51 protein-coding genes, 1 tRNA gene and 1 other annotated feature (1 of these 53 running past the window's edge) are annotated in these 57,671 nt (G+C 47.0%); of the genes, 3 read left to right on the top strand and 49 right to left on the bottom strand.

Features of this window, described 5'->3' with window-relative positions; all coding sequences use genetic code 11:
- The 9 genes from IJ369_RS00715 to IJ369_RS00675 all read right to left on the bottom strand — a co-directional run.
- Positions 1 to 464 carry the 5' portion of a hemolysin family protein gene (locus tag IJ369_RS00715; RefSeq protein WP_290714815.1) on the bottom strand. It extends 454 nt beyond the left edge of the window, so the window shows 464 of its 918 coding nt (coding positions 1–464); the start codon lies at positions 462 to 464; the stop codon falls past the left edge of the window.
- A gap of 114 nt (positions 465 to 578) precedes the next feature.
- Positions 579 to 776 (bottom strand): FeoB-associated Cys-rich membrane protein, encoded by a 198-nt coding sequence (locus IJ369_RS00710; RefSeq protein WP_290714812.1) that lies wholly within the window; start codon positions 774 to 776, stop codon positions 579 to 581.
- A 13-nt stretch (positions 777 to 789) separates the two neighbouring features.
- Entirely contained in the window at positions 790 to 1,944 is a 1,155-nt protein-coding gene (locus tag IJ369_RS00705) for a radical SAM protein (protein WP_290714810.1), read from the bottom strand.
- A 153-nt stretch (positions 1,945 to 2,097) separates the two neighbouring features.
- The gene (locus IJ369_RS00700; protein ID WP_290714807.1) at positions 2,098 to 3,018 is read right to left on the bottom strand and encodes a pseudouridine-5'-phosphate glycosidase; all 921 of its coding nucleotides are present in this window, start codon (positions 3,016 to 3,018) and stop codon (positions 2,098 to 2,100) included.
- A gap of 1 nt (position 3,019) precedes the next feature.
- Positions 3,020 to 4,117 carry a PfkB family carbohydrate kinase gene (locus IJ369_RS00695; protein WP_290714804.1) on the bottom strand — a complete coding sequence of 366 codons (1,098 nt, stop codon included), beginning with the start codon at positions 4,115 to 4,117 and terminating at the stop codon, positions 3,020 to 3,022.
- A gap of 167 nt (positions 4,118 to 4,284) precedes the next feature.
- Positions 4,285 to 5,688 carry a S1C family serine protease gene (locus tag IJ369_RS00690; protein ID WP_290714801.1) on the bottom strand — a complete coding sequence of 468 codons (1,404 nt, stop codon included), beginning with the start codon at positions 5,686 to 5,688 and terminating at the stop codon, positions 4,285 to 4,287.
- Between the two features lie 177 nt (positions 5,689 to 5,865).
- A tRNA-Leu gene (locus tag IJ369_RS00685) sits at positions 5,866 to 5,949 on the bottom strand.
- 62 nt (positions 5,950 to 6,011) lie between these two features.
- A complete protein-coding gene (locus IJ369_RS00680) occupies positions 6,012 to 6,527 on the bottom strand; it encodes a peptidylprolyl isomerase (RefSeq protein ID WP_290714798.1) in 516 nt (171 codons plus the stop codon).
- An 86-nt stretch (positions 6,528 to 6,613) separates the two neighbouring features.
- Positions 6,614 to 7,438 carry a metallophosphoesterase gene (locus IJ369_RS00675; RefSeq protein ID WP_290714796.1) on the bottom strand — a complete coding sequence of 275 codons (825 nt, stop codon included), beginning with the start codon at positions 7,436 to 7,438 and terminating at the stop codon, positions 6,614 to 6,616.
- 185 nt (positions 7,439 to 7,623) lie between these two features.
- On the opposite strand from IJ369_RS00675, the gene IJ369_RS00670 reads away from it, so the two are divergent.
- The gene (locus IJ369_RS00670; protein ID WP_290714793.1) at positions 7,624 to 8,862 is read left to right on the top strand and encodes a DNA polymerase Y family protein; all 1,239 of its coding nucleotides are present in this window, start codon (positions 7,624 to 7,626) and stop codon (positions 8,860 to 8,862) included.
- Positions 8,863 to 8,910: 48 nt separating this feature from the next.
- Here the strand turns inward: IJ369_RS00670 and holA are convergent, their stop codons facing one another.
- The 7 genes from holA to IJ369_RS10790 form a co-directional block, all read right to left on the bottom strand.
- Complete coding sequence (gene holA, locus IJ369_RS00665) at positions 8,911 to 9,912, bottom strand: DNA polymerase III subunit delta (RefSeq protein WP_290714790.1); 1,002 nt, start codon at positions 9,910 to 9,912, stop codon at positions 8,911 to 8,913.
- Positions 9,878 to 12,154: a DNA internalization-related competence protein ComEC/Rec2 gene (locus IJ369_RS00660; RefSeq protein WP_330612878.1), complete on the bottom strand. Its 2,277-nt coding sequence runs from the start codon at positions 12,152 to 12,154 to the stop codon at positions 9,878 to 9,880. Before IJ369_RS00660 ends, holA begins: the two co-directional genes overlap by 35 nt.
- 91 nt (positions 12,155 to 12,245) lie before the next feature.
- On the bottom strand, positions 12,246 to 13,205 hold the full coding sequence (locus IJ369_RS00655) for a GerMN domain-containing protein (RefSeq protein ID WP_290714786.1): 960 nt from the start codon (positions 13,203 to 13,205) through the stop codon (positions 12,246 to 12,248).
- Between the two features lie 15 nt (positions 13,206 to 13,220).
- Entirely contained in the window at positions 13,221 to 13,448 is a 228-nt protein-coding gene (locus IJ369_RS00650) for an ATP-binding protein (protein ID WP_290714783.1), read from the bottom strand.
- Positions 13,409 to 14,671: a sensor histidine kinase gene (locus IJ369_RS00645; protein ID WP_290714780.1), complete on the bottom strand. Its 1,263-nt coding sequence runs from the start codon at positions 14,669 to 14,671 to the stop codon at positions 13,409 to 13,411. Before IJ369_RS00645 ends, IJ369_RS00650 begins: the two co-directional genes overlap by 40 nt.
- Complete coding sequence (locus IJ369_RS00640) at positions 14,652 to 15,341, bottom strand: response regulator transcription factor (RefSeq protein ID WP_290714777.1); 690 nt, start codon at positions 15,339 to 15,341, stop codon at positions 14,652 to 14,654. Before IJ369_RS00640 ends, IJ369_RS00645 begins: the two co-directional genes overlap by 20 nt.
- A 12-nt stretch (positions 15,342 to 15,353) precedes the next feature.
- The gene (locus IJ369_RS10790) at positions 15,354 to 15,746 is read right to left on the bottom strand and encodes a ComEA family DNA-binding protein (RefSeq protein WP_330612868.1); all 393 of its coding nucleotides are present in this window, start codon (positions 15,744 to 15,746) and stop codon (positions 15,354 to 15,356) included.
- A 148-nt stretch (positions 15,747 to 15,894) separates the two neighbouring features.
- Between IJ369_RS10790 and IJ369_RS00630 the strand changes: the two genes are divergently transcribed.
- The gene (locus IJ369_RS00630; RefSeq protein WP_290714774.1) at positions 15,895 to 17,256 is read left to right on the top strand and encodes a D-alanyl-D-alanine carboxypeptidase family protein; all 1,362 of its coding nucleotides are present in this window, start codon (positions 15,895 to 15,897) and stop codon (positions 17,254 to 17,256) included.
- A 62-nt stretch (positions 17,257 to 17,318) separates the two neighbouring features.
- On the opposite strand, the gene IJ369_RS00625 is transcribed toward IJ369_RS00630, so the two are convergent.
- From IJ369_RS00625 to IJ369_RS00535, 19 genes are all read right to left on the bottom strand, one after another.
- Entirely contained in the window at positions 17,319 to 18,092 is a 774-nt protein-coding gene (locus tag IJ369_RS00625; protein WP_290714772.1) for an ABC transporter ATP-binding protein, read from the bottom strand.
- A complete protein-coding gene (locus tag IJ369_RS00620; RefSeq protein ID WP_290714769.1) occupies positions 18,085 to 18,969 on the bottom strand; it encodes an ABC transporter permease in 885 nt (294 codons plus the stop codon). Before IJ369_RS00620 ends, IJ369_RS00625 begins: the two co-directional genes overlap by 8 nt.
- 25 nt (positions 18,970 to 18,994) lie before the next feature.
- Complete coding sequence (locus tag IJ369_RS00615) at positions 18,995 to 19,972, bottom strand: ABC transporter substrate-binding protein (protein ID WP_290714766.1); 978 nt, start codon at positions 19,970 to 19,972, stop codon at positions 18,995 to 18,997.
- Between the two features lie 115 nt (positions 19,973 to 20,087).
- Positions 20,088 to 20,333: a binding site (T-box leader), on the bottom strand.
- Between the two features lie 115 nt (positions 20,334 to 20,448).
- A complete protein-coding gene (locus IJ369_RS00610; RefSeq protein WP_290714763.1) occupies positions 20,449 to 20,934 on the bottom strand; it encodes a QueT transporter family protein in 486 nt (161 codons plus the stop codon).
- A 181-nt stretch (positions 20,935 to 21,115) separates the two neighbouring features.
- Positions 21,116 to 21,358, bottom strand: a complete 243-nt coding sequence (locus tag IJ369_RS00605) for an HPr family phosphocarrier protein (protein ID WP_290714760.1) — start codon at positions 21,356 to 21,358, stop codon at positions 21,116 to 21,118.
- Positions 21,355 to 22,305, bottom strand: a complete 951-nt coding sequence (whiA, locus tag IJ369_RS00600) for a DNA-binding protein WhiA (protein WP_290714757.1) — start codon at positions 22,303 to 22,305, stop codon at positions 21,355 to 21,357. The genes IJ369_RS00605 and whiA overlap by 4 nt, the downstream gene beginning before the upstream one ends.
- A 44-nt stretch (positions 22,306 to 22,349) precedes the next feature.
- Complete coding sequence (gene rapZ / locus IJ369_RS00595) at positions 22,350 to 23,222, bottom strand: RNase adapter RapZ (protein WP_290714754.1); 873 nt, start codon at positions 23,220 to 23,222, stop codon at positions 22,350 to 22,352.
- A 36-nt stretch (positions 23,223 to 23,258) separates the two neighbouring features.
- Entirely contained in the window at positions 23,259 to 24,167 is a 909-nt protein-coding gene (gene murB, locus IJ369_RS00590; RefSeq protein WP_290714752.1) for a UDP-N-acetylmuramate dehydrogenase, read from the bottom strand.
- A gap of 12 nt (positions 24,168 to 24,179) precedes the next feature.
- Entirely contained in the window at positions 24,180 to 25,091 is a 912-nt protein-coding gene (gene hprK / locus IJ369_RS00585) for an HPr(Ser) kinase/phosphatase (RefSeq protein ID WP_290714750.1), read from the bottom strand.
- Positions 25,092 to 25,163: 72 nt separating this feature from the next.
- The gene (gene uvrC, locus IJ369_RS00580; RefSeq protein ID WP_290714748.1) at positions 25,164 to 27,029 is read right to left on the bottom strand and encodes an excinuclease ABC subunit UvrC; all 1,866 of its coding nucleotides are present in this window, start codon (positions 27,027 to 27,029) and stop codon (positions 25,164 to 25,166) included.
- Between the two features lie 74 nt (positions 27,030 to 27,103).
- On the bottom strand, positions 27,104 to 28,738 hold the full coding sequence (locus tag IJ369_RS00575) for a putative polysaccharide biosynthesis protein (RefSeq protein ID WP_290714746.1): 1,635 nt from the start codon (positions 28,736 to 28,738) through the stop codon (positions 27,104 to 27,106).
- A 33-nt stretch (positions 28,739 to 28,771) separates the two neighbouring features.
- Positions 28,772 to 30,604: a translational GTPase TypA gene (gene typA, locus IJ369_RS00570; protein ID WP_290714744.1), complete on the bottom strand. Its 1,833-nt coding sequence runs from the start codon at positions 30,602 to 30,604 to the stop codon at positions 28,772 to 28,774.
- Between the two features lie 128 nt (positions 30,605 to 30,732).
- Positions 30,733 to 33,270 (bottom strand): HD domain-containing phosphohydrolase, encoded by a 2,538-nt coding sequence (locus IJ369_RS00565; RefSeq protein WP_290714742.1) that lies wholly within the window; start codon positions 33,268 to 33,270, stop codon positions 30,733 to 30,735.
- Positions 33,267 to 34,904, bottom strand: coding sequence for a GH3 family domain-containing protein (locus IJ369_RS00560; protein ID WP_290714739.1), 1,638 nt, complete (start codon positions 34,902 to 34,904; stop codon positions 33,267 to 33,269). The genes IJ369_RS00565 and IJ369_RS00560 overlap by 4 nt, the downstream gene beginning before the upstream one ends.
- A gap of 7 nt (positions 34,905 to 34,911) precedes the next feature.
- Positions 34,912 to 35,487, bottom strand: coding sequence for a hypothetical protein (locus IJ369_RS00555; protein ID WP_290714737.1), 576 nt, complete (start codon positions 35,485 to 35,487; stop codon positions 34,912 to 34,914).
- Positions 35,488 to 35,783: 296 nt separating this feature from the next.
- Positions 35,784 to 35,984 carry a cold-shock protein gene (locus IJ369_RS00550; protein ID WP_004036546.1) on the bottom strand — a complete coding sequence of 67 codons (201 nt, stop codon included), beginning with the start codon at positions 35,982 to 35,984 and terminating at the stop codon, positions 35,784 to 35,786.
- A gap of 118 nt (positions 35,985 to 36,102) precedes the next feature.
- The gene (rnhA, locus tag IJ369_RS00545; protein ID WP_290714725.1) at positions 36,103 to 36,570 is read right to left on the bottom strand and encodes a ribonuclease HI; all 468 of its coding nucleotides are present in this window, start codon (positions 36,568 to 36,570) and stop codon (positions 36,103 to 36,105) included.
- Complete coding sequence (gene ispD, locus IJ369_RS00540; protein WP_290714722.1) at positions 36,567 to 37,262, bottom strand: 2-C-methyl-D-erythritol 4-phosphate cytidylyltransferase; 696 nt, start codon at positions 37,260 to 37,262, stop codon at positions 36,567 to 36,569. Before ispD ends, rnhA begins: the two co-directional genes overlap by 4 nt.
- A gap of 141 nt (positions 37,263 to 37,403) precedes the next feature.
- On the bottom strand, positions 37,404 to 38,480 hold the full coding sequence (locus IJ369_RS00535; RefSeq protein ID WP_290714719.1) for a PIN/TRAM domain-containing protein: 1,077 nt from the start codon (positions 38,478 to 38,480) through the stop codon (positions 37,404 to 37,406).
- Between the two features lie 349 nt (positions 38,481 to 38,829).
- On the opposite strand from IJ369_RS00535, the gene IJ369_RS00530 reads away from it, so the two are divergent.
- Entirely contained in the window at positions 38,830 to 39,723 is an 894-nt protein-coding gene (locus tag IJ369_RS00530) for a DegV family protein (protein ID WP_290714717.1), read from the top strand.
- A gap of 89 nt (positions 39,724 to 39,812) precedes the next feature.
- Here the strand turns inward: IJ369_RS00530 and alr are convergent, their stop codons facing one another.
- The 14 genes from alr to IJ369_RS00460 form a co-directional block, all read right to left on the bottom strand.
- A complete protein-coding gene (gene alr, locus IJ369_RS00525; RefSeq protein WP_290714714.1) occupies positions 39,813 to 41,006 on the bottom strand; it encodes an alanine racemase in 1,194 nt (397 codons plus the stop codon).
- Between the two features lie 225 nt (positions 41,007 to 41,231).
- Positions 41,232 to 43,169, bottom strand: coding sequence for an oxidoreductase (locus IJ369_RS00520; protein ID WP_290714711.1), 1,938 nt, complete (start codon positions 43,167 to 43,169; stop codon positions 41,232 to 41,234).
- Positions 43,170 to 43,241: 72 nt separating this feature from the next.
- Positions 43,242 to 44,870, bottom strand: coding sequence for a sensor domain-containing diguanylate cyclase (locus IJ369_RS00515; RefSeq protein WP_290714708.1), 1,629 nt, complete (start codon positions 44,868 to 44,870; stop codon positions 43,242 to 43,244).
- Between the two features lie 174 nt (positions 44,871 to 45,044).
- On the bottom strand, positions 45,045 to 46,226 hold the full coding sequence (locus tag IJ369_RS00510; RefSeq protein ID WP_290714705.1) for an ABC transporter ATP-binding protein: 1,182 nt from the start codon (positions 46,224 to 46,226) through the stop codon (positions 45,045 to 45,047).
- A complete protein-coding gene (gene malQ, locus IJ369_RS00505) occupies positions 46,214 to 47,713 on the bottom strand; it encodes a 4-alpha-glucanotransferase (protein ID WP_290714703.1) in 1,500 nt (499 codons plus the stop codon). Before malQ ends, IJ369_RS00510 begins: the two co-directional genes overlap by 13 nt.
- Before the next feature lie 12 nt (positions 47,714 to 47,725).
- Positions 47,726 to 48,586 (bottom strand): carbohydrate ABC transporter permease, encoded by an 861-nt coding sequence (locus tag IJ369_RS00500; protein WP_290714701.1) that lies wholly within the window; start codon positions 48,584 to 48,586, stop codon positions 47,726 to 47,728.
- Positions 48,586 to 49,437, bottom strand: a complete 852-nt coding sequence (locus tag IJ369_RS00495; protein ID WP_290714699.1) for a carbohydrate ABC transporter permease — start codon at positions 49,435 to 49,437, stop codon at positions 48,586 to 48,588. Before IJ369_RS00495 ends, IJ369_RS00500 begins: the two co-directional genes overlap by 1 nt.
- Before the next feature lie 127 nt (positions 49,438 to 49,564).
- Positions 49,565 to 50,890, bottom strand: a complete 1,326-nt coding sequence (locus tag IJ369_RS00490) for an ABC transporter substrate-binding protein (protein ID WP_290714697.1) — start codon at positions 50,888 to 50,890, stop codon at positions 49,565 to 49,567.
- A gap of 85 nt (positions 50,891 to 50,975) precedes the next feature.
- Positions 50,976 to 51,989: a LacI family DNA-binding transcriptional regulator gene (locus tag IJ369_RS00485; protein WP_290714695.1), complete on the bottom strand. Its 1,014-nt coding sequence runs from the start codon at positions 51,987 to 51,989 to the stop codon at positions 50,976 to 50,978.
- Positions 51,986 to 52,186: a hypothetical protein gene (locus IJ369_RS00480; protein ID WP_290714693.1), complete on the bottom strand. Its 201-nt coding sequence runs from the start codon at positions 52,184 to 52,186 to the stop codon at positions 51,986 to 51,988. Before IJ369_RS00480 ends, IJ369_RS00485 begins: the two co-directional genes overlap by 4 nt.
- 129 nt (positions 52,187 to 52,315) lie before the next feature.
- On the bottom strand, positions 52,316 to 54,145 hold the full coding sequence (locus IJ369_RS00475; protein ID WP_290714690.1) for an S-layer homology domain-containing protein: 1,830 nt from the start codon (positions 54,143 to 54,145) through the stop codon (positions 52,316 to 52,318).
- 10 nt (positions 54,146 to 54,155) lie between these two features.
- Complete coding sequence (locus tag IJ369_RS00470) at positions 54,156 to 55,349, bottom strand: ABC transporter permease (protein ID WP_290714687.1); 1,194 nt, start codon at positions 55,347 to 55,349, stop codon at positions 54,156 to 54,158.
- Positions 55,346 to 56,086, bottom strand: a complete 741-nt coding sequence (locus tag IJ369_RS00465; RefSeq protein WP_290714686.1) for an ABC transporter ATP-binding protein — start codon at positions 56,084 to 56,086, stop codon at positions 55,346 to 55,348. The genes IJ369_RS00470 and IJ369_RS00465 overlap by 4 nt, the downstream gene beginning before the upstream one ends.
- A 4-nt stretch (positions 56,087 to 56,090) precedes the next feature.
- On the bottom strand, positions 56,091 to 57,671 hold a 1,581-nt coding region (locus tag IJ369_RS00460; RefSeq protein ID WP_290714684.1), incomplete at its 5' end, for an efflux RND transporter periplasmic adaptor subunit.

The following is a 57,671-nucleotide window of genomic DNA, read 5'->3' as shown; positions in this document are numbered from 1 at the left end:
TTGGAAAAAGGGATGAAATAAGGCTGCATCAGGATATCTTCCAGATGAAAGTGGCCCTCTTCTACGCGGGTCACGTCCGCAAGAATATATTTGACCATATCCTTTACATGATATACACCGACGATATTATCGATATTATCATCATAGACCACGATACGGGAATATTTTTCTTCTGCAGTTACATTTTTGATTTCTTCCAGAGTAGCATCCAAAGAGACTGCAACGATATCTGTTCTATGGGTAGCAATATTCCCTACAGAAATATTCCCCAATTCAAAGATATTGTTGATCATTTCCTTTTCATTTTCATCAATAGAGCCGTTATCACCACCGGCATCTACCATCTGGCGGATTTCTTCTTCCGTCACGTTGTTTTCACGTTCTCGAATTTTTTTGTTCCCCATTTTGATCAGCAGAACAGCATTCAACAAAAGAGAACACACCAAAGCTATATAAGCTTCCAAAATCATCATCCTCCAAAAAATAAAAATCGACAGTTTGTCATAGTATCAGTTTAAAGGCAAACGGCCGTTCTGTCAAGTTGAGGGAAAAGCCCCCGAAAATCGAGGGCTTTTGTATTATTTCTTATCGATTGTCTTTTTTTCAGAATGGCAGCCTTTGCTGTGGGCACAGCCTGCACAGCCACTGCCGCATTTTCCTTCATGTTCCATACGCATGATCTTTGCCTGTTTCTGCATCTTGCGGATATTGAAGAATACCAGGAAGAAAATCAGTATCGCTGGGATAATAGCAGTAAAAAGAGTTTCTGTTGTCATTTACAACACCTCCTTAAATATAGTGATCCATGTAAGCGTGGAGTTTCTTTTCCCATTCTTTTTCATCGACCAGATTTTTCGCCAGATCTTCGATGATAAGTCTATCGCTTTCACGCATACGCCAAAGCTGTTTCCAATCCAAAGGGAAGCCCATACGGCGAGCCAGCTGGTATTTTCTCTGTTCCAATTCAGGCAATGCCAGGAAGGAATCGATATATTCCAGCATCCAGGGCAGATCTCTGTCCATATCGCCATTGACTTCCTGCAGCAGATTGATAATATGGTCGCTGGTGATCTTGCCATTTGCCTTGCTGGGATCAATATTCGCCAGCAATTTACGGATTTCCAGCAGTTTGTTCATATCTGTATCTTCCGTCCATCCACCGGCATCTCTGACTTCCTCCATCAGGGAACCTGTACGCAGAACAAAAGTACGCAGACGAACGAAATTAGGGTTTACGGCATTGATAACCTTTGCCGTTTCGATTGCATTATCATCGGAAAGTTCCTTGCCGCCAACGCCGGGCATGAAATAAATAGACAGTTCAATACCCGCTTCTCTTACCTTTCTGCCGCCTATGATCTGCTCTTCCTGAGTACAGCCTTTTTCAATAAGAGCCAGAACCTTGTCAGAACCGGATTCATAGCCGGAATGGATACGGTCTAAGCCTGCTTCCTTCAGCAATTTGTAATCCTCGGGGCTGATCTTTGCCAGTGTATTCGCTCTGCCGTAGGATGTGATACGTTTGATCTCAGGCAGCTTTACGCGGACATAGCGGATGATCTCTGCCAGCCAATCGACACGCAGACACATGGTATTGGCATCCTGCAGGAAAATGGAGTTGCAGTCCCCTTCTGTCATCCAGCGGAATACCATCTGATAGCACCAGCGCTGGTCGTCTGTTGTCAGGGTTTGATAATCTCTGTTGATCGCTTCGATATCCCAGTCGTCTTCTGTTTTATACTGCAGGATACGGTCGCGCAACTCCGCCATGGTGTCGATATCTTTTTTGACATCCTCCACAGGGCGAGTATGGAAATCGTATTTTTTATAAAGCATGCAAAATTTACATCTATTCCAAGGACAGTTTACCGTCACACGCAGCAGCAGGCTATTGGCTTCGCTGGGGGGACGAATAGGCCCGATTTGAAAAACCATTTCTTCCATTATTGTTTCTCCTTTGTTCAAAAAATCAAAAATTCTCTTAATCTATTTATTGTAGCAGATTGGTAGGAAAAAGCAAGGAAAACAGCCTCTGAAATTCAGGAATGAAAAAGGCACCCACAAAAGAGGTTTTCGATGGGTGCCTGATTTTTTAAATTAGTCTTCTTTGGACATTGCAACTGCGATCTTGGATGCCATTCTCGCATTGTTGTATGCCAGTTCTTTATTAGATGCGAATGCTACGCCTTTTGTGATTTCTTTGATGTGGCTCAGCAGGAAAGGTGTTGTTGCTTTACCTTTAATACCCTGTTCTTTTGCCAGTTCCAGCGCTTTGTTGATAACTGCTTCCATTTCATCGAAGTCCAGTTCCCATTCTTCGGGGATGGGGTTCGCAATAACTGCGCCGCCTTCCAAGCCCAGATCCCATTTTGTTTTCAGGATCTTTGCACACAGTTCAGGGCTTTCTACATTGAAATCAACGCCGAAGCCGCTCTTTCTGCAATAGAATGCAGGGAAATCATCTGTACCCATGCCCAGTACGGGAACGCCCATTGTTTCCAGATATTCCAGTGTCAGGCCGATATCCAGCAGAGATTTTGCACCAGCACAAACAACGCCAACGGGTGTTTTTGCCAGTTCCTGCAGGTCAGCAGAAATGTCCATTGTTGTTTCAGCACCACGGTGAACACCGCCGATACCGCCTGTTGCGAATACTTTGATGCCAGCCATAGCTGCGATCATCATTGTTGTAGCTACTGTTGTTGCGCCGGGTTTGCCTGCTGCAACGTAAACTGCTACGTCACGGCGGCTTACTTTGCCAACGCCTTCGCCTTTGCACATCAGATCCAGTTCTTCTGCTGTCAGGCCAACTTTCAGTTTACCATCCAGGATAGCTGTTGTTGCAGGGATAGCGCCTTCGCCACGTACGATTTCTTCTACTTTGTGTGCAAATTCTACGTTTTCAGGGAAAGGCATGCCATGGCTCAGGATTGTGCTTTCCAGTGCTACAACAGGTTTGCCTGCTTTGATTGCTTCTTCGATTTCAGGTGTGATGCTCAGGTATTTTTCCAGGTTCATTTTATTTTCTCTCCTTTAAAATTTTTTCCAGTACGTCGATACTCATATAAGGGTTGATGGTTTTTTCATGGGAAATGGCTGCCAGCCCTGCCGCCAGCGCATAATCCAATGTCTGTTCGATGTTAAAGTTGTTCAATGTGGAATAAATGACCGCCGCCATGAAAGCGTCGCCGCCGCCAGTAGCGTTTACCATTTCTTCCAGGGGTTTCAGCTTGCGCTGCAGCTGTGTGCCGCTTCTATCCATATAGAAGCAACCATCGCCGCCCAAGCTGACGAAGAGGCGTTCCACGCCCTTTTCCAGAACGATATCGCAGGCCTTTTTCAGGTCTTCGTTATTCTGGATAGACATATCTGCCAGAATTTCCAGTTCCATGCGGTTGGGCTTGATGGTATGGAATTTGCCCACGTAGGGTTTGATCTTTTCCGCATAGGCACAGGAAACAGGGTCGATGAATACGGGCTGCTGTGCGCCGAAAAGGTCGAGGATGCCTTCCAGTGCTTCCGTAGGCAGGCCGCTGTCGCAGGTGATGATCTTTGCGCCAGTGATAACGCCTGTTTTTGTTTCCAGAAATTCCACGCTCATCTTCTGCAGCACGCTCATGTCGCTCATGGCAACAAACATATCACCTTTTTCATCCAAAATAGAGATATATGTGGAAGATGGATGATTTTCCACCTTCATGCTGTGGCTCAGATCGATGCCCGCCGCTTCACATTCACTTTTAATCTGCTCTGCGTAAACGTCATCACCCAAAGCAGTGATGAGTTTGACAGGGGCGCCCAGTCTGGAAAGGTTATCACAGACATTACGGGTCACGCCGCCGGCAGAAACGTTCATATGGCCGGGGTTGGAATCTCTCAGATTGATCGCCTTTTTGCTGTGGCCGTGGATATCCACATTGGCAGCACCAATGCCCACAACATAATCCTGCTCTTTCAGGAGATAGCCTTTGCCAAGGATATAGCCTTTTCTCTGCAGGTTGGAAATATGTACCGCTACGGAACTGCGGGCGATATTCAGCATCGCAGCGATCTGACTTTGCTCGATCATCGGGTTCTTTTTGATGATCTCAAAGATTTCCCTTTCTCTTTGTGTCAAGCCTTCACCTTCTTTACATTTGCTTACGTCCTAAACTAATATTTATTATAATACAACATCTGCTGCTGTCAATATCAAATATATATTTTTTTAAAAAAAATCTTTTTCATAGAAAAACCCCGACTCTTTTTGGCCGGGGTCTGTTTTTTCTTTGTTTAATATTTTATTTATGAATTTTTATCACCAATCGTAATTTTCAGATCGATGCTCTGCTGTCCATTTCTCACCACATGGATATCCACAGTCTTGCCGATCTCCGTTGCATTCACCAGCTCTACCAGTGTATCCATATCCATAACTGTCTTGCCGTTATACTGGGTGATGACATCGCCCACTTCCAGGCCTGCCTTCGCCGCAGGGCCATTCTCTGTCACTTCCATGATCAGTGCGCCCACAGGCAACTTATACAGCTCCGCATTTTCTTCTGTAATGCTTGTACCTGTGATGCCGATATAGGGTTTAGGCTGTGTGCCTGTTTCCAGCAGTTCTTCTACGATAGGCTTGATGTAGTTGCTGGGAATAGCATAGCCCATACCTTCCGCCATTGAAGAATTATATTTTGCCGTATTGATGCCGATGACTTCGCCCTTGCTGTTCACCAGTGCGCCGCCGCTGTTGCCGCTGTTGATGGCTGCGCTGGTCTGCAGTACAGTCAGGTTGTTGCCGTCTACATTAATGGTCTGTCCCTTCATGCTGATGATACCGTCTGTGGCGGAAAGACCCATGCCCATGGCATTACCGATGGCGATGACACATTCGCCCACCTCCAGCGCATCGGAATCACCGAAGGTTGCTGTTGTTACTTTTTCGATACCTGCCGCCTTCAGGTCGTCCCAGGAAACAGACAGCACCGCCAGGTCAGAATCGCTCTTTGTACCGATGACCTTTGCAGATACACTAATATCCCCTTCGAATGTGACGAAGATGGAATTTGCGCCTTCGATAACGTGGTTATTTGTGGCAATGGCTACTTTATCATCATCAGAATAGAAGATAACGCCGCTGCCAGCCCCTTCGGATTCATAGGGCACGGCATATTTGCCGAAATATTTCGCTGTGCCTGTTACAGTTGTGGAAACGCTGACAACAGAAGGCTTTACCTTCTTAACAATATCCACCGTGGAAAGGCCGTCCGTCAGGAAGGAAACATTTTCTGTATCTGTCACGGAAATGGTATCCAGACCCGCGTCTTTCTGGAAGCGATACTGCATCATGCCATAGCCTGCGCCGATGGATGTACCGCCTGCAATGCTGACAATCAGGCAGCCCGCGATGAACTTCGCCCAGCCCTTTTTCTTTCCCGGTTTCTTCGTCTTTTTCACTTTTTCTTCATAATGATACTCTCTGACAGAGGGACGGGGCATCTCTTCTCTGCTCTCCGCCTGGGCTTCTGTCTGCTCTGCCTGCTGATCTATGGGGGTTTCCTTGGTTTTTTCTTCTGCAGAAATCACCTCTGCATCCATTTCGATGGATTCTCCATCCACATGGGGCTCTTCGTTTCTTTCTTCCACAGAACCCTCCACGGAATTATCATGTTCATTCTTTTTAGGGTCGTTTTCGTAATCGTACATATCTATGCCTCCAATGCGTTTTTCTTCGCTTTATTTTTATCTTATGCTGTTATTATATAGTCTGAATTTGAACGAAGTATGAACGTACAGTGAATAATTCGTTTTTTTATTTAGAGGTTTATTAGAGGAACATTAATGCAAAAAAAGAGGATCTTGCTATCAAGATCCCCATTACAGTGCGGATAGTGGGACTCGAACCCACACGCTGTCACCAGCGTCAGATTTTGAGTCTGATGCGTCTGCCAGTTCCGCCATATCCGCAAATCAACTGCTTGAATATACTATCACAGTTTGGATAGAAATGCAAGCAGTAAATTTATTTTTTACATTTTTGTAGGCTCAGGATACTCAACCCCAAAAGTATCTACCGTTACTTTCACCATTACCTGGTCTTCCAGAGGTCTGTCCTGTCTGTTTGTTTTTGTTGCAGCAATCTTATTTACCACATCCATGCCTTCGATGACTTTGCCGAAGCCTGCATACTGGCCATCCAGATGGGGGCTTGTTTCATGCATGATGAAGAACTGGGAGCCTGCGCTGTGAGGATGCATTGCTCTTGCCATGGAAAGCACACCGGGTGTATGCTTCAGGTCGTTTTTGAAGCCTGCCCAGCTGAATTCGCCTGCAATATGATAGCCGGGGCCGCCCATGCCTGTGCCTTCAGGGCAGCCGCCCTGGATCATGAAGCCACGGATAACTCTGTGGAAAATTTTGCCGTCATAGAAACCTTTTTTCACCAGAGAGATAAAGTTGTTTACTGTGTTGGGCGCAATTTCGGGATACAGCTCAGCTTTGATGATGCTGCCGTCGTTCATTTCAAATGTTACGATAGGATTCATTTGAATCTTCCTTTCTCTTTCAAATTTTGCGGAAGTCTCCGCGTATCTTAGTTAGTTTATCACAAACGTTGCCATTTGTACAACCCTTATTCCTTTTCAAGAGTGACCTCTACCAACTCTGGTCTGTTGAAGATACGGAAAGGAAAACTGCTGTTGCCTAGGCCGCGACTCACCACCATGACCGTGCCGTCCTTTTCATGCATCCCCTCCGTATATTTGGGGAAGAAACCTTGATGGGGCGCAAAGATACCCTGTCTCAGGAAAGGAATAACGATCTGTCCGCCGTGGGCATGGCCTGTGAAGGCCAGATCGATATTTTCTTTTACATATGTTTCAAACAGCTCCGGTCTGTGGGAAAGGAGAACATTGAAGCTTTCCTCCTGCCCTGCCATCAGGGTATGGAGCATCTTATCATAATATGGATTCACCTTTTTATCCGCCAGACCAAGAAGGGTGATTGTTTCTCCGTTTCGCTCGATAATGGATTTGCCATTGTTCAAAACCGTTACGCCTGCATCAACCAGTTCCTCGGACAATCTTTCCCATTCGCCGCTCTGATGTTCATGGTTACCGGAAACAAAATACACGGGGGCAATATTCACAATCTCCTTGATGAAATCCATGGCACTGTCCACGTCTGTTCTGCCTTCATGTCTGTCCAGCAGATCGCCTGTCATCACGATGATGTCAGGGCAGGACTGCTCGATTTTTCGAATGAGAGGCTCCTGCTCCTTACCGAAGACCTTATTCTGCAGGTCTGCCACCTGCAAAATCTTATAGCCATCAAAGCTTTCGGGGATTTCCCCTTTATATGTCATTTTTGTCAGCATCAGGCCGTTATTCTGCCAGTAAAGGAATGCCCCCAATAGCAGACCTCCACAGATACAGCCCATGGTCTTTTTATATTTCATGGTTTTCACCCTCTTTTCTTTTGCGCCATTCCGCTTTTCTTCATTATAAAGGAGATATGCCTTTCTTTCAATGAACACTGGATTAAAAAATCTGCCCTTTCCCATTGTAAAAATACAAAAAACGTGCTACACTAAAATAAGAATATATGTTCGGTTTTCAAATTTACTTACAAGGAGATGATGTCATGTCCAGAGTTATTTTTCATATCGATGTAAACAGCGCATTTTTGAGTTGGACAGCCGTAGACCGCCTGAACCAGGGCGAAGAACTGGATATCCGCACCATCCCCTCTGCCATCGGAGGCGACAGCGAAAGCCGCCACGGCATCATCCTCGCTAAGTCTAACCCTGCAAAAAAATATGGCGTCACCACAGGGGAGCCCATCGGCATGGCTTTGCAGAAATGCCCTGAGTTGGTCTGCTTCCCGCCCAATTTTCCGTTATATTCTCAGTTCTCCAGAGCCATGTTTGAAATCCTTTCGGAATATTCCGACCGTATCGAACAATTCAGCATCGATGAGGGCTTTCTGGATTATACGGGCATGGAACGGCTACTCGGCCCACCTTTGGAAACCGCCGAAAAAATCCGCCAGCGCATCAAAAAGGAACTGGGCTTCACAGTCAATGTAGGCGTCAGCTCCAATAAGCTGCTGGCAAAGATGGCAGGCGAGCTGGAAAAACCTGATAAGCTCATCACCCTTTTCCCCGAAGAAATCGAAAAAAAACTGTGGCCGCTGCCTGTGGGTGAGCTTTTTATGGTAGGACGACGCACGGTGCCCCGTCTGCATGAAATGGGCATCCATACCATCGGAGAACTGGCAAAATACCCTCAGGCCTTGCTGGAAAAGGAATTCAAAAGCTTCGGGAAGATGATGCACGCCTACGCCAACGGCATCGACGACACGCCCGTTGCCCCCGCTGACCATCAATCCGAAATGAAATCCATCGGCAACAGCACTACTACCCCCTTCGATGTGACGGATAAAGATACCGCCTATCGTATCCTGCTTTCTCTGTCAGAAACAGTCTCCATGCGCCTGCGCTGCAGCAAGCTTTGCGCCCAGGAAATTGCCGTCACCCTGAAATCTTCCGATTTCAAGGTCTATTCCCACCAGAAGCAGCTACTTAATGCTGTTGACTGCACCAATGCCGTCTATGAAACAGCCAAAGAAATCTTTGATGAGGTCTGGAAAAAGGAACCTTTGCGACTTTTAGGCATCCGTGCAGGGAAGCTTTGTGAAGAGGACTGCGTACAGCTTTCCATCCTGGATAATGACTGGAACAAGCAGAAAAAGGCCGATACCGCCATGGATGCCATCCGCCTGAAATACGGGAAAAACACCGTCCGCCGCTCCACCTTCGCCAACGGGGAAGGAAAAGCCTTTGCGGGAAAAATGAAAATAAACAATGATATTTTAAAATAAAAACCAGAAGTACCTTTTCTATTCAAGGTTCCTTCTGGTTTTATCATTTTATTCAGATGCACTATATTTCATAATGAGCATTTCTACGGCTGTCTCTTCCTGGGCTTTGCCTGTTTTGATATCCAGATCTGCCTGCAGACAATCCCGCAAAGCCTTTTTCCAACCCTCCACAGGAAAACGCTTCGACTGCCGCAGATATTCCTTCACAGCAAAATCTCTGATCTCCAGCTTTGCCGCAATCATATCATTGGTCATGCCGCTTTTGGAAAGGAGCATAGTCTCCAAAATCAGGCGAAACTGTCTGGTGATCAGAGACAGCACCATATAGGGCGATTCCTTCATGGAAAGCAATGTGCGATAGACCTGCACAGCTTTTTCAGGACGTTTTTCCGCCACAGCCCGCACCAGATCGAACACACGGGCCTCCAGAGAGACCGTACATACGGCGCGGATATCCTCCGCTTTGACCTCAGCTTCTTCTCCTTTATAGGCAATCAACTTCTGCAGTTCTCCATCGATATTTTCCATGTCATGGTCTACGGTCTGCAAAAAGAGGTTCAGCACCCCTTCGCTCATTTCCATGCCGTTATCTTTGCAGCGCTTTTTGATCCAGGTGCCCAGGTCTTTCTCTGTAGGTTTTTTAAATTCCACTGCCTGTCCGTATTTTGCCACCGCCTTATAGAGGCCGTTGGTCTTTTCCGCCTTTTCCTCGATAAACAGCAGGCAGACCGTATCAGGTAGGTCAGCCAGAAATTCCTTCAGATTGTCGCCCTCTTCCTTTCTGCCGCCTTTTTGGAAAAATTCACTATTGCGAACCGTCACCAATCTCTTTTCGTTGAGAAACGGCATAGTCTCCGCCGCATCCATGATAGCTGCCGCCGTAGTACGCTTTTCCTCAAAAATATCGTGATTCATTATTTCTGCGCCATCGGGCAGGATGGCCTTTGTTAGGGCTGCCTCATAATCCTTTATCAAATAAGTCTCCGTGCCGTAAAACAAATAGCATCGGCTGAATTCATTGTTTTTCCAGTTTTTCTTTAAGGTCTTCATATAACGGCTTCCTTTCCGTCATGGTTTCTATTTCAAATGTGCCATCCTGCTTCAATGTCACCAGAACAGCACCGTCTGTATCTGTACGATAAATTTCTCCTGTCGTTTCCTCCAGCCTTTTCAAGGTATCGGCATGGGGGTGCCCGTAGAGGTTTTTTGCGCCGCAGGAAATGACTGCCGCCTTTGGCGAAACAGCCTGCAGAAATGCTGCATCAGAGCTATATTTCGAGCCGTGATGAGACACCTTCAAAATATCTGCGGAAACATCCTCCCCCTGCTCCAAAAGGAACCGTTCATCCTCTGCAGAAATATCCCCTGTAAACAGAACTTCTGTGCCGCCATAGGTATATTTCAGCACCATAGAGCCATGGTTGTCATCGCCATCACGAAAGGCAACATCTTCAATGGGATACAAGCACACAAAATCCTTCTCCTCAGACATGTCGCTCATTTTTATAGTATACAGTGGAACATGGAAATTTTCTACCTTTTCTTTCAAAAGAAGCAGTTCTTCTGTTTCCTCAAAGGAAAAGTCAGAAAGATACAGTCCATCTGTCGGTATCGTTTCCAAAACCTCCAGCAGGCCCGTCATATGGTCGCTGTCAGGATGGGAAAGGAATACCCCCTCCAACTTAGATGCGCCCAGGGATTCCAGATAAGGCAGAACGATCTTTTTCCCTACATTTTCCCCAAATTCCCTGCCGTAAACGCCGCCGCCATCGATGAGGTACATTTTCCCATCGTATGTGGAAATAACTGCTGCATCCCCCTGACCCACATCAAGAAATGTAACGCTATTTTCCTTACGAAAGAGGGCATTTTCGAAAACTGCACAGAACATAGCTGCAGAAAGAGCCGCACCAACCTTCCAGCTGCCTTTCCTCTTTCCGAATTCGATGAACCAAAATAAAATCAGATAATACAGCAGGATCACTGCCCCAGAGGGACGCCCCGTCAGTGCATAAGAAAAAGGCAATTGAATCAGCAGCGTACAGGTGATTTTGAATATCCGCAGGATAGCATAAACACTGCCTGCAGCAAAAACGCCCGCAGGAAGCCAAAATAACCCTAGAATGGCACTGAGGATACCGAAACCCAGCAGGAGCCCACTCAAGGGCACGATCACAAGATTTGCCAGGATACTCACTGTGGAAACAGAATAAAAATGATATGCCACGATTGGATAGCTGAATAAAGATGCATACAAAGACACCAGGAAACTTTCCTTCAGCCAGTCCAGTTTGCCCCTGTGCTTTTTCTGTTTTTCCTCCATTTTGCTGATGCCGATGCAGATGCCAATGACCGTCATAAAGGAAAGCTGAAAGCCTGCATGAAAGAGATACAAGGGCTGGATGGTCAAAATCAGCAGCGCTGCAGCGGCAATATTATTCAGCCTGTCCGAAAGGCGGAAGAACACCCTCCCCAGCATCACGATACAAATCATCGTCGCCGCCCGCACGGCAGAAGGCGATGGCCCGATGAACAGCAGAAAGCCAAGGACAGCCACCATCGTCACCAGGGCGGATGTTCTTCTGCTCTGTCCCAGTATTTTCTCTACGAAAACGGCCACATACATGGCAAGGATAGACATATGTAAGCCGGAAATACAAAGGACATGAACGACCCCTGCTTTTGTATACAATTTATATCCGTCATCGGGTATATCATCCTTTTCCCCTGTCAGCATGGCTTTCATAATGCCGCTTTCCTCCGCAGGCAGGATGCTGTCCAAAACAGAGTGCAGACGAGCGCGCCCTCTTGCAAGAACAGAAAAAAGAAAGGTGTCCTTCCCCAGATACTCTATCGTTTCAGGATACATCTTGCAGTCATACCCTTTTGTTGTCAGAAATAATTCCTCATCGTATCCACCAGGATAGGAAGGAGCGTAGAAAGGAACCAGTTCCCCGGAGAAGCCGACCCGCTCCCCTACCGAATAGCGGTCTGCTCCGCTCCAGATAGCATAGAGCTTCACATCCTGCAAAGCAGTTCCATCTGTATCCTCCAGATCACAGAGAATCGTCAACTTCTGATTTCCCGATGCAGTCAGCCCGGCTTCTCTGATCACACCTTCCCCTTTCACAACACCTATCAGCATTCCATCATCCGTTGGCTGCAAATGATAATCCGCAGAAAGAAAGCCAAAAACGGTAAAAAGCAGCAACAGAAGATATCTCGCGCTTTTTTCTTTTATCACAAATCGTGATATTATTACGCTTATAAAAATAAAAGAGACCAGACACATCATCTCTGATATGCCTAGTCTCATATAAATGCCACATATTGTGAAAATTGTTGCCCAAACAATCGGACGTTTCATGTTGCCTTACTCCTAATTATTGTATCTCTGCCGTTTTCAAACTGCTGACCGCAGTAAATGGTGTTTTAAACTGCAAATTCCCCTTAAATTCATCCAGCTTCTTCCCTTCGATCAGGAACTGCACCTTATCGACATGATCCAATTCGCAAAGGGAATTGACGATGGAATACACCGTCAGGAGTTCTGCCCTTTCCCCGCCGCTGTGCTTCAGAACGAAATCTTCGCTCAGATTTACATAGCAGGTACCATCATTGGTCGTTGTCACATCTCTGATCTTCGTTTCCGCAGGAATCGTGCCCACGCAGTCCTTTTCCACAGGGCCGGCGATCAACTGTTCCAGAATGGTCTTTTCTCTGGTCTGGTTTGCATTTACCTCCACTACACGTTCTTCCACAGCCAGATCTGTGCCGTCCGCATTGGAAAAATACAGCGTCAGGATCGCATATTCCGTCGTTTCTGCTGCGATCGCTTCCCCATCGATGATCACGTTGCTGCGATTCATGGGGCCGATTTTCTCCCCGGTGGGCGTAGACAGAGATTTTCCTTCTACGGTAATTTCAACCCCCTCTACAAAATCCAGAGAAGTCAATGTCCAGACGATGGAAGAGCGGCAGATGACCTCAGCCGTACTCTTCATAGCGTAATATGCATCGGAAACATCGATGATCGCAATGTTATTGACCAGCGCAACAGAAAGGAACTCCACATCCTGGGGAACAGAGGGAGATACCCCTTCCGTTTTCGGTCCTTCCTTCAGGGTATTCAAAGCTGTCAGCAACGTATCTTCCATATTTTCGCCGCGAATATCTTTTTCGATGGGCTTCATCTTCCCGTCACTCATCATATAATAAAATTCTACTTTTTCCTCTCCTGATGCAATCACCGCATCATAAATCAGAACGGAACAAGGAATCAAAATGACCAGAGCAATGATCAAAGCAATGGCTTTGCGAAAAAGCCCCTCTCGGTTTGCCATAAAATTCCTCCTCCCTTACTGGTTTTGCTGTTTCAGAGGGATACGTACCAGGATCGTCGTGCCTTCCTCTTCCTTGCTGTTTACCTTGATGCTGCCTTTATGCATCATAATGGTACTATGGGTGATAGACAGACCCAGACCTGTACCGCCTGTTTCTCTGTCTCTTGTTTTATCTACACGATAGAATCGCTCAAAAATACGACCTACTTCATTTTCAGGGATACCAATACCTGTATCTGCCACGCTGAAAAATACATTCTGATGGTCTGCATCCAACGCCACCCTGACGATGCCTCCGCAGGCGTATATTTGATGGCATTATCCACCAGATTGGAGATTGCCAGAGAAAGTTTCATTTCATCAGCATCTGCGCGCACTTCCTTCGCTGCCTCCCATTGGAGGGATACCCCTTTGTTATCCGCCAGGGGCTGCAGCCGTTTGATGATACCTTCCATCATCTGGTTCAGGTCTGTTTCCTTGAAATTCAGAGGGATTTCCTTCTGATCCAATTTAACCAGGGTCAGCAGGTCATTGATGATTTCTGTCATACGGTCGACCTCGGAATTGATATCATGAAGGAATTCCACATACATTTCCTTGGGCACATCTTCCATCAGCAAAATGGATTCACTCAGCACCTTCACGGAGCTAAGGGGCGTTTTCAATTCATGGGATACATTTGATACAAACTGCTGACGGGTGGATTCTACCTTTTCCAGCTGATCCGCCATCTGATTGCAGGCAATGGCCAGATCCGCAATCTCGTTATGCACCCTGCTGCTGACCTTCGCCCGCTGTTCAAAATGCCCTTCGGACATTTTCTGGATGACGCTGATCAGGTTTTTCACAGGTTCTGTAAATACCTTGGAAACTACGACCATAATGATGAACAGAAGCACAACGATAGCGCCCAGCAGGAGATAAGCCTCCTTCCCGATATCCCCAACGATATCATGGACATCCCGCATGCCGTCGGCAATCAGCACAACACCTACCTTGCGGTCTGCCGCGCCCATAATGGAAGCTGCCGCATGGACAGACCCATCCTTCTGTTCTTTTGCTGTATCCTTATCATCCAAAGCCTGTACCACTTCCGGCAAAAGGATGGTTTTTCCTACATCTTCATAACCCGTATCATAAACCACCACGCAGGAGGAATCCAAAACCAGGATACGATAGTCCTCATTCTGGCTGGTCTCCAGGATCAGTTCCTCCATATCGCCTCTGTCCTCTTCATCAAAAAGAAAGCTGGAGGATGTCAGCTGGCCTGAAATGACATTGGCCTGACTAAGCAGCTCCTTTTTGCGTTCCTCTACAAAATAGCCCTGTACAGAATGGAGCATGGTGCTGGCAAGGAGCAGCAGCGGAAGGATACCTGCCACCGCATAGGCCAAAAGCAGGAACCAGCGCAGGCTGATGAACGGGATTTTTTTCTGCTCGTTCTGATTAGTTAAAATAGTAACCAACTCCCCATTTTGTAAAGATATATTTTGGTTCACTAGGATTTGCTTCGATCTTTTCTCTCAAACGGCGCACATGCACATCCACCGTACGCACATCGCCGGGATAATCATAGCCCCATACAGTATCCAGCAACTTTTCTCTGCTGTAGACTTTGCCGGGATTTTCCATCAAAAGCTCCAATAAGTCGAATTCCTTGGCTGTCAGGTTCACTTCCCTGCCACTGATGAATACGCGTCTGCTGTCAAAGGAAAGCTCCAGGTCTCTTGCCTTCAATACGTTTTTCGCAGCAGGCTCCGCAGGTGCTTTCTTTACGCTGCGGCGCAGGATGGCCTTGATACGTGCCTTCAGTTCCAGAATATTGAAGGGTTTTGTGATATAGTCATCGGCGCCGTATTCCAATCCCATGATCTTATCCATATCTTCGCCCTTTGCCGTTACCATGATGATGGGCACCTGAGAAAATTCTCTTGTCTCACGGCAAACCTGCAGGCCGTCCATTTTGGGCAGCATTACATCCAGCACCACCAGGTCAAAGTTTTTCTCCTTGATATACTGCAGGGCTTCTTCCCCGTCGTATGCCGCTGTTACCTCCATGCCGTCCTGTTCCAAAGAAAATTTGATGCCTTTTACGATCAATTTTTCGTCATCTACTACCAAAATCTGATAAGCCATTTTCAGCCCTCCTTATTCTCCCACTGTGATCTCTTCTTTTATTTTTTCAAATGTCTTCTCCCCAATGCCGGATACATTCATGATATCCTCGATACGGGTAAAGCCTCCGTTTGCTTCTCTGTATGTGATGATATCCGCTGCGCGCTTTTTGCCGATGCCGGAAAGGCGAGTCAGCTCCTCTGCCGTAGCAGTGTTGATATCAAGTTTCCCCATCATTTCCTCCGCATAGACCGTGTTTTCTTCCTTCGCACCGATCTCTTCCGCGGAAATGGGTGTACCTATATCCAGTTCCCCCGCATAAAAGCTGTGGCTATAAAAAACGCCGCTCAGCAGGAAAAATGCCATAACTGCCAATAGCTTCAGCCGTTCTATTCCGATTTTTGCAACAAAGCCTTTTTCACGCAACTTTAATCCAAACCTCTTTTTCTTTCCAAATAATTCTGGTATAATTTTTAATGTGCGTGCCTTATTCCGAAAAAAGTGCATACCACACGACTATGGACATTTTAACATATCGAACGTATTTTTTCAAATAAACATATAGGAGAATCCCATGAAAAAAAGATTTCTGCCACTCTTGTTGGCTCTTTCCTTTATTTTCCCTTCTTTTTCCGTTTTTGCAGAAGAAGTCCCTTCCGAAACAAATGATACAGTGACTGCACCCGAATTGACCCTGGCCTCTGAAACAGCCGTCCTCATGGACGCAGCCAGCGGCGAAGTGTTGTACAGCAAAAATGCTGACCAGAAGATGTACCCCGCCAGCATCACAAAGCTGATGACCATCCTGCTGGCTTTAGAGCATGGCAAGCTGACCGACCAGATCACCTTTTCCCACGATGCTGTCTACAATATCGAACCGGGCAGCGCCCATATCGCTATTATGGAAGGAGAAACCCTGACTCTGGAGCAGGTACTCCGTGCCATCATCCTGCGCTCTGCCAATGAAGCCTCCAATGGTGTAGCAGAATATGTAGACGGCTCTACGGAAGAATTTGCAAAGCATATGACAGAACGGGCTAAGGAACTGGGCTGTAAAAATACGAATTTTGTCAATGCCAATGGGCTTCATGATGAAAACCACTACACCACCGCCTACGACATGGCTCTCATCGCAAAAGAACTGCTGACCCACGAGGAATATCGCAATATCATGAGCGAAACGGATTACGAAATCCCTCCCACCAATCTGCAGACAGAGACCCGCTATCTCCATGGACAGCATCAGATGCTGAACCCCAATTCCATTTATTATTATGAAGATGCCACCGGCGGCAAAACAGGCTTCACCAATGAAGCCTTGAACACTCTGGTGACTTACGCCGAACGAGACGGCATGGAGTTGATCGCTGTTGTGATGAAATGCTATGGTGCAGAACATTACACCGATACTGCCGCCCTTTTCGATTATGGCTTTCAAAATTATGAATCTGTAAAGGTAGCTTCTGCCGCAGACCATACGGCTACCGTGAAGGTAACAGAAACCTATAATGAAAAGCCTGTGGAGCTGGGTACGGCCACTGTTGCCCCCGCAGAGGACATATACGCCACCCTGCCCAAAGGAACCGATGTTTCTGCTGTGAAAGTAGAAATGGATATTCCTGAGACCATGGAAGGCCCTGTAACAGAAGGCCAGGTGGTGGGCACACTGAACGTCACTCTCAACGGCGAAACCCTCAAGACTGTCGATCTGGTTGCCCAGAATGCCGTAGATGCACTGACAGACGAACAGAAAGCGGAATTGGATAAATCCTCCTTTACAGGCATTTTGAAGAAGATCGGCATTGGCGTGGGTATCCTCATTCTTGTATTTATCATCCTCATCTGCATCACTCGTACAATTGGGTATCTGCAGTATAAAAAACGCCGAAAAAATCGCAGAAGAAGACGCAGAAATACTACCAGAAGACATCGTTAATAAACATATTAAAACCCCAAACCAAATGGTTTGGGGTCTATTATTTTACCTATATAATTGAATCAGTTACCGCACTCGATACTGATTTCCGTGAAGATATCCAGAATATCATCCACTTTCGTTTTTGCCTTTTCCTCGCCGCCTTTATCCAGCACGATATGACCTTTATCCATCATGATCAGTCTGCTGCCATAATCCGCCGCATAGCGCAGGTTATGGGTTACCATCATGGCTGTCAATTTCTTTTCTTTTACGACCTTATCTGTCAGTTCCATGATGATGTCTGCAGTCTTAGGGTCCAGAGCGGCTGTATGTTCATCAAGAATAAGGAATTCGATAGGCGTCAGGGTCGCCATGATCAGTGTCGCTGCCTGTCTCTGACCACCGGAAAGGGCACCCAGTTTCACATTCATCTTATTTTCCAGGCCCAGTCCCAGAATAGAAAGCTGTTCTTTGTAATAATTTTCTCTTGCTTTATTAATACCTCTGCCCAGGCCAAAGGGTTTGCCCTTATTATCTGCCAGAGACATATTTTCCAGCATAGTCAGATTGGGGCATGTGCCTGCAGAAGGGTCCTGATAGACACGACCAATGGTGCGATATCTCTGGAAATCCTTCATTTTTGCAATATCCTTGCCTCCAATCAGCACTTCGCCACCCTGAATGGGAATGCTGCCACAGATGATATTCAGCATGGATGTTTTACCGGAACCATTACTGCCAACGATGGAAAGGAATTCCCCATCGGGCACTGTCAGGTTAAAGTCATCAAACAACTGGGTTTCGGAAATGGTGCCAGGGTTATAGATTTTTTTAATGTGTTTCAGTTCAAGCACGTTCCGCACCACCCTTCTGTTTGTTGCCTAAAACCAGAACCACCAGGAACAGCACTGCTGTTGCCAGTTTCATCAGGTTTGCAGGCAAGCCCAGGCTGATGGCAACCTGGATACATGCTTTATAGAACACGCTGCCCACCAGAACAGCTGTCGTACCTTTTGCAAAGCTCAGCTTACGGAACAAAGTCGTACCGATGATAACTGCCGCCAGACCAAAGACCATCTGACCTGTACCCATAGTGCTGGAGAAGGCTCTCTGTTCCATACAAACCATGGCGCCGGAAAGTGCCACCAGAGCATTTGCAACGACCAGACCAACGATCTTTACGATGCCTTTATCCTTCGCCAATGTAGTCACCAGTGTGCTGTTATCACCAACGGCACGAAGCAGCATGCCGCTCTTTGTGCTGAGATACCAGTCCAGAATGAATTTGAAGATCAGCGCTACGATCAGGGACATCACGAATTTGCGCATCATCAGGGAAGAATTCCCCATAATTGTCATGATGGGGCCGGATGTGAAGATGGTATCGATGGCGCGTTCCACTGCCAGATTGGAGCCTGCGATCTGCAGGTTGATGGAAAACAGAGCTGTCATGGTAATGATACCTGCCAGCAGGTCTCTGACGCCAAATTTTACATGGATGATGCCTGTGACCAGACCTGCCACTGCCCCCACCAGAATCGCTGCCAGAAGTGCCACAAAGGGATTCATACCCTTTACCAGAAGCACCGCGGCAATGGCTGCCCCCAAAGGGAAGCTGCCGTCTACCGTCAGATCAGGAAAGTCCAGTATTTTATATGTGATATAAATGCCGTAGGACAGCAGGGCGTAAATAAAGCCCTGCGTCAACGTGCTGATGATCAAATCAAACATGGGTTACCTCTTTCTATGCAGAAAATCATTCTGCAGTTACATCGATGGCATTTTCTACCTCTGCACTAACGCCCAGAGCAGCCATTGCATCGGGATTTACATAGATTTCAAATTCGGAAATTGTTTCGTAAGGCATATCTGTTGCAGCTGCTTCGCCTTTCAGGATCTTTGCTGCCATTGCGCCTGTCTGCTTACCCAGAGCGATATATTCGATACCTGCGGAAGCAACACAGCCCAGTTTTACCTGTTCGATTTCGGAACCATATACGGGGATACCAGCTTCATTTGTTTTTTCCAGGATAGAAGGCAGAACGCCTACTACGTTATTATCTGTCAGATTTGTGAAGCAATCAACGCCTTTGGAGATCAGGGTATCTGTTGCCTGGTTTACTTCAGCCTGTGTCATAACGCCCAAAGCTTCGATGGTAAAGCCATAGTCGCCTGCTTTTTCTTCATATTCTCTTACTGCGGAAACAGAGTTCGGTTCGCTTGTTGTGTAAAGGATACCGATGGTTTTTGCATCGGGCTGCATCTGGCGGATCAGCTGCAGCTGGCCTTCGATGGGCAACTTATCGCTGGTGCCTGTGATGTTGCCGCCTGTCAGTTTTGCTTCTTCAGGGTCTGTGATCGCTGTGAAGATTACAGGGATGTCTTTATCTTCTGCTGCTGCGTAGCATGCTGTTGCAGAAGGTGTTGCGATAGCGCACATCAATGCAACATCGTTTGCAGAGAAGTTCTGTGCGATCTGTGTTGCGATATTATCATCAAAACCGGCATTCTGGTAATCAATTTCAAAGTCAACGCCTTCCACCAGGCCTGCTTCTTCCAGACCCAACAGGAACCCTTCACGGCAGTTATCCAGAGATGCATGCTGGCCGTACTGGTTGATGCCGATCACAGGGATATCACCGCTTGCCGTGCCTTCTTCCGCACCGCCGCCGCAGCCTGTCAGTGCCATTGCTGTCATTACCATTGCCATTGTCATTGCCATAAATTTCTTCATAATACTCTCTCCTTTTCTAATCTTGTTTTATTTCTTTTTCTCGTCTATTCTCTTCTCGACTGTTTATGTGAGCTTTTCTTCCGCAGATAATAAAAAAAGCCTTATCCACATATTTCTATGGGACAAGACTTGAATATCCTGCGGTACCACCCAAATTGATGAAAAATCATCCGCTCTTACCACTGTACAGCCATACAGTCACGCCCTGGTAACGGGTGCGCTCCCCGTCGGTTTCTACTCGCTTTTGCTTTCGACCGCCCTCATAAGTCCATTCACCAATCCTCACACTGCCACGCTCCCACCATCCGCGGCTCTCTGTAAGCTGATTTGAAAGGCTACTCCTCTTAATCACTGGTTTCTCTATTTGGATATCTTGATTATATCACTCTGTTTTTATTTGTCAATAGTGTTTCTGTAAAAAGGACAAATGTAAAAGATAAGGACTTCCAGTCTAGAAAGTCCTCATTTTGTCATTTTTATGCGATTTTCAATCTCTCCATCAGCATAGGATTTTTCATCAACTGGCGGAACAATGCATAACCCACAACGGATACGGAAAGGAATTCCCCGATGGCTACTGTCACCATGCTCAAGAGCAGTGGACTGCCAAACAAATACAGCTCAATGCCGATGAAAGCATTGCAGAACACCGCCCAGAGGCTTGCGCCGAAAAGGGTCTTGCTGTGTCTTGTGATGCCCCAGAGAGCCGCCGCTGTGCAGGTCGTGCCAAAGGCAATATCCATCAGACCAAAAGGACTGAAGCAATTGGCGATGAAGCAGCCCAGAACCAAACCGGGGGCATACTTCTTATCAATGAATGCCATCAGCATCAACACTTCTGAAACACGCACTTGGATCATGCTGAAGCTCAAAGGTGCGATTGCCAGTGTCATCACCACATAGACCGCTGCGATCAATGCCGTAGAAACTAAAAATTTTGTGTTCACTCTGTTTTTTTCCATTAAAAAATGACCTCCTGTTTTTTGTTTTACGAGATGGTCAGATACCCTGGTCGTTTCCGGTATCCTTCGCAGGTACATCTCGCTTTATTGATTTGCTTCGTTATTATAGCGTATTTTCTGAAATAAATCAACCCCGCTTTTGCGGGGCTTTTTTTATGTAAGTATGATTGCGGTTAAAAAATCATGCCAGTACAGCTGCCAGTTCTTCTACTGCTGCTGCTTCATCAGCACCTTCCGCTGTGATCAGTGCTGTCTGACCTTCCTGCATATTCAGGGCGATGGTACCCATGATGCTTTTTGCATTGATTCTTTTTTCATCAATGCTCACCTGGATTTCAGATTCAAATTTGCCTGCTGTCTGCACAAAATATGCAGCCTGTCTTGCATCCAGGGATGCTTTGATGGTAATTGATTTCTGTGTCATTCTACCTCACCTTTACCCTCTCTTAGCGCTTCAGCAATGTTGCTGATCTTACGCAGTCTGTGGTTGACGCCGGATTTGCCTACAGGCGTCATCAGGAAAGAACCCAGTTCTTTCAAGCTTTTATCCGGATATTCCAATCGAAGCCTTGCCACTTCTGCCAGCTGCTCAGGCAGGCTGTTCAGGCCAATGGTCGCTTCGATATAATTGATATCCTCCAGCTGCTTCACAGCCGCCCCGACCACTTTGTTCAGGTTCGCTGTTTCGCAGTTGACCTTACGATTGATGTCATTGCGCATTTCCTTGACGATACGGACATTTTCCAGATCCATCAACGCCAGAGGCGCTTCCATCACGTTCAGCAAATCAACGATCTGCTCGCCCTCCTTCAGATATACGACGAAGTGTTCCTTCCGTTCCACCACCTTCGCATCCAGCCCAAAGGCATTGACCAGATCTCGCAGCTGCTCAGCGGATGTCATATCTGCCAAGACGAATTCCAGATGGTAATTCTTCTCCGGATCGCTCACAGAACCAACAGAAAGAAAAGCTCCGCGGATATAAGCCCTGCGGCAGCAAATACTGCCGACAACGGGCGGATAAATCCGCTTCACTAATTTTTTCTTCCCCTCTTCCGCAAACAACATCCCTGTTGCCCGCAGAAGCGTTTCTGTCTGAGCGGGGTCTCTCACCAGAAGTGTATACTGGTGCTTCTGCCCGCTGGTTCGTACAGATACATCCGCTATAATATTAAAAGTATTTTGCAATAATGTAAAGCACTTTTTCACGACATGTAAATTTTCCGTTTGGATTTTTAAACAAAAATCACCGTCAAAGGCTGCCGTCTGTCCACAGATATTGACAAAGGCTGCCGTTTCCGCGATTTCGCAATGTCGCCCATTTCCAAAATGAAGGGATAACTCACCCTTAACCTTAGACGAAAATGACAAAATTGCCCCTCCTTTCCGTTAAGATTTCATAAATTAAAAATTTCTTATTTTTTGTGTCTTGCATCCTTTTCGATGTCATGATGTTTCAGGAGCATAGTATGCTTGTCCTTATCCAGCGCACCATAAAGGGCGTTCGCCAGCGTGACGGAACGATGCTTGCCGCCGGTACAGCCGATGCTGATGACGAGATTATTCTTGCCCTCCTTGATGTAATGAGGGATGAGGAATTCCACCATATCCACCAGTTTCTTCAGGAAAATCTGACTTTCCTCGAAATTCATCACATAGCTGCTGACAGGCTCATCGTTACCCGTCATTTCCTTCAGCTCCTGAATATAGAAGGGGTTGGGTAGGAAACGCACGTCAAACACCAGATCGCTATCCGTAGGGATGCCATATTTGAACCCGAAGGACTGGATGGTGATCACAAGATTTTCATATTTTTTATTCTCTACGAAAATGCTGTTGATCTGCTCTTTCAGTTGTCTGGTCAGGATCTGGCTGGTATCGATGATATACGTCGCCTTTGTTTTGACATCCTTCAACATTTCTCTTTCTTTGCGGATGCCTTCCTGAATAGAACCATTCCTGGAAAGCGGATGGCTTCTTCTGGTCTCCTTATAACGCTTGATGAGGACATCATCGGAAGCATCCAGGAACAGAATTTCATATTCATAGCCCTTTTCCTGCAGGTCAGACAATACCTCAAAAAGATCGTTAAACAACTTGCCGCCGCGGATATCGATCCCCATAGCAACACGTTCGATCTCCCCTTCCTGCTCATAGCACAATTCGGCAAATTTGGGCAGCAGCGCAGGAGGCAGATTATCTACGCAGAAAAAATTGATATCCTCCAAAAATTTCAGCACAGATGTCTTCCCCGCACCGGACATCCCTGTTACAATCACAAATCTCATAAACCTTCACCAGCCTTCCCTTTTCCTGTTTCTCCTTTATTCTTCCCCAACAATTTTTACTTCTGTTTCCAATGTTACACCAAACTGATCTTTGACTTCCTTCTGACAGAATGCGATCAGATCTAAAATATCCTGCGCCGTTGCCCCGCCAATGTTGATCAGGAAGCCGGAATGCTTCTCGGAAACCTGGGCACCGCCGATGGTCTTGCCTTTCAAACCTGCATCCTGCACCAGCTTGCCCGCAAAATAGCCCACAGGGCGCTTGAATGTGCTGCCTGCGCTGGGATACTGCAAAGGCTGTTTTTCTCTTCTCTGCTCTGCCAGCTCTGCCATACGGCCACGGATAGCACTTTCGTCGCCTTTTGTCAGCTTCATTTTTGCCCCCAGAACGATATAGCCTGCTTCAGGCACGATGCTGTGTCTATATCCTAAGTCAAGTTCTTCCGCGGGAATAGTCTTGATTTCCAAGTCCTTCGTCAAAACATCCACACTCACCAGAACATCCTTCATTTCGCCGCCATACGCACCTGCATTCATGACAACTGCACCGCCGATGCTGCCGGGAATGCCGCTGGCAAATTCCAGACCTGTCAAGGATGCATCTGCCGCTTTCGCCGCAACGGCACTCAAAAGCGCTCCCCCCTTGGCTTCGATGATATCACCATCTACAACGACATCTGCCATTCTGCTATAAATCTGGATGACTGCGCCGCGGATGCCTTTATCCCGCACCAGCAGATTGCTGCCGTTCCCAATGACCATCACAGGCACATCATATTTTCTTAAAATCCCGATGGCGTCCTTCAGCTCCTCTGCATCCTTTGGCTGGATGAAGAACTCCGCAGGGCCGCCCACACGGAATGTGGTATGCTCTCTCATCATTTCCTGCAGCTTCAGACCTTCTTCGCCCAGTCTTACTTGCAGTTCCTGTATCAATTTTTCCATAAGTTCACCTTCTTATTTCCCAATTCGATTTGCGAAATCCTGAGCCGTATTTCTGCCCATTTTCTTCTGGCGGTTGGTCATGGCTGCAGATTCGCAGATCATGGCAACGTTTCTGCCAGGGCGCACGGGAATGGTATTCAACTGCACCTTATTCCCCAGAATATCGATATATTCTTCATTCAGCCCCAGTCTGTCATAGGAGCCTGTCTTACCATCCCAAACCTCTAGCTTGATGACAAGATCGACCGTTTTCTGGTCTTTGACAGAACCAACACCGAACAATTCTTTTACATTGATGATACCGATACCTCTCAGTTCGATAAGGTAACGAATAATTTCAGGGCAGGAACCGATCAGCCTTCTGTCGGCGATGCGCTTGATCTCTACCGCATCATCGGCAATGAGACGATGGCCTCTTTTGATCAGTTCCAGCGCTGTTTCACTCTTACCAATGCCGCTGGCACCAGTAATCAGAACGCCTTCGCCGTAGATATCCACCAAAACCCCGTGCATCATCACACGGTCTGCCAGCTCTTCCCGCAGCCAGAAGATCAGCTCAGCTGTAAAATCTGTTGTTGTCTGAGCTGTACGGAAAATAGGCACACCATATTCCATGCCATATTCCAGCATTTCAGGAAAAATCTCCAGCTGCTTGCAGACGATCAGGCAAGGGATACGATACTGGAACAGATGGTGGATGGATTCCTTTCTCTTTTCCTCGCTCAGGCTCAGCAGATAGCTATATTCTACCCGACCAATGACCTGCAGACGGTCGCTGTCGAAGCGTTCATAAAATCCCGCCAGCTGCAGAGCCGGTCGGTTGATCTCTTTTCTAATGATAGAACGCCCTTCCAAACTCAGTTCGGGCAGCATATTTTCAAGCTCGAAAGCCTCTACGATCTTTTTTAACTCCGCAGAATACATGCTTTTCATCCTTTCTTTTGTTTTCCACAAAAATAAAACCAAATATTCTCCTGATTATATCTTATATGAAAATCATCCGTTTTGCAATTCTTCCTGATGGAAAAAGAGATATACCTGCTCTGCTGCAGGGATCGTCATGCCATCCACTTCCAAAAGGTCTGCCACTTCCGCTTCAGCGATCTTCTCAATGGAGCCAAAATGACGCATCAAAGCCTTACGGCGCACCTGCCCGATGCCCTTGATATCATCCAGAACAGAATGGAGATTCCGTTCATCCCGCAGCTTTCTGTGATAGGTGATGGCAAAACGATGGACTTCATCCTGAATCCTTGTCACCAGTTTGAAGCCTTCAGATGTCAAGGGAATGTGTATTTCCTCTTCACGGAACAAAAGCCCTCTGGTTCTATGTTTATCATCCTTTACCATACCGCAAACGGGGATATCCATGCCAAAGGCCATCAGAACCTCTTCCGCCGCGTGTACCTGGGTCTTGCCGCCGTCCATCAAAATCAGATCGGGCAGACGGGTAAAGCTGCTGGCCTTGCCTTCCGTTTTTTCCTTGATAGCGTGGTTCAAACGACGGGTGATGACTTCTTTCATGGAAGCGTAATCGTTTGGGCCAACGACAGTTTTGATCTTGAATTTACGATAATCGCTGTTTTTGGAGCGACCATCCTCGAAAACGACCATAGAACCGACAGATTCGAAGCCCTGGGTATTGGAAATATCGTAGGCCTCTACCCTTTTCAATTCTCCCATCAGGCCCAAAGCCTTCCGCAGCTCTTCCATGGCTCCTTTGGTGCGCTGTTCTTCTCTCTTTAATTTTTCACCGAACTGCTCGAAGATCAGTATAGCATTTTTATGGGCCAGCTCCACCAGCTTATGCTTCTCGCCCTTCACAGGCACAGTCAAAGTCACTTTGCTTCCTCTTCGTTCGGAAAGATATTCCGCAATCAGTTCCGTTTCCTCTTCCACCAACGCTTCCTGCAGAATGATTTCTTTTGGAACATAAGCCGTGCCGCTGTAGAACTGCTTTACGAAAGCGGTCAAAATCTCTGCGCGGCTCTGGTCTTCGAAGGCCGTCAGAGTAAAATTCTCTCTGCCTGTCATTTTGCCGCTGCGGATGAAGAACACCTGCACCAGACATTCCTCAAAAGCACGCACAAAGGCGATAACATCCGCATCTCCCAGCCCTGTATTGGAAATTTTCTGGCGCTCTGCCACGCTCTTGATGGCGCGAATTTTATCTCTTAAGGAAGCGGCTTTTTCAAATTCCATATTTTCCGCCGAGTCCATCATTCCCTGTTCCATCTTTTTCAGGATATCTTCATGCTTGCCTTCGAGAAAATCCATGGCATCCTTGATGTACGCCTGATATTCCTCCGCAGATACATTCCCGCTGCAGGGCGCAAGGCACTGGCCGATATGATGGTTCAGGCAAGGCCGTTCCTTCCCGATATCCCTCGGAAAGACCTTCTTGCATTTACGGATAGGAAACAGCTTATGCAGCGTTTCCACAGTCTCTTTTGCCGCCAGAACGTCTGTGAAAGGCCCATAATATTTCGCCTTATCCTTCTCCATGCGTCGGGTGATGAAAATACGGGGGAATTGCTCCTGCACCGTCACCTTGATATAAGGATAGGTCTTGTCATCCTTCAAAAGGATGTTGTAATAGGGATGGTATTTTTTGATGAGGTTACACTCCAACAGCAGGGCTTCCATTTCGGAGTCTGTCACGATATATTCAAATTCTCTGATATTCGGAACCATGGAGCGGGTTTTTGCTGTCTGGTTACGGCTGCTCTGGAAATACTGGCGCACGCGGTTTTTCAGATTGATGGCCTTGCCAACGTAAATGACATGACCGTTTTCATCCTTCATCAGATAGACTCCCGGCTTCTGGGGCAGTTTTTTCAACTCTTCCTGAATATCAAACATAGACCTCACCTCTTTTCTCTGTTTTGTAAAAAAAGGAGCGTCTTTATCTCAAACGCTCCTTTTGTATTTTCAACTTATAATAAACGCAATCTCTTCAAAATACGAATCAGTTTGCCGCCGCCAGGCACAGCCTGCAAATCTTCCTCCACGATACCTCTGATGAGAAGCATCACCAGACCATACACAGCAACAGCTACACAAATGGCCAGCAATGTGGCAATGGTATTGCTGCTGATGAGGGCAAAGAACAGATTGTAGCTGCCGATAGTTGCCGCCGCCATGGCGATGGAGCCGATGACAGGCTTCAGGAAGCTGCCCGTGAAGTCGAACTTCGTACCTGTTTTGCGGGACAGCATGATGACGTCAAATACTGCCGCCACCAGATAGCAGCCTGTTGTAGAAAGCACCGCACCCAATACATTGATGGAAGGGATGCGGATCAGCGTTGCATTCAGGATGACTTTAGCAATGGCACCCAAAATCGCCCCCACAACGGGAACCTTGATATGCCCGATGCCTTGCAGGATACCTGTAGAAGTCTGACACAGAGCCAGGAAGATGATGGAGATGCCACCTACAGTCAGCAACATGCCACCATCGCTGGCGTTAGGGAACAGCATTTGGATGATCTGAGGGCCTAATGCACTAATGCCCACCGCCGCAGGCACGGAAATGATCATGGAAATGCGATAGGTCAGCGCCATTTTTCTGCGTACCTGTTTCTTTTCTTTCAGCTTCACAGATGCAGCAATGCTGGGCAGGACTGCCGTTGCAATGGCTGTGGAAATCGTTACAGGCAATGTGGTCAGTGTCACATATTTCCCGGAAAGCTGACCATACAGAGCGTTTGCTTCTGTCGCAGAGAAGCCTGTTTCCTGCAGGATATTCACAACCATGCTCATGTCGATCAGGTTGGTGATGCTGAATACTGCCGTACCAGCAATGATAGGCCAAGCTGTCTGCAAAACCTTGCTGATGAGCTGTTTCTTGCTTTCTTCATAGGGCTGCTTGCAGCGTTTTGCACGCCACAGCAGATATGGACGGATCAGGCTGTAGGCAAAAATGACTACGATCAGACCTGCCAGGGCGCCGATACCGGTACCCATGGTGCCCCCGGCAGATGCCAGAGGGATATTTTCCGTCATGCCTTCGGGCACATTCACACTCAGGAACACCCACGCCAGATATACGCTGAAAAAGGCATTGAATACCTGTTCGATGATCTGAGAAATAGCTGTAGGCACCATAGTATGCATCCCCTGAAAATATCCGCGGAAAACAGACATGATGGCTACGATGATCAGCGTAGGGCAAAGGGTCAGCAGAGAATAGTAGCTGTCGGGGATACCAATCAGATCTGCCAGCTGATGTGCCGTCAAGCCCATCACGACAGCAAAAAACGTACCCAAAGTGGTAGAGATGACCAGTGCCGCCTGAAACACCCGATGGGCATTTCGATACTGCTTCAAAGCAATTCGCTCGGAAACCAGCTTGGAAATGGCCGCAGGCAGCCCCGCAGAGGAAAGGATCAGCAGGAAGGTATAGATATAATAGCCCCCTGCATAGATGGCATTCCCCTCGTCCCCGATCATATTGGTCAGGGGCAGACGGTAAACGAAGCCCAAAAAGCGCACAAGCAAACTGGCCGCTGCCAAAATCGCCGCCTGTTTGATGAAGGATCCGCCTTTTTTCTTTGCTCTTGCTGCCATGGTGCACCTCTTATTTCAATACAACTTTATTTCTTAACTGTTTGCGCGGTTTCTCGCTTTTCTGCGCTGTGTGTTATCCAGGATCTTCTTACGCATACGCAGGCTCTGGGGTGTAACCTCCAGCAATTCATCATCGCTGATGAATTCCATGCACTGTTCCAGAGACATGGTGATATGGGGTGTCAGTTTCAATGCATCATCGGAACCACTGGCACGGGTATTTGTCAGCTGTTTTTTCTTACATACGTTGATATCCATATCGTCAGCCCTGGAGTTTCTGCCAACTACCATACCTTCATATACCTTCACGCCTGCGCCAATGAACAAATCGCCGCGTTCCTGGGCGTTATACAGACCGTATGTGATGGCTTCGCCGCTTTCAAAAGCCACCAGGGAACCCTGGGAACGTGTCACGATATCGCCTTTGTAAGGTTCATAGCCATCAAACAGGGAGTTCAGGATACCATTACCCTTTGTATCTGTCATAAATTCACTGCGGTAGCCGATCAGGCCACGGGCAGGGATGGAAAATTCCAGTCTTGTGTAGCCGCCCTTTGCGGGGTACATATTTGTCATTTCGCCCTTTCTGCTGCCCAGTTTTTCGATGACATTACCCACAAATTCTTCAGGAACATCGATGGTAACAGCTTCCATGGGTTCACATTTTTTGCCTTCGATTTCTTTATACAGAACTTCAGGCTTGGAAACCTGGAATTCATAGCCTTCTCTTCTCAGAGTTTCGATCAGGATGGACAGATGCAGTTCGCCTCTGCCGGATACCTTTACACTGTCCAGATTATCTGTATCTTCTACGCGCAGGCTGACATCTGTGTTCAATTCCTTGAACAGTCTGTCGCGGATCTGACGAGATGTAACATATTTCCCTTCCTGACCTGCGAAGGGGCTGTCGTTTACGGAGAAGTTCATGGAAAGTGTAGGTTCGGAGATCTTTACGAAAGGCAGTGCTTCCGGCTTTTCGGGAGAGCAAATGGTATCGCCGATCATGATATTTTCGATACCGCTCAGCGCAACGATATTGCCAACGCTGGCTTCTTTTACTTCTACTCTCTGCAGACCTTCGAATTCATACAGCTTTGTGATACGAACTTTTTTCTGTGTTTCTGCATTATGCATATTCAGAACGACTACTTCGTCATTGACACGCAGTACGCCGTTTTCGATTTTACCGATACCGATGCGACCCAGATATTCGCTGTAGTCAATGGTGGAGATCAGCGCTTGGGCAGGAGCCTCCACATCGCCCTTGGGTGCGGGAATATGGTTGATGATCGCTTCAAACAAAGGTTTCATATCCCCTTCTCTTGCGGAAGGTTCTTCGGAAGCATAGCCGCCTCTTGCGGAAGCAAACACAAAGGGAGAATCCAACTGATCGTCATTTGCATCCAGCTCCATAAACAATTCCAGAACTTCGTCGATAACTTCATCGGGGCGAGCTTCAGGTCTGTCCACTTTATTGACACAGACTACTACGGGGTGATTCAGTTCCAGCGCCTTGCGCAGAACGAATTTTGTCTGGGGCATGGGGCCTTCGAAAGCGTCTACCACCAGAACAACACCGTCAACCATTTTCAGTACGCGTTCCACTTCGCCGCCGAAGTCAGCGTGACCAGGAGTATCGATGATGTTGATCTTGATATCGCCATAATTTACAGCTGTGTTTTTGGAAAGAATGGTGATGCCTCTTTCTCTTTCGATATCGCCGCTGTCCATGACTCTTTCCTGCACTGCCTGGTTGGAACGGAAGATACCACTCTGTTTCAGCAGCTGATCTACCAGGGTCGTTTTACCATGGTCAACATGGGCGATGATTGCTACGTTTCTGATATTTTCAATATTCTGATTCATATAGAATTACTCCAATCATATAAACAATTTTCTCTTACGTACGACACTTAATTGTAGCACACTGTTCCCCTCGATGCAATCTTTCCAAAGAAAAAAACTCTCTTATTTTGCAGGAAAACAAGAGAGTTTTATTCATCTTTCAATACTGTGATGGTGCCGTTTTCTACCAGTTTTACAAACAATTCCGCCAGCTGAGGGTCAAATTGTCTGCCGGCTTCGCTTCTTACGATATTCAGCGCACGATCTGTGTCATAAGCGTCTTTATAGGAGCGCTTGGAGACCATGGCATCGAAGGAGTCTGCGATGCAAAGGATACGAGCAGAAAGAGGGATATCTTCTCCGGCAATGCGACGGGGATAGCCCTTGCCATCCCAGCGTTCATGGTGACCGATGACTGCGGGGATAACGTAATCCAGAGAAGGCAGATGACGGATGATACCGATGGAGTTTTCTACATGTTCCTTCATCACTTCGTATTCTTCCGCTTCCAGTCTGCCGGGCTTATTCAGGATATTCTCGGGGATACCGATCTTGCCGATATCGTGGAGCAGAGCTGCTTCTTCGATGATGGAAACGCTTTCCTTATTCAGGCCATAAGCCTTCGCCAGCTTTGTGGCATATTCTGCCACGTTTTTGGAATGACGGAAGGTATAATGGTCCTTCGTATCGATGGCTGCCGTCAAGGCATAGATGGTAGAAGCATATTCGGAATAGATACCTTCACGGTAGCCTGTGCCATTATCCATCTGTGCCGCGCGGGAATCTTCCACCTCACCGATAGAATAGATCATAACTTTGTTTTTACCCGTATGCTTCGCCTGATACAATGCCATATCCGCATTATCCAGAAGCTGCTTCATATTGGAAGCCGCATACGGGATGGAACAGATGCCGACGCTGGCCGTCAGTGCCTTCTGACGATACATCTGTCCTCTCTGCTGCTTGTTGATCTCCATGATCTGCATACGGATATTGTTCGCCATATTTTTTGCAGCCAGGATATCAAACTGAGGCAGGATGATGGCAAATTCCTTGCCATTATAACGGGCTACATAGCCGTTTTCCCCTACGCTGGCCTGCAGCACCATGGCTACATTGCGGAGGGCCTTGTCCCCTTCTTCTGTGCCATAAAGCTGGTTATACAGCTTGAAGTCATCGATGCTGACCATCAGCAGGCTCAGAGAAAGGTGTCTGTTCTTTTCTACTTCCGCTTCCAGTGTTTCATAGAAATATTTACGGTTCAGGAGGCCTGTCAGTTCATCGATGCGGGCTTCCATGTAAACCTTTTCGTACAGATGAGAATTTTTAACAGCGATAGAGCCGATGGAACCAACGGAATCCAGGAAAGCCAGGTCATCCATATTCAGGATGGCCTTTCTTTCTTTTTCCGTTACCATCACGAAGCCTACCAGCTGGTTATCGTCTTCCAGAGGAACGATACATTCGATCTCCAGAAGCTGCAGCATGCGTTTTTCCGTTTCCCACATGGATTTATAGGCCACTGTGCGGCGGAAATCCTTCATTAGCAGGTATGTATGATTCTGTTTCAGCCAAAGGACAACGGGATTATCCGCTGTCAGAGAATAGCTGCGCTTATCCAGAGGGCTGGTGCTGTAGCTTACCTGATACTGATCACCATCATTATTGACCAGGCAGACATAAACTTTTTTCACGCCAATAGTGGTTTGGATGACCTGAACCATGACATCCAGGATTTCATTGATCTTCAAGCTCTTGGATACGGCTGCGCTGAATTCCTTCAGAGTCTCAGAGCGGGCCAGTTCATCACGGATGAAGATCTTATCGATCAGATGCTTCATGGCTGTGTAGATCACGATCGTAGCGATCATAAAGACCACAGAAACGATCAGGATATCATACTCCCCTGCAACAGAGAATGTTTTGTTGATAAATTTACGCAGAGGGAAAATCGCATTACTGAAAATCAGCAGCGAGCAGATCCCAGCGATCACATAGCAGCTGCCTTTAGAAGCCAACAGTGTCAGTCGGAACATACGTCTTGCATACAAAGCGTATACCAGGCAAAGCACGTTCACGATACCCATCATGATATCCACAGGCACCCCGATGAAAGGAGGCAGGAAGATCAATACGTTACCGGCATACATGATCAGCAGCCCCACAACGATGGGAGCCAGCTGACGTTTCAGCATTTCATCCTTCTTCCCTGCTTTCCAGATCAGCCAGAACATATGCACACTGGCACCAAAAGTAACACCATACAGGAAGATAACCTTCCATGTCGTTTCATAAATGAAAGACACAGAACCATCCGCCATCGTCACCACTTCGGGCGCTGCCAGCAGGCTGTTGGTCAGGATATTGAATGCATTGGCAATGACCGCCAGGATCAGCCACACCCTGCGGGAAATGCCGACCCTAATGCCGCCGAAATCCACGGCAAACAGGAAGGATACATAAGGACACAGCGTCAACCCAAGAACGGAAACATCATACCAGAACTTCACGCCCGGCCAGAATTGGGCACGCATGAAGAAGGAACCGCCTGTCCAAAGGATCATTGTAGTCAAAATCAGCATAAACTGATTGATATGCTTATTCTTTTTCGCCGCAAAGAATGTGAGGAAAAGGAATACATAGCACACCAGCGCAATGATGGAGATGAAGGCATAGCCAGTTGTCATAAGCGCCCACCTCCCCGGAACTGATACCACAGGTCAACGGATTCTTCTGTCTGCAAAAGCTCCATCACTTCATATTTGGAAGGATTGATCTTACGCAGCTTCTTTCCGCTCTTTCTATGATATTCAGCGAAAGTGCCGCACTTCAGGATGGTGATCTTCAGGGGATCCACGCCCAGAATGCGTTTCAGGTCTTTATAATCCTGATCGACATATTTAAAGTAAACGCTCAAATGCTCTCTTAAGATCTCCTTGCTGACTGCCTGAGAAACCAGAGATTTGGGCGACATTTCCACATAAAGATGCAGCAAAGGCCGTTTTTCTTCATTATACTCCTTGATGGCTACCCAATCCTCGATCTCCAGTCTAGAGAGTTCAATAACATTCTGAATGGAATTTTCAGTGATACGGGTAAAACCTGCGATATCGATGACCGTAGGGATACGGTCGATATAATGGAATCTTGGAATTCTTGTTTCATCCTCTGCATTTTCCAGACCCACGCAGCGATATACATCGCCCACGCGATAGCGAACGAAAGCGCCACCCTTCAATACAGAGATGACCAGTTCATATTTTTCACCGGGAATGACTTCATTCATCAGATACGTCTTCGGCTGATAGCTGGGATCATCCAGACTCAGCTCCATCTCCTTTTCAGGAATGAATTCATAGAAGCAGGTATCGGGGAAGAAATACATCCCGTCTTTTGTCCATGTTTCTGTGCCGATACAGCTGGGTTCTGTCCCTGCGAACAGTTCCATGGGACGGATACCCCACAAACGTTCCAAGTCATCTTTATAGCTGTTGTTATCCGTACCGGCAACAACGAAGCCCTTGGGTTTGAAAAGGTCTTTGGGCATCAGCTCTCTACCCTCTTTTTTGCAGGTATGCTTTGCCTTGATAAGGCGAGCCAGCATAGCGGGAGAGATGGATTTCAGGCTGGATTTGCCGCTGCCGCCGCTGCCCATAGCAGCCACGCTAAGACTGACAAAATAAGCCACACTGCCCAGGCCAAAGAAGAAATCAATGCCCCGCTTCATGCCCATCTTGAAGCCCTTCACGTTTCTTTCACTGAAGGACATCTGCACCGCTTCTTTTACAGGAGGCAGGAAGTCGATCTCAATTTCATCGTTCAGCGCCAGAGGGAACAGACCTGTCGCATAAGGCAAAGGTGCCAGTGCGTAAAGGAAAGTATCCTTGGCCTTCAGGTCAAATTTTTTCTTTTCATGGGCTGTTGTCAGAATCATGCAGGCCAGCACGTTATTGCGGTAGGTATCCAGCATGCTCTTTGTATAAGGCGCAACTTTAACGGGATGGCGTCCGCCTTCCCATGTAGTCTGTATCCAGATGATAGGGTCATCAGGAAGCATACTGCCCTGCTTCTGCAGCAGCACATCGGCATAATCGCCATAGGTCGTCAGAGGGATTTCCTTACGGAATTCATCGATACTGCTGATTTGCTTTCCTTTCAGGAAACGCTGCCCCAAAGCGCAGTTGCTCCAGAGGGCGATCTGCTCTTCCATCAGACGATTCTGGATCTGCATATATTCCTCAATGGACAGATCAAGGAAACCACAGTATTCCTGCCAGATCTCTTCCTGAGATAATGTTTTCAGTTTTTCTTCAAATCTCATAATCCAGTCACCGGCTCTCCTTGAAAGTATCCAGACAATGTTTCAGACTTTTCCCATTGGGGAATAAAAATGGTACGTGTTTTTTATAATCCCCATAATCAGAAAAGATCCGAGGAAATGTATAAACATCCTGCAGGATGATATAAGCAACATTCAAACTGCTGAACCAAATGGCCGCCCAAAGCAACGCCCCGCCGCCAAAGGCCAGCCACAGGCAGAAATAAAAGCCTGTAAACCACAGCACACCGGGGTGTCTGCACAAGGCGTACATCTTTTTATCGTAGATCTTATGGACTTCCTGGGCCACATAGGTCTCCTCAAAGGGCAGTGCAAAAAACAGTGTGTAGATAAGCAGCAGCAGGAACACCACCGCTAAAATCAGAAACACGATCTGCTTCAGTTCTAATGAAAGGGATACTTCTTTGCCCAGCAACAAAACCGTTGCAACACAAAGCAGGAACGAACCGATCGTAAAGAAAAACTTCGTTCCTTTATGAAAACGATGGGACACCACACCCGCCTGTTCCAGGTCGTAAACCATGAACAAAATGAATGCAATTGTGCCAATGATCGTCTCTCCCATGTTCCATCCTCTTGCATATTTTCAGCAATTTCTATTGATATACATAAAAATCGACATTAAGTCATCTTTGATAATAGCACGAACAAAAAGTGTTTTCAATGAAAAATTACAAAAGTTACAGAAAATATTACCGATTCTTTAAGAAATTTCACTTTGTCACCATTAATTGATATAAATTTTTCGTTAAAGTTGGAATAAAGAAAGGCCCTCCGAAAAACGGAGAGCCTTTTTTGCATAACCAAATCTAAATGTATAATTTTGAATGCTTTCGCAGTCTATTCTATAATTAAAATCGATTAAGCACGTGTTACGTTTGCAGCCTGAGGGCCTTTTGCACCCTGAACTACTTCGAATTCTACTTCCTGGCCTTCTTCCAGTGTTTTGTAGCCTTCAGCCTGAATTGCGGAGAAATGTACGAATACATCGTCTTCACCAGGTACGGAGATGAAACCAAAACCTTTTTCTGCGTTGAACCATTTTACTGTACCTTTTTTCATTACTTAAAATCCTCCTACTTGAGATAGATAAAATTTGTTACAGACTGATACTAACATATATTTCCGTCAGTGTCAATCAGATTTCTACCACTCCACTTGGAATTCGGTTTACAATAACTTACATTTTCCCGTAGTTTTCGTCCTCCAGCAGATTTCCATTCTGGATGGCCATACGGGCCAGTTCATCACATCTTTCATTACCCGGATTGTCCGCATGGCCCTTTACCCAGATGAAAGATACTTCATGCTTTTCCAGCAACACAAGCAGACGTTCCCAAAGGTCAACATTGGACGCTTTTTCCTTTTTATTACGCATCCAGCCATTCTGTCTCCATTTCACAACCCAGCCCTTTTCGATGGCATCCACCACATATTTGGAATCGCTGTAAAGGTTCACCTTACAAGGCTCCTTCAGAGCCTCCAGCCCCTTGATGACCGCCAGCACCTCCATACGGTTATTGGTAGTCAGTCTGTAGCCTTCAGAAAGCTCCTTTTTTGCCGCACCGTAGAGCAAAACAACGCCATAGCCCCCGGGGCCGGGGTTGCCGGAGCAGGCACCGTCCGTATAGATCGTTACTGTTTTCATGGCGTTTCCTCCTTTAAAAATGCTTCACCGATGAGAAGGTCTTCCTTCGTCGTAATCTTGATATTGCGGTAGCTTCCCATAATGATTTTGACAGGATAGCCGCAGTGTTCCGCCAGGGAAGCATCATCTGTGCCCATAAAACCATCGGTTTTCGCTGCTTCATATGCCTTTAAAATCAGATCTTTACGGAAGGTCTGCGGGGTCTGGATCTGCCAAAGGGTGCTTCTGTCAGGAGTGGCAATGGCAATATTATTTGCATCGCAGACCTTAATAGTATCCTTCGCCGGAACACCTGCCACACAGCCGCCCATTTCCAGCGCAACTGCGATGGAATTCTCTATAATCTCTTCTGTCACAAAGGGCCGCACCCCATCATGGATGAGGACGATCTCCGTATCCTCGCTGACCCGTTTCAGGCCATTGCAAACAGAATCCTGCCGTTCCTTGCCACCTTCTGTGATGGAAACGACCTTTTTCCAGCCGTATTCCCAGGCCATATCCTTTACATCCTGCAGGGAATCTGTTCCTGTTACCAGAACGATATCCCGAACTGCTTCTGTCTTTTCAAATTTTTCTACGGTATGGGCAAGGATCTCCTTTCCGTAAAGGGGCAAAAACTGCTTGCTGATCTCCGTCCCCATGCGTTTGCCCTTCCCTGCTGCCACAATGACAGCTGTGCTGATGGGTCTCATACTTATACCTCCCTCTAAGAAGCCTATTCGTAAAACTACGTTTTACTCATGATTTGCTCCACAAATCTCTTCATGAATAAAAATGCGAAACCAAGCAAGCTGATTTCGCATTTTATTTCATGAAGAGGCATTCTCCGCTTTTCACGCCGCAGCGATCATTTTTGTAAAAATCATACGGCCTGCCGCTGTCTGCAGCACGCTGGTAACGATAACGGTTTTTGTTTCGCCAATATGTCTGCTACCACCGTCTACGACAATCATCGTACCGTCGTTCAGATAGGCAACGCCCTGTCCCTGTTCCTTGCCGGCTTTGATGATAGTGACCTTCATCTCTTCCCCAGGCAGTACCACAGGTTTGATGGCATTTGCCAGTTCATTGATATTCAGTACACGAACGCCTTGGAATTCCGCCACCTTATTCAGATTGAAATCGTTTGTCACAACGAAAGCATCCATGCTGTCCGCCATTTTCAGCAGCATGGAATCCACCTCCATGGACTGGGGCGTGGTAAAACTCTGAATCTCTACAGGCACTGCCAGCTGCTTCTGTATCTCATTAAGGATATCCAGGCCACGGCGTCCTCTCTGTCGTTTCAGGCTATCTGCGGAATCGGCAATATGGCGCAATTCCTCCAGCACAAAATCAGGAATGATGATCTTCCCTTCGATAAAGCCCGTCTGCAGCAGGTCAAGGATACGCCCATCGATGATAACGCTGGTATCCAGAATCTTAGGTCTGCCGTAAATGGAGTCCTCCGTGGTGCTGGGTGGTGTTGTCATCAGCACCTCTTTCAATGTACGAACATTGACATCATCCTTTTTCCTTCTGGCTACGCGGATACCCAGAATACCGAAAATGACATTCAAAAGAACGATAATGAATGTCCCCAGGGCACCAAAGCCCGTAAAGGCAAGGCCGATCAGATTTGCCAGGACCAGCCCGACAATACAGCCAATAACGGAAAGAGAAAGCTCTTTCAGGTTCATTTTAGAAAGGCGATCTTCCGTTTGTTTCAAACGTTTCATAAGCAGATTTGCCAGCGACGAGGAAAAAATAAAATAAAATATGAATCCGACGATCACCGATATGGCAGTAGGCACATAAGCAGGCAATCTATGTTGAAAATTGAATAAGTCCATAAAAAGCACAACATGCATCAATGCGTAGGTAGCCGCTGTAACGATCAAGCTCATGATCAATTCTAACGCTCTTTTCATTTATTTCACCTCCTTTTTATGTATTTTTCACAGGTAAAGAAAGAAATGGATATAATCCCCTCACTTTACCATACTGAAATTTTATCTTATTTTTATCCATTTGGCAAGGAGTTCTTTTTCCTGTTGGCGTAAAGCTCTTCCTGATTCAGATAACTTTCGCTTTCTTCAAAAACGTTCCAATTTCGATTCGAAAAACATGCTTCATGGTTTCCCTGACTACATAATCTGTTTCTGATATTGAAATTTTCAATATGATTTGCTATATTATTCTTTGAAAAAATCAAAAAATTCCAGTAGAGAAACCTGTATTCAGAATAGAAAAAACGCCAGAAAGTAAGGAGAGGATGTTATGGCAGAATATCAAATCTTCAGCGATGGTGCCTGCGATATCGGCTTTGAAAAAGCAGAAGAACTGGGCATTCAGCTGATCCCCTTTTATGTTTCCATCGACCACGAAAACTATTATAAAGAGATCCTGGAAATCTCTTTGGATGATTATTTCCGCTATATGACACAGGAAAAGGGCTATCCCAAAACATCCCTGCCCTCTATCCAGGATTATATCGATGCCTTCACCCCTGCCCTGGAAGCAGGCAAGGACATCCTCTGCATCACCATGACCCGCAGCCTGACCGCCTCTCTGGAATCCGCCATGACAGCAAAATCCATGCTGGAAGAGGATTTCCCCCGTGCAAAGATCCACGTCATCAATTCCTGGCTGGCGACCGGCGCCCAGAGCCTGCTTTTGATGGAAATGGCCCGCATGCAGAAAAACGGAAAATCTCTGGAAGATGTAGTCGCTTATGTGGAAAAAGCAAAGGCGGATGGTCGTATCCACTTTATGGTAGGCGATCTGAGCTATCTGGAAATCGGCGGTCGTATCGGCAAAGTAGCTACTGTTTCCGGCGGTCTGTTAAAGATCAAACCTATCATTATACTGAAAGGTGGCGAGATCGGCGTTGGCGGTGTTTGCCGTGCCAGAAAAAAAGGGCTTTCTCAAATCGTTGATGTAACAGTGAAGCACTTCAGGGAAACAGGCGAAAACCCTGCCCACTATATCGCTACTCCCGGTACGAATACCATCTGGGATGACATGGAAGGATTTTACGCAAAAATACAGGAAGCCCTGCCCGGCATGGAATTTCTGCCCCCCTTCCAGATCGGCGCTACCATCTCCGCCCATACAGGCCCTGGCACGACCGGTTTCTGCTTTGTAAAAAAATACGAACATTACGGTTTCTAAAAAACAAACCTCAAGTCAAAAAAGACTTGAGGTTATTTTTTGCAAAAAGAAAGGAGCGACAAGGTCGCTCCTTAAATTTCAAGTGTTTCTTATTTGTACTGGTGCAGAACGTGGTCTACGATACCAACGATTTCACCATTTTCTTTGTAAACACGAGGAACACGTTTTGTGATAACGCAAGGCAGTTCATAGTTGATTGTGCCCAGGATAGCTGCCAGGTCATCGAATGTTACGTGTTTGTCGCCATCTGTACCAACAACGATTACTTCTGTGCCCATTTCAACGCCGGGGATACCTGTAACGTCGATCATCAGCTGGTCCATGCAAACACGGCCAACAACGGGAGCGTACTGACCGTTAACGATCATGTTCGCTTTGTTGGACAGTGCTCTGTTGTAACCATCAGCATAGCCGATAGGTACTGTTGCGATGATTCTTTCTGTTTCTGCTGTGTATGTTCTGCCGTAGGACAGCTGAGAACCAGCGGGAACTTTCTTAACCAGACCGATTGTGGATTTTACTGTCATCAGAGGTTTCAGGTCGATCATGCCTTCGCATTCGCCGGAGGGCAGCATACCGTATGTAATGATACCGGAACGGCACATATCGATGTGTCTTTCAGGGTAAGCGATTGTTGTTGCACTGTTTGCACAGTGACGGATACCAACATTTACGCCTGCATCCTGCAGAGCTTTTACCATCTTGTCGAAACGATCGAACTGCATTTTTGTGAAATCAGGATGATCGCCTGTGTAGGAGTCAGCTACTGCATGGTGTGTGAAGATACCTGTGATCTTAACGTTAGGCATTTTGCTTACTTCGATGATATCTTTCAGGGACTGTTCAAAATCTTCATCATCTGTCTGGAAGCCAACACGTGTCATACCTGTATCCAGTTTAATGTGGCCTTCTACAACAACGCCTGCTGCTGCAGCTGCTTCCTGCAGGCTTCTTGCATGTTCGATACCAACGATAGCATTTGTGATGCTCTGCTGGCACATGATTTCAACGCATGTAGCAGGTGTGTAGCCCAGAACCAGGATGGGTTTTGTGATACCTTCGTTTCTCAGGCTCATACCTTCTTCGATATTGGATACACCGAACCAGTCGAAGCCGCCAGCCTGCAGTTTACGTGCTACGAAACCATCGCCGTGGCCGTAAGCGTCAGCTTTTACGATACCCATAACTTTGTGTTCGGGAGCCATTTTAGATTTGATGCTCTTGATGTTGTAATCCAGTGCATCCAGGTCGATTTCAGCCCATGTTCTTTTGATAAAATCCATAAATTCCGCTTCCTTTCCAAGAAAAAATGGTTGATTTTTCCAGTATTTTTTCATTGCCAAAAAGAAAATCACTGCGTTTTTTCCCATGGAGGATGATAATCATCTTTCATGATTGGCAATTATTTAACACTTGTATTTAATATAGCACAATGAAGCTCGTTTGACAATATCTACTAAAAATTATTTCAGTCTTAGAGGAAAAAAATACAATATTCCCAGACCTTGTCATGCAAGGTACATGCGGGTAAAAAGATCGTAAGCATCATGGATGGCATTGCCGCCGTCGCCTACCTCATTGGCATCGCCCACGATGGCGTAGCTCATACGTTCATCCATCAGCCACATGGTCAGTTCCGTATCCACAGAGGATTCGCTGCCGCCGGCCCAGATAACCGTATCTGCAGAAACAAACATCGTCATGGCGCCGATCTTTACATATAGTTTTCTGTCTTCCATCAAAGTCGCTTCCGTTGTTGTCAGCATGCTGATACCTTTCCTTTTCAGATCATTCAGCAAAGGTCTCGCCATGGCGCCCATATCCATGCCCATTTTCTTTTCTTTACCGATGACCTTGATGGGAGAATATTCCTCTACCGTCTCTAGTCGTTCCGCCAGGAATGCCGCTGTTTCCAGGCCGATGGCGCCGCCGCCAAGGATGACCACTTCACCTTGCAGCAGTTCTTCTATTTTTTCTTCCTTCATCTGCAAAACTTCCTGTGCAGTGAAATATTTTTCATCCGATAGGCCTTCAATGGACTGTTTTTCAGGCTGACTGCCCGTCGCCAGAACCGTGAAATAAGGTGTTTTGTCTTTGATAAAATCCAATGTGCCTTCTGTTTCTGTCAAAATATTCACGCCTAATTCTTCCAGCGTGTACTTCATATAATCGATATATTTCAGCAGATCGCCCTTTTTGGGAGGCAGTGCCGCCAATCTCAGCTGACCGCCCAGTTCCTTTTCCTTGCAGACGATGGTCGTTTTAAAGCCACGTTCCGCAGATTTTTTCGCCGCTTCCATGGCTGCAGGGCCGCCGCCGATGACGATACATTCCTTTCTGGTAGCGATTTTTCTTCGCTGATTTTCAAATTCCTCTCTGCCCGCTTCGGGGTTAAAGGCACAGGTAATCTCCTCGCCTTTCAGCACAGCTGCAATGCATTTATTGCAGCCCTGACAGGGCAGATAAGGCTTGCCTTCCTGCATCTTATTGGCAAAAGCAGGGTCGGCAAGGAATGCTCTTGCCGTACCACAGAAATCGCACAAACCTTCCGCCAGCAGGCGTTCCGCTGTTTCCGCATCATGGATGCGGTTGCAGGCGATAACAGGCACATTCAGATACTTTTTCAAAATACCTGCGAAAGGCGCATAGGCCCCCTTTGATACGTGATAGGAAATCTGCTCGATGAGAGATTCATGCCAGCCGCCTGTGACGGTGATGCCGTCAATAGAGCCTGCATCTACGGCTTTTTTGCAGAACATCAGCGTATCTGTCAGCTCGTAGCCACCCTCCACCATCTGGGCTGCAGAGACTTTCACCAATACAGGATATTCGCCTACTGCGTCTCTTACCGCCGCCAAAACTTCCAAAGGATAAGTCATGCCGTTTTCGTTTTTATAACCATATACATCTTCTCTCAGGTTGGTGATGGGAGAGAAAAATTCAGAAAGCAGATAGCCCGCAGAAGCACTTATCTCCACCATATCTGCGCCAATTTCTTTGCAAAGTGCCGCCGCTTTTGCGAAAGCATTTTTTGTTGCAGAAAGGTCTTCCGCTGTCATTTCCTTTGGCTCCGTTTTAAAAATGGGAGAAGCTACTGCGGAAGGCGCCAGCAAAGGCTTTTCACCGTGATTTTTTTCGTTTTCATTTCGTCCACAGTGGAACAACTGCACGATCAGTTTACAATCATGGGCATGGACGCGATCTGCAAGCGTTTTCAGGCTTTCCTTATCCACTGTTTCTGCGTCATACATACCTTTCAGGGCGCCTGCTTCATTTACCGCAAGCAAACAGGTCACTGCCGCTGCGCCACCTTTTGCTATTTCTTCATAATAAGCATAATCCCGCTCCGTCAAAGCATTTCCCCCAGCGAAGCCCGTGTGCATCGCCAGCATGATCCAGCGGTTTTTCAATTCTAACTCTCGAATTCTAAATGGTGTAAAAACCATATTCATCCCTCCATTCTTTTCTTAGGATATCATATCCACCTGTATTTTTCTATATAAAAACCGGGAACGGTTTTATTCCATCTCCCGGTGCATTTCCTGTTTATGTATATACATTCTTTCGTCGGCCTTTTCCAGCAGTGTATGCATGGTACAGTTTTCGAATTCTACAGAAACAGCAAAGCCGGCCGCATAACTGATTTTCGCATTTTTTGTCTCTGCATTATATTTTTCCACAGCCGCCGACATATCCCGCAGGATACGTTCTGCATTTTCTTTTCCGGCACCCTTGGCAATAACGATGAATTCATCTCCGCCATAGCGGCCTACAAAATCACTGATACGGATGGTTTTCCGAAGAATAGCCGCAAAGTCCGCGATCATCTGATCCCCCGCCTTATGTCCCAGTGTATCATTGACCTTTTTCAGATAGTTCAGGTCGAACATAATTAGAGAAACATTCCCCTCCAGAATAGTTTCATCTTCGATCAATTCATTACAGCTGCTCTTGTTAAACAGCCCTGTATGGCGATCCATGCGGGCCCTTTTCGTCAGCTCTCTGTTGGAGAAGATGGCCTTCACCGAAACAAAGATCAAAAATGACGTCAGCGTAAATTGCAGCCCCGCGGAATTGCCGTGGAAATAAAAGGACACTATATCCAGCGCAGCGCCGCCTGCACACAGCAAAAAACAGACCATATTGATCTTCATGCGGAAGTCGTTTTTTCCGCGTTTCCATTCGTAGACCATCAGAGAAACGATGGAAAAAACAAACAATATAATCGCAATATGGGTCAGATGCAGGGTTTCCTTGAAATCGCAGATGCCCGTCATCTGCAATATCGTAACGACAACGCCATAAAGAATCACGATCCCACAAACGATATCGTACAAAGGGTAACGCCGTTTTTGGAATTCCCCTCGGATAAACAGCATCAGCGCAACAGGAAAGGTCAAAAGCATCGCCAGCGTGATATAGGATAAAAGCATAGGATTCCCAGCAAACAACAGAGGTGCTGTCCGCAGATCTGTCAGCTTCCAAAGGCCCACCATGATGGAAAACAGCCCCAGATATCCAAGATTTCGGCTTTTCCGCTTCAGATACAGATCAAAGGCCGTGGTGGCGAGAAAAATGATCCCTGCCAGAATGGCCAGCGCACTCAGAATGATCAATGGCAGATCCATGCGGAACTGATCCAGACAAAACTGCATCTGAGAACCAAGATAAAAGGTAACATCATTTTCTGCCACAGATTCATAAATAGGATACAGGTCTACCTTGATTTCCTTCCCGATATCCGCTGTCCGCAGGTGCAGCATGACCCAGTTGCAGCCAATGGTACCGCCGATCCGATTTCCTTCTTGCGGCATCAGCTGATAGACCACTTCCCCGCCAATGAAAACTTCCGCCCAATGATGCACCAGATAAAAAGCAAAGCAGTTGCCGCTTGCAGGGATATCCTCCAGTACCCACTTATATTCCCGGCAGATGCCAATAGGTGCTTCTGCGTCCTCCAACACCTGATAATCGTAAGCATCTATGGTCTGATACTCACCGCTCTCCCGCGTCTGAGAAACAGAAACGTTTTCAAAACACCCCAGATAAAGCAGTATCACAGCCACCAGAAGCACAAGGACACCATATCCCCTGCGCAGGATGCAGTCTGTCTTTGTATTCGATTTTGTTTGAAAGGATAAGCTCATCTTCGTACACCTCAAGCAAACATTTGTCATTCTTAAATACTATACCATCCAAAATTCTACTTTACAAGTAGGTTTCATTATATTTAACAAAAAGGGAAAGCGGCAAAGTTCGCTCACAACAAACTTTGCCGCTATATTTAAGAAAAGAGTAACCTAATTTTTAGAGAGGAAGTATTAAAACTCGAGATTTTTCTCAGTTTCTTTATCAAAAATATTCACATTTTTGCCGCGGAAGGTAAAGGAAACAGGTGCGCCGATGGAGAAATCCAGATTTTCATCATGGATATCGTTCATCTGTACGATCATGATGCTGTCCTGACCGCAGGCATCCACATGCAGATGGATAGCAGAGCCCATCATTTCACTGACATCTACTTTACCGTGGATCATCTTATCTGCATCGCCCTTCAGCAGCAGGTGTTCGGGACGCACACCCAGTGTAACGGACTGGGGTTTTACATCCTTCTTCGCCAGATTTGCCTGTTTGTCTTCAGAAAGAACCACTTTTGCACCATCCAGAACAACAGCATATTTTCCGTCTTCTTTCACCAGTTCTGCATCATAGAAGTTCATCTGAGGCATACCGATGAAGCCTGCAACGAATTTATTTGCAGGATGATCGAATACTTCCTGGGGTGTACCAATCTGCTGTACAACACCATCGCGCATGATAACGATACGATCACCCAGTGTCATGGCTTCTGTCTGGTCATGGGTTACATAGATGAATGTTGTATCGATCTTCTGGCGCAGCTTGATGATTTCTGCACGCATCTGGTTACGCAGTTTTGCATCCAGGTTGGACAGAGGTTCGTCCATCAGGAATACTTTAGGGTTTCTAACGATAGCACGGCCGATGGCTACACGCTGACGCTGACCGCCGGACAGGGCTTTGGGTTTTCTGTCCAGATACTGTGTGATATCCAGAATTTCAGCCGCTTCGCGCACCTTCTGGTCGATTTCTTCTTTGGGCAGTTTTCTCATTTTCAGAGAGAAAGCCATGTTATCGTATACTGTCATATGAGGATACAGAGCATAGCTCTGGAATACCATTGCAATATCTCTGTCCTTAGGAGATACATCGTTTACTTTTACACCATCGATCAGCAGTTCGCCGCCGCTGATCTCTTCCAGGCCGGCAACCATACGCAGCGTTGTGGATTTGCCGCAGCCGGAAGGGCCAACCAGTACGATAAATTCCTTATCGGCGATCTCTAAGTTGAAATCCTCAACGGCCACAACGCCTTCCGCTGTGATCTTCAGATTGGATTTCTTTTCAGGCTCGCCTTTTTTCTTCTTTTGCTTTTGTGCATGAGGATAAATTTTCTTGATATTTTTCAGCGTTACGCTTGCCATTTTTTCTTGCTCCTTCCATAAAGCCGCGTCATTTCGGCGATCTTTTCGGTCAATTCATCGGTGATCTGGCCTTCCGTCAGTCTCCACTGCCAGTTGCTGCCCAGGGTGCTGGGGGTATTCATGCGGGCCTCTGCGCCCAGACCCAGAAAATCCTGCATCTGTGCCAGAAAGAGATCCGCAACAGAACTCATGCCGCCTCTGAGGATGCCCCAATGGAAGCCTTCCTCTTCATTCAGGCCCAGATATTTTACCGCCATGGTGATATCTTCGGCCGCTGCGGCATCTTTCCATGCCATCACAGTTTCATTATCATGGGTGCCTACATAGCATACACAATGGGATGTGTAGGTATGGGGCAAATAGTCGCTGGGTTCACGGGAATCAAAGGCAAATTCCAGCACCTTCATCCCGGGGAATTCGGAATCCTTTAAAAGCTGCTGTACCTCGGGGGTCAGATAGCCCAGGTCTTCCGCAATAAAGGAAACATGAGGGAACCAGTTTTTCAGCACAGAGACCAGCCCCATGCCGGGGCCCTTTACCCAATGGCCATTTTTCGCATTGGTATCGCCATAGGGCACTGCCCAATAGCTTTCCAGACCACGGAAATGGTCGATACGAATGACGTCATACAATTTGGATGCGCCGTCGATGCGTCTGATCCACCAGCCATAGCCATCTGCTTTCATGGCATCCCAGTCATAAAGAGGATTGCCCCAAAGCTGCCCTTCTGCACTGAATGCATCGGGAGGTACACCGGAAACTTCATGAGGTACATTCTTTTCATCCAACTGGAAGAAATGGGGTTCTGCCCAAACATCAGCAGAATCCATAGCCACATAAATAGGCATATCGCCAATGATGCCGATGCCCTGTTCTTTCGCATAGGAGCGCAGTGCGTTCCACTGTTTGAAGAACAGATACTGGATATATGTAAACAATCTGATATCTTCTGCCAGTTCCCGACGGTATTTCGCCAAAGCATCATTCTTTCTCAGGCGGATGTCTTCATCCTCCCATTCTGTCCATGCTTTCATGCCGAAATTGCGTTTCAGCGCCATATACAGAGCGTAGTCAGGAAGCCAGCTTTTATTTTCTTCTGTATATTTTTCAATTTCTTCTGCATCTTTTTCCCAGCCGCGCTGTTTTGCTTTTTCCAGCAGATCAAAGCGGCTTTCGTAAACTTTTGCATAATCTACCTTTGCAGGGTCACTGCCCCAATTGGCAGCATCGATTTCCGCCTGTTCCAGCAGACCCTCCTTGCAAAGGACCTCCAGATCGACGAAATAAGGGTTGCCTGCGAAGGTAGAAAAACTCTGATAAGGCGAATCCCCATAGCTGGTAGGGCCAACGGGAAGGATCTGCCACCATTTCTGTTCGGCTTTCACCAGAAAATCGATGAAATCATAGGCCGCTTTGCCCAGGGAACCGATACCATAGGGAGAAGGCAATGCAGAAATCGGCATCAAAATGCCGGAACTTCTTTCCATAGCCATTCCTCCTTACCCTTTAACAGCACCAGCCAGAACACCTTTGATGATATGCTTCTGACCCGCCAGATAGATGATAACGACAGGCAGGACAGTCATAACGATACAAGCCATCATAGGGCCCATTTCTACTCGGCCATAGCTGCCGCGGAAATACTGGATCAGCATGGGAATGGTTCGATACTGCTTGATATCCAGAACCAGTGTAGGCAGAAGGTAGTCGTTCCATACCCACATGGTCTCCAGAACACCTACAGAGATCATCGTAGGCTTCAGCAGCGGAAATACTACTTTAAAATAGGTCTGCAAAGGGTTGCAGCCATCGATCATTGCTGCTTCTTCCAGCTCCACAGGGATAGATTTCACAAAGCCGGAGAACATGAATACTGCCAGACCCGCACCAAAGCCAAGATAGATGAAGCAGATCGTCCAGGGAGTATTGAAGCGCAGACCGAAAATATTCAGGCTGTCCGCTGTCTGGGACAATGTGAACATTACCATCTGGAAAGGCACTACCATGGAAAAGGCACACAGGAGATAAATCAGCTTGGAGAGCTTTGTATTTACCCTTGTGATGTACCATGCACACATGGAGCAGCACAGCAGGATCAGTACTACGGAAGATACGGTGATAAATGCGCTGTAGGCAAAGCTCTGCAGGAAGCCCTGGGCGCCTAAAGCGCTGATATAGTTTTTCAGCCCCGCGAAGGTATCCGCATTGGGCAGTGTAAATGTTTCTGCTGTGGTGATAGCTGTTTCCTTTTTAAAGGAGTTCATTACAACCATCACGATAGGATACATGTACAGCACGCAGATAACAGAGAAGAAAATTGTACCAATAGTGCTCCACATGGATTTTTTCGCATTGTTCATTACTGCTGCACCTCCTTAGAACGTGTTGCACGAAGCTGTGTCAAACCAATGATAACGACCAGGATGAAGAAAATAACCGCTTTCGCCTGACCGATACCTTTCCAGGCCGCGCCTGCGCGGGCATAGAATGTATAGTAGATATTCAGAGCCATCATTTCTGTTGTATGACCGGGGTCACCTGCTGTCAGGGACAGGTTCTGGTCGAAGAGCTTGAATGCGTTTGTGATTGTCAGGAACAAACAGATCGTAATAGAAGGCATAACCATAGGCAATTTTACCTTCAGCAGTGTCTGCCAGCTGGTCGCGCCATCGATGGAAGCCGCTTCCATCAGATCAGGAGGTACGTTCTGCAGGCCTGCAACATAAATGATCATCATATAACCAATCTGCTGCCAGCAAAGCAGAATGATCAGACCCCAGTAACCGGCCTGAGTATTCAGCGCCAGCAGGGGTTCGCCCAGTTTCATCAGAACGGCATTGAACAATGTCTGCCAGATATAACCCAGCACGATACCACCGATCAGGTTGGGCATGAAGAATACAGTTCTGAAAACATTTGTGCCTTTCAGTTCTTTTGTCAGCGCCAGGGCGATAGCAAAGGCTGTCACATTGATGATCAGCGTTGCCACGATCACGAAGGCAACTGTGAACCAGAAGGAATCAATAAAGGATGTATCTGTCAGGGCTTTCACATAGTTGGAAACGCCTGTGAATTTCGCATTATCTACTGTCGTAAACTGGCAGAAGGACAGATACAGGCCATGCAGGAAGGGCCAGATAAACCCTACACAAAAGGCCGCCAGCGTGGGGGCTACAAATATAGGAAACCACCTTTTTAAAGTTTTTTCCACGGGTAGTTCATCTCACTTTCTTTTTTGAATGTAAGGGATATTTGCCAAAAATAATGGGGAAGCATGCGCTTCCCCACTCTTTATCTTTCGTAAGAATTCATTTCAGTCGGAATTGTTTACCAGCTAATCAATTGTTTGCCAACTGATATTCTGTTACCCAACCGTCAACGAATGCGGAAACAACTGCAGCCCAGTTATCATCTGTCTGATCAGCAGCATAAGCTGTCAGAGCAGAGCCAACGCCGTTTTTCCATTCTTCGGAGGGCATTGTAGGGAAGTTCCAGGATACAGGTGTTTTGCCTGCTGCTGTCAGTCCAGCATCCTGTTTTACGAACAGGTTTGTGGATTCCTGAGCACCCTGGAAAGGAATTACGAAGCCCATGCCTGCTGCGCCGCTGGGCATTGCGCCTTCGCCGCCGCACATAGCTGTTGTACCAACTTCAGATGTTACGCACCAGTTCATGAAGTCCAGAGTTGCCTGGATATCAGCTTCAGATGCTGTGTTGTTTACACACCAGTAGTTTTCTGTACCTGTGCACAGACCCTGGTTTGCTTCATCGCCAACGCCGAAGTAGATAGGGATCATAGCCAGGTCTTCATCTGCGAATTTACCTTCGCCTACCAGGTTGCCGTATTCCCAGGAACCATTCTGGAAGAATACTGCTTCGCCTGCCAGGAATTCATTTCTGGAGTCATCGCCTGTTTTTGCAGACAGTTCAGAAGGATCGCATGTGCTGTTGTTGATATACAGATCCCACATTGCGCGGTAGTTATCCAGGTATGTACCCTTGATCGCATCTGTGGAGCCGATGCCGTCTGCCTGATATTCGAAGTAGATGGGCAGGTTAGCCAGATGTGTTTTGAATCTCCAGTCGGAGGAGCCATCCATACCTGCGGAGGAGAATGCTGCGAAGCCCAGTGTGTCTTTATTTGCTGTGATGTCTTCTGCTACAGCCTTCAGTGTTTCGAAGGATGTGATTTCATCTACAGAGTGGCCTGCTTTTGCCAGCAGAGTTTTGTTTGCGATAATACCATAGGATTCGATTACATAAGCGATACCTGCTACGGAACCATCTTCATTTTTCAGAGCAAAAGAGTCGCTTGTCAGCTGGCTCAGTACATCTGTGCCTGTCAGGTCATAGCAGTAATCTGCCCAGTTTTTCAGGCCAACGGGGCCGTTAACCTGGAACAGTGTGGGTGCATCAGATTTACCCATTTCTGCCATCAGAGTTGTTTCATAGTCACCGGAAGCTGCTGTTACAACTGTTACAGGCACGCCTGTTTCTTCTGTATAAGCTGCTGCCAGTTCCTGCCACTGTGCATCCTGTTCGGGTTTGAAGTTCAGGTAGTACACAGATGCTGTGTCGTCGCTGGAAGAATCTGTGCTGCCGCCGCATGCTGCCAGGCCTGCACACATAACCAGAGACATCATAAGTGCTAATACTCTTTTCATGTTACATCTCCCTTTCATTCTTTCATTGTTTTAAAATATATCTTCATACCCCCGGAATATTTTCATATTCCGTAGGATATAAAAATCAATCCAGTTTACGGATACTGCCGCCCTCTCTCAGGGATGTTTCCAATTCCATATGGCGATTACCCGCTTTCTTTTCTACCATATCCAGCAGGATACGCACGGAACGTTCGCCCAGCTCTTCCGCCGGCTGCACCAGGGTCGTCAGCGTCGGCACTGTATAGGTCGACATGGTAATGCCATCAATGGCGATGACGGAACAATCCTCAGGTACGTTCCAGCCTTCATCAGAAAGAGCCTTCATAGCTGCCACTGCCATGGAATCAGCAATAACAAAAGCCGCTGTGAAATCTTTTCTGCGCCGGGCCAGCCTGTGCATAGCGCCATAGGCAGATTCCATATCGAATTTTCCCGTTTCTTCCACCAGTTCTTCATCCAGTTCAATGCCATGATCGAGCAAAGCCTGACAATATCCTTTATAGCGCAGCTCTGATACGGAATGGTCATGTCTGGAATCCAGGATCAGGGCAATTTTTTTATGCCCCTGTTCGATCAGCAGTTCCACCGCTTTATAGGCTTCCTTCTGGTCATTGATGGTAACAGAAGAATAGGCATCTTCCTTCAGCCCGCCAAAGCTGTTGGTATAGGAACAGCAGACGAAAGGCACCTTCAGCACTGCGATCTGCTCCTTGGAATAATCGAAGCAGCCACCCAGAAGGATCAGCCCCCGCAGTCTTTTGGATTGCACCAGGCTTGCCCCTGCGCTCAGTTCATCTTCGCCGCTGGCGATCTGATGGAAGATCATGGTATAGCCTGCCTGCCCCACCGCATTTTCGATAGAACGGATGACTTCCGTAAAAAAGGGGTTGCCGACACCACGCACCACCAGGCCAATGGAGTTGCTTTTGGGCTTTACCAGATCCCTGGCGCTGCCATTGGGCACATAATGGACTTCCTCTACCACCTGCATAACCTTTTCGCGCACCTTTTCGCTGACATCAGGATGGTCATTGAGGACACGGGAGACTGTACTGACAGACACACCGCAGCGCTCTGCAATATCCTTGATCGTCATCCTCCGCACCTCATTTCTTCCGTAAAAAGATTTTCGAAAACGTTTCCAGAAACGTTACCGGGAACGTTTCCAGAAACTTTATATAAATGATAGCAACTTTTTGTCTCACCGTCAATCCCCCTTTGTGCATTTTTGTAGAGAAGAACAAAAACAAACTTCATCTTTGCAGCATTTTTCACAGCGATTTCGGCAACCATCAGCAATTTCACCTGTTTTTTCGATGAAAAAACGGCTTTCTGCAGGTTTTTTTATTCAAAATGTCCTATTTCGAATCCTTTCGCCTGAGAAAGCCGTTCTTTTAATTGCTATTTTCTATGAGATTTGGATCATTTTTCCCGTGCAATGATGATCCTTACCGCATCATCAAAGGTATATCCTTCCAGATAATATTTCTCAGCATCCATCGTGTTGATGTTTACCTTCGTATATGTCCTGCTGTCTGTCTTGATGTAGCACTGAACTTCTTCACTAACACCCAGCTTCGTGCTGCCGCTGTATGCTGTCAGATAATCTACGCTGCTCAAAGACTTAGAGGGCAAGCTGATAGAATAGGTCCATGTGCCATCCACCATACGGAATACCGCAGGACCGCTCTTCACGCTGTTTGTAGATGTACCAGTATATACCACGCCATCCATGATGTACTTAAAGGTATAAAGTGTTTCTCTTTCTCCATCTTCATCTTTTTCACCAGTATAAGATTCATCCACAGAGTAAACGATACCATAGCCTCTACCCTCGCTGACTGCATCATACAGGATCAGATCGGTGATCTCATTGCTGTTGTTCACAGCATAATAATATACGTCGTTGGAAGAGATGGAAACGCCCAGCAGCTTGCTTACATAGATACGTGTTGCAGAACCATCCTGAGAAACATTGATGATCTTCACATCATCAGCAAATTCACGGGAACCGATCTTTGTACCATCTTTGCTTACAGTGCCAGACAGAGTACGTTTATTCAGTTCCTTGATGTTGAAATCGCTGCCGGAGAAGGTGATGGATACCAGATCGCCTGCTTCATAATCGTCATCGTCAGCAGTAAATGTTCTTGTGGTACCGTCGGTACATGTCACGTAAAGCACTTCATCTACTGTAGCCACGCCTGTTTCGTCGACATAGTTTGTTACACCTGTGCTGGTCACGATACCGATATAACTGCCGCTGTATGCGCTGGTGGAAACTACATCCACCGCAGAGCCATCCATACCGATCAACAGTGTTACGATGTCGCCGATCTTATAATCGCCCAATGTAGACAGTTTATATGCTGCCGCTGCTTCCAGTTTGTATGTGCAGCCTGCTACTGTCGCTGTTTCAGGAGCCACTGCATTAGGAGAAGCTGCAGTATAAGTACCTGTAACGTGGTTGCTATAAAGCCATACGGTCTGCATGCCTTCGTTGTAGTAGTAAACGTCGTAAGCCTTCGCTTCTGCCGCTGTAGAAGCCACGCCGTTTTTGTAAACAGCACCGATAGAGAAAGGTACAACTGCAGACAAACCGCCGTCTGTTTCCAGAACAAAGGGGCCTTTCAGGTCTTCGGAAACGATTGCAGAATAATTCAGGGTGTCGCCGCTCATACTGTAGCCAAGCGTTTCCGCATAGCTCTGACCTGTTGCTGTATCTGCATTCATCAAATTGTAAAACAGGTAAACGCAATCCTGTTTTGTCAGGGTCTCCCCTTTGGTAAAGGAAATGCCATCTGCCAGCCCCAAAGCCTTCGCCTTAGAGATCTGAGCATACGGGAAAGTACCTGCCAGAGAAGCAGGATCATAGCCCAACAATTCCAGCAGAGAAGCCGCCGCTTCTTCTGTGCGGATACCGTCATTTACGCGGAATTTGCCGCTGACACTGCCCGTCATCCAGCCCTTTTCCACAGCTACGCGGATATATTCCGAAGCCCAATGGCTTTTGGGCACATCGGGGTAAAGGGCGCTGATGCCCTCCTCCTCTACTTCATCTTTATATTCAGAAGCGGAAACCAGCATTTTTGCAAATTCCCCACGGGTCGCTGTGGCAGAACTTGTGTCGGACAGGATGCCCAATGCCTTCACTGTCTGCTGGGCTGTGGCAAAATCCGCAGCAAATGTCATCTGCGGGAATGCAGCGCAGAGCATGGCTGCCGCTAAGATCATACATAATCGTCTTTTCATACAAACCTCCTTAATCATAACGCAAAGCATCAATGGGATTCAGCTGTGCCGCTTTTTTGGCGGGCATATAGCCGAAGAAAATACCGATACCTGCGGAAATGCCAAATGCCAGAAGCACTGAGAACAATGTAGGAGAAACGGTCATTTCCGCTTCCATCACACTTCGGATAACCCGAGTCGCTGCAAAGGACAGGATATAGCTCAGAATGATGCCGATGATGCCGCCCAAAGCGCTGGTCACTGCCGCCTCTGTCACAAACTGGCGCATGATATATTTTTCTTTCGCTCCTAAAGCCTTACGGATACCGATCTCCTTTGTTCTTTCCGTTACGGAGACCAGCATGATATTCATAATACCGATGCCACCAACCACCAGAGAAATGCCCGCAATGACCGCCAGAACGGTGATAAGGACATTGGTCATACTTGTCATAGATTCCAGCATTTCGGAAACGCTGGATACCATATAGGAATCCTCATCCCGATAAAATTCATAGAGCTCCTGTTCCAGAAGTTCCTTACTCTGTGTAGCGGTATCTTCGGAAACCATCGTCACTACAAAAGAATTGATAGAACCATAGCTCATACGGGAAGCTGTGGTATAAGGGATATAAATTGCATCGTCGGTGCTGTTCTCTTCACTTTCCGCCTTTTCATCCAGCACGCCAACAACGGTAAATTCCTTCCCATTGATCTTCAGACTCTGCCCTACGGCATTGCCCATAAACATTGTCTGATTGATATAACTGCCTACTACACAGGTATTCATTCGTTTCAGTTCATCGACATACTGCAACAGACGCCCATTCACCAGCTCCAAAGATTTGATCTCGAAATAATCCTTCCCAACGCCTGTTACCGTAGTGTAATCCATGCTGTCTGTACCGATTTTTACTGTACCATTGACGCTGACTGTAGGAGAAAGCAAATCGAAATAATCGGCGTTTTCTTCCACAATGGTTTCCATATCTTCTACCTTCAGTGTTTTGGAAGAAGAACCACGGCCCATCAGATTGACGGTCATAGTATTGGTGCCCAGACTTTTGAAACTGTCTCGCATATAATTTTCCATACCGTTGCCAAGCCCCATGATAACAACGACCGCCGTGACACCAATGATAATGCCCAGCATCGTCAGAATGGAGCGGGTCTTGCTGGACATGATGTTTTTCCACGCCAGCAAAAAGGTTTCAGAAAAACTCATTCTTCCACCTCCTCATCCAGCATCAGGTTTGCCTGTACGAAAGCCTTCGGATCATCGGCAGAGCCATCATAGACTACCTTGCCGTCATCCAGACGGATGACTCTTTGGGCCGTTGCGGCTATGCCGTTATCGTGAGTAATAAGAACGACCGTATTGCCCTCTTTATGCAAAGTCTGCAGCATTTTCAGCACTTCACGGCCTGTTTTGGAATCCAGCGCGCCTGTGGGTTCGTCCGCAAGGATGACCGAAGGATTTCCAACTAACGCGCGGGCAATGGAAACACGCTGCTGCTGCCCGCCGGAAAGCTGATTGGGCAAATGCCTTGTTTTATCCCCCAGGCCAACCCGCTCCAATGCCTGCTGCGCCAATGCATGGCGCTCTTCTTTGGGCACCCCAGCATACATCAGGGGCACCTCTACATTTTCCAGAAGATTCAGTTTCGGCAGTAGATTATACTGCTGGAAGATAAACCCTAATTTTTCATTTCGAATGGCTGCCAGTTCATCTTTATTCATGGAGCCAACGTCTCTGCCGTCCAGAAGATATGTCCCTTCGCTGGGAACATCCAGGCAACCGATGATATTCATGCAGGTGGATTTCCCCGAACCGGACTGACCGACGATGGATAGGAATTCTCCCTTATATATTTTGAAATTGATCTTATCCGCTGCAATAACTGTGGTATCGCCCATAGGATAAATTTTAGAAACATCGCAAAATTCAATGATCGGTTCCATCTGATCACCTCATTCCGCCGCCGGGAGCACCGCCACTGCGATCGCCGCCCATATTGCCGCCGCTAGGGCCTCCTTGCATTCCGCCGCCCTGCTGCATTCCGCCACCAGGCATACCGCCGCCCATACCGGGCATCATGGTCATTTCTTCACTGTCTCCTGCAGTAATCTGCATATAAGCAATACTTTCGCCTTCTTCGATCCCGCTGACGATTTCGATATAGCTATCATCGCTAACGCCGACTTCTACTTCACGATAGCCATAGCCTGCGGGAATATTGTCGCCTTTGGCTTCAATTTCGCCACCCTTTACCAGAACGCGATTGCCTTTTTCCACAGCGGAAATGGGAACTGCTACCACGTTTTCCGCATTCTGAATCAAAATTTCCGTGGAAACGTTCATGCCAGGCATCAAGCCTTCTGTTTCCGTCAGCTGAATTTCTACAGGATATGTGGTTACACCATTGGTAGTTGTACCCATCATGGTGATGCTTGTGACAGTGCCTTCATAGGTCTTACCTTCCACCGCATCGGCTGTGATGTTTACCTTCTGTCCCTCTTCAATGCTGCTGATATCCAATTCATCCACATTCAGTGTGATTTTCAGATAGGACAGGTCGTAAACGGTACAAAGACTTTCCCCTGCATCAGAGATCGTATCGCCCTGCTTGAAATTCTTTTCGATGATCGTACCTTTGATGGGAGATTTGATCGTATAGGAATCCAACTGATCCTGCCTGCTTTCCAGAGACAGTTGAGAATTGCGCACCTGATTTGCCGCAGATGTAACAGAATCAGAAACATCGCTGCTTTCCAGAACCACCAGTGTAGCATTTTTCCCTACAGTATCCCCTTCCTTGACAGGAATAGAAATGACTTCGCCGCTGACGGCTGCTGTTACCGTGCGGGATTCCTTATATGTAAAGGTACCTGCGGAAGAAGCACCACTGCTGCCGATTTCTGCCGTTGCTTTCTGAGTATCGGAAATGGCGCCGGGGTTATCCACTTCAATGGTAACGTATTTTACCAGTACATTACCATTCAGAATGGTATCCGCACCGCTGACCGCTGTTACCTTGCCCGCCAGGGTTTCAAAGGAGCCATACAGCGTTACTTCCGCTCTCTGGCCCACATAAAAACTGCTGGCATCTGCAGAGGGGAAAGGTAGTTTGATGCTCATAGAAGAAGCATCTCTTACCACTGCAATGGTATCGCCTGCCTTTACTTCATCGCCTTTATCTACGGCAATTTCCACTACCGTGCCCTTTACAGGAGATTTTACGTTCAGGTCTGCCAGATTTTCCAGTTTTCTTTGATAACTCAGCTGAGATTCAGACAGGGATATCTGTGCCTGTTCGATGCTGTTTGCCGCATCGGAACTGTCGATCTCATAGAGGACTGCATCTTTCTCTACCTCATCTCCCACTTCAAAATTCGCAGACAATACATCCCCTTCCACCAATGTGGTGATGGTATAGGAATCGGCAGGCTCCAGGGTGCCGCTGCCGGAAATGCTTTCGGCAATATCCCTTCTCTGGGCTTCTTCTGTCAGATATTCCTCCTCCACTCTGGCATCTTTTCCGCCGCC

Origin of the sequence: Anaerotignum sp. (assembly GCF_017483025.1) — a bacterium.
In the GTDB taxonomy this organism is placed as follows: domain Bacteria; phylum Bacillota; class Clostridia; order Lachnospirales; family Anaerotignaceae; genus Anaerotignum_A.
Note: the sequence above shows the minus strand (reverse complement) of the source record. Positions and strands in the feature narration are given on the sequence as shown.

Excerpts from the sequence above, each read along its gene's own strand:
- IJ369_RS00680 (WP_290714798.1), bottom strand. The coding sequence starts at position 6,527 with ATGAATCCTATCGTAACATTTGAAATGAACGACGGCAGCATCATCAAA.
- malQ (WP_290714703.1), bottom strand. The coding sequence starts at position 47,713 with ATGGAAAGAAGTTCCGGCATTTTGATGCCGATTTCTGCATTGCCTTCT.
- IJ369_RS00565 (WP_290714742.1), bottom strand. The coding sequence starts at position 33,270 with ATGACAACTGGCTATGCCTTCATCTCCATCATTGCGCTGGTGTGCTAT.
- IJ369_RS00640 (WP_290714777.1), bottom strand. The coding sequence starts at position 15,341 with ATGGCTTATCAGATTTTGGTAGTAGATGACGAAAAATTGATCGTAAAA.
- IJ369_RS00575 (WP_290714746.1), bottom strand. The coding sequence starts at position 28,738 with ATGGCAGCAAGAGCAAAGAAAAAAGGCGGATCCTTCATCAAACAGGCG.
- IJ369_RS00475 (WP_290714690.1), bottom strand. The coding sequence starts at position 54,145 with ATGAAAAGACGATTATGTATGATCTTAGCGGCAGCCATGCTCTGCGCT.
- typA (WP_290714744.1), bottom strand. The coding sequence starts at position 30,604 with ATGAATCAGAATATTGAAAATATCAGAAACGTAGCAATCATCGCCCAT.
- IJ369_RS00655 (WP_290714786.1), bottom strand. The coding sequence starts at position 13,205 with ATGGCAAACCGAGAGGGGCTTTTTCGCAAAGCCATTGCTTTGATCATT.
- IJ369_RS00465 (WP_290714686.1), bottom strand. The coding sequence starts at position 56,086 with ATGGAACCGATCATTGAATTTTGCGATGTTTCTAAAATTTATCCTATG.
- IJ369_RS00535 (WP_290714719.1), bottom strand. The coding sequence starts at position 38,480 with ATGAAAAGAGCGTTAGAATTGATCATGAGCTTGATCGTTACAGCGGCT.
- IJ369_RS00690 (WP_290714801.1), bottom strand. The coding sequence starts at position 5,688 with ATGTACGATTACGAAAACGACCCTAAAAAGAATGAACATGATAATTCC.
- IJ369_RS00480 (WP_290714693.1), bottom strand. The coding sequence starts at position 52,186 with ATGGTTGCCGAAATCGCTGTGAAAAATGCTGCAAAGATGAAGTTTGTT.
- IJ369_RS00705 (WP_290714810.1), bottom strand. The coding sequence starts at position 1,944 with ATGGAAGAAATGGTTTTTCAAATCGGGCCTATTCGTCCCCCCAGCGAA.
- IJ369_RS00615 (WP_290714766.1), bottom strand. The coding sequence starts at position 19,972 with ATGAAGAAATTTATGGCAATGACAATGGCAATGGTAATGACAGCAATG.
- IJ369_RS00700 (WP_290714807.1), bottom strand. The coding sequence starts at position 3,018 with ATGAACCTGGAAAAATACCTGAGCATCACACCTGAAATCGAAGAAGCA.
- IJ369_RS00560 (WP_290714739.1), bottom strand. The coding sequence starts at position 34,904 with ATGAGATTTGAAGAAAAACTGAAAACATTATCTCAGGAAGAGATCTGG.
- holA (WP_290714790.1), bottom strand. The coding sequence starts at position 9,912 with ATGAAGACCTTAAAGAAAAACTGGAAAAACAATGAATTCAGCCGATGC.
- IJ369_RS00610 (WP_290714763.1), bottom strand. The coding sequence starts at position 20,934 with ATGGAAAAAAACAGAGTGAACACAAAATTTTTAGTTTCTACGGCATTG.
- alr (WP_290714714.1), bottom strand. The coding sequence starts at position 41,006 with ATGGATTTTATCAAAAGAACATGGGCTGAAATCGACCTGGATGCACTG.
- IJ369_RS00620 (WP_290714769.1), bottom strand. The coding sequence starts at position 18,969 with ATGTTTGATTTGATCATCAGCACGTTGACGCAGGGCTTTATTTACGCC.
- IJ369_RS00515 (WP_290714708.1), bottom strand. The coding sequence starts at position 44,870 with ATGAGCTTATCCTTTCAAACAAAATCGAATACAAAGACAGACTGCATC.
- rnhA (WP_290714725.1), bottom strand. The coding sequence starts at position 36,570 with ATGAAAACAGTAACGATCTATACGGACGGTGCCTGCTCCGGCAACCCC.
- IJ369_RS00710 (WP_290714812.1), bottom strand. The coding sequence starts at position 776 with ATGACAACAGAAACTCTTTTTACTGCTATTATCCCAGCGATACTGATT.
- rapZ (WP_290714754.1), bottom strand. The coding sequence starts at position 23,222 with ATGAGATTTGTGATTGTAACAGGGATGTCCGGTGCGGGGAAGACATCT.
- ispD (WP_290714722.1), bottom strand. The coding sequence starts at position 37,262 with ATGAGACCCATCAGCACAGCTGTCATTGTGGCAGCAGGGAAGGGCAAA.
- IJ369_RS00470 (WP_290714687.1), bottom strand. The coding sequence starts at position 55,349 with ATGAGTTTTTCTGAAACCTTTTTGCTGGCGTGGAAAAACATCATGTCC.
- IJ369_RS00530 (WP_290714717.1), top strand. The coding sequence starts at position 38,830 with ATGGCAGAATATCAAATCTTCAGCGATGGTGCCTGCGATATCGGCTTT.
- uvrC (WP_290714748.1), bottom strand. The coding sequence starts at position 27,029 with ATGTTTGATATTCAGGAAGAGTTGAAAAAACTGCCCCAGAAGCCGGGA.
- IJ369_RS00490 (WP_290714697.1), bottom strand. The coding sequence starts at position 50,890 with ATGAAAAGAGTATTAGCACTTATGATGTCTCTGGTTATGTGTGCAGGC.
- IJ369_RS00510 (WP_290714705.1), bottom strand. The coding sequence starts at position 46,226 with ATGGCAAGCGTAACGCTGAAAAATATCAAGAAAATTTATCCTCATGCA.
- IJ369_RS00520 (WP_290714711.1), bottom strand. The coding sequence starts at position 43,169 with ATGGTTTTTACACCATTTAGAATTCGAGAGTTAGAATTGAAAAACCGC.
- IJ369_RS00500 (WP_290714701.1), bottom strand. The coding sequence starts at position 48,586 with ATGAACAATGCGAAAAAATCCATGTGGAGCACTATTGGTACAATTTTC.
- IJ369_RS00485 (WP_290714695.1), bottom strand. The coding sequence starts at position 51,989 with ATGACGATCAAGGATATTGCAGAGCGCTGCGGTGTGTCTGTCAGTACA.
- IJ369_RS00675 (WP_290714796.1), bottom strand. The coding sequence starts at position 7,438 with ATGAAATATAAAAAGACCATGGGCTGTATCTGTGGAGGTCTGCTATTG.
- IJ369_RS00660 (WP_330612878.1), bottom strand. The coding sequence starts at position 12,154 with ATGTGTCTGGTCTCTTTTATTTTTATAAGCGTAATAATATCACGATTT.
- IJ369_RS00550 (WP_004036546.1), bottom strand. The coding sequence starts at position 35,984 with ATGAAAAAAGGTACAGTAAAATGGTTCAACGCAGAAAAAGGTTTTGGT.
- IJ369_RS00670 (WP_290714793.1), top strand. The coding sequence starts at position 7,624 with ATGTCCAGAGTTATTTTTCATATCGATGTAAACAGCGCATTTTTGAGT.
- IJ369_RS00605 (WP_290714760.1), bottom strand. The coding sequence starts at position 21,358 with ATGACACAGAAATCAATTACCATCAAAGCATCCCTGGATGCAAGACAG.
- IJ369_RS00630 (WP_290714774.1), top strand. The coding sequence starts at position 15,895 with ATGAAAAAAAGATTTCTGCCACTCTTGTTGGCTCTTTCCTTTATTTTC.
- murB (WP_290714752.1), bottom strand. The coding sequence starts at position 24,167 with ATGGAAAAATTGATACAGGAACTGCAAGTAAGACTGGGCGAAGAAGGT.
- hprK (WP_290714750.1), bottom strand. The coding sequence starts at position 25,091 with ATGTATTCTGCGGAGTTAAAAAAGATCGTAGAGGCTTTCGAGCTTGAA.
- IJ369_RS00555 (WP_290714737.1), bottom strand. The coding sequence starts at position 35,487 with ATGGGAGAGACGATCATTGGCACAATTGCATTCATTTTGTTCATGGTT.